The following is a 57,671-nucleotide window of genomic DNA, read 5'->3' on the forward strand; positions in this document are numbered from 1 at the left end:
CTTTCTCCAATAACAACCTCTTTATAATTACCTTGCTTGAAAGTTCTTCCTTTAGAAACAATTAATTTGTCAACACCATTTTGTTGACTTTCTGAATTCATTTTAGAAATTGCCTTTACTTTTATTGACCCATTTTTACCCTCTAAACCAGATATTAATCTAGCTTCAGTAAAAGATGAACTAAAGTTGTACTTAAGACCCATTTGAGCAATAATATATTGTTGCAATAACAATTTCTCATCAGTAATTTCACCATTACTTAAAATATATTCAGATAAATCCTCTCAATCAACTCTACCAGATTCTGGGTCTGTTTCCCCGCCATTTTCCTCATCTCTATTTTGAGAAGGTTTTGGCTGTTTAACTTGATTATTCATATCAACATCAACTACATAATCCCTTAAATTTGATGTTGTCATTAAACTTTCATATGCTCCTTGAACTCTTGTTGTTGTTGCAGATAAAACTGATATAACTAAAGATACAAACATAACCAATAAAGATAAACCTATTATTTGAGATTTATTTTTACCAGCTGATCTAAAAGCGTTCTTAAGTAAAAGTCTAATTCCTTTCATATTGAATTTTTCCTCCTATTGGTTGATAATTTTTACACTTTGTTTTGCTTTAGCTTTTAACTAAAGGTTAATATTTATTTAAAATCGCCTAAATATAATAACACTTTAAAAGTGAAATAACAAATAATAACACTTATAAAAGTCTTTTAAATAAAGGATGAAAATAAAAATAAAAAAAATGTGCTTTAGCACATTTCTGTCGGTTATAGCGTAAATGAAATTTATTAAATACCTTTTCCTTCTTGATCTAATTGATATTATTCAAAAAAGATAAACTAATAAAAAACTATCTACTTCTTATATTTGGTGTATTAAGTTCTATCTTACCGACATAACTATATAATACACTAATTTTACTTTAATAGTTTATTTTTTTTAGCAACAAACCTTCTGGGTTTGCTATAAAAGGCATTTTTTCTTGTTTTAATTCTAAAAAATTTTTTATTTTTTTTAAATCTATTTTACCAGTTGCATAAGCCAAGCAAGCACCAACTATCATTCTTATTTGATACCTTATAAAACCCTTACCTTTAAAAGTAATTGTAAATATATCATCTTGTAAAAATGAATCAATTGATTTTATTTCTCGTATTGTTGCAATAGATTCTGTTTCCTCTTTTTTTAATCCAGAAAAATTGAAAAAATCATGTTCTCCAACAAATAAATTTAGAGCTTCTTTCATTTTTTCAAGATTTATTTCTTTTTTGGGTAAGAAATAAAATCTATTTTCAAAAACATTGTTTGAACCTACATTTATTTTGTATTCATATGTTTTTTCTTTACAATTTCTTACTCTAAAATCTTTATTTATCTCTTCTACATTAGTCACTTGAATTCCTAAGGGTAAACTTCTATTCAATGCTTTTAAAAAACCTTCAACGTTAGGTTGAAAGTTTAGCTCTACTCATGCTTTTTGATCCAAAGCATGAACTCCAGAATCTGTTTTTGATGCCCCAACAACTCTAAATATAGAGTTTCTGGCAACCCTAGAAATAGATGCCTCTATTTCTCCTTGTATAGTTGATTGACCATTTTGTTTGGCCCAACCACAAAAATCAGTTCCGTCATATTGAATTGTAAATAAATAATAAAACATATCTATTGTTTAGTTATTTTAGAAAATAGAATGTCATCAATTCTAGGAATTTGTACTAATTGTGCAAAAGAAGGCATGTTCATATAACAAATTAAAGTTGCAAACACACCCATACCCAAAATAAAGATAATAACATCTAGTATTCTGAATTTAACTTGTCTGTATCTTGTTCTTTTTGCATGAGGATCATATCCTCTTGAGTCCATAGCATAAGCTAAGTCTTCTGCTTTTTGGAAAGCAGAAACTAATAAAGGAATAATTAATGATGTCATTGATTTTGCTTTATCAACCAATTTACCATTTTTAAAGTCAATTCCTCTTGATGATTGAGCTTTCATAATTCTTCCTGCTTCATCAATTAAAGTAGGAATCATTCTTAAAGCAATTGAAATAATAGTTGAGAAAATATAAACAGGTATTCCAATTAATTTTAAAGGTCATAATAAATCTTCAATAGCTAAAGTTAACTCTAAAGGTTGAGTTGTTCCTGTAAGTATTGTAGTTAATGTAATCATTAAAAAGATTCTTATAGTCATATATAAAGCTGAGTAAAAAGCTTTTTCTGAAAAATATAAAGCTTTTCATTTATATACATAACCATAGCCTGCAACATTTGCATGAAGACCTTCAGAAAGACCTTGTAGGTTTTCTTTTAATATAAATATATTAATAAGTATCAAGACGACAAATATTATCATTATTGGTAAAAATAATTTAAATAACATTTTGAAACTTAATTTACTTACAGCATACATCAACACTATGAAAGATCCAACCAACACAAACCCTGTATAACCAATAGGGAAAAATACAACAACAATTAATGCAATGATCATAAATAATTTTAACCTAGGGTCCATTTTATGAATCATTGAGTTATGGGGCATATATCTACCAAATACCATTCTCATTATTAGATTTCTCCTTTTCTATTTTCTTTTAGATTTGATTGCTTTTGCAAGTTCTTCTACAGTTCTGAATTCAACACCTGTAATATCAAGTCCTGCATCTTTTAATTTATGAGCAAGTTTGTATAATTTTGGTGGTTCAATTTCAATTTTTTGTAATAAATCATTGTTTGAGAATATTTCAAATGGTGAACCTTTTGAAATAACCTTTCCTTTATGCATAACAATAACTTCATCAGCTATTTGTAATACATGATCCATATTGTGAGTTACAATAATAATTCTTTTACCTTTTTCTTTATTCAATTTGTAGAATAAATTCATAAAGTCTTCTTCACCTTGAGGATCTAATCCTCCTGTGGGTTCGTCAAGAACAAGTGTGTTTCCATCCATAGCAACAATTCCCGCTATAGCAACACGTCTTTTTTGACCACCACTTAGGTCAAATGGACTTCTTTTTGCATAATCTTCTGGTAAGTCTACCATTCTTAACAATTCAGGAACTTTGTCAAAACTTTCTTGTTTGTTTGCTCCTAAGTTAATTGGTCCAAATGATATATCTTTTTCAATTGTATCTTGGAATAATTGATATTCAGGAAATTGGAATACTAACCCAACTTCTCTTCTCAATTCTTTAACTTGTCTAATTTTTTTAGTTGAAGCAGGAATTTGGTAATTACCAATAATAGTTCTTCCTGTCTCTGTTGTTAATAGACCATTTGTTAATTGTATTAAAGTTGATTTACCACTACCAGTCATTCCGATTACAGCTGTAATTTTTCCTTCTTGTATTGTTAAATCAGTTCCGTTTAATGCTCTAAATTCAAATGGTGAGTTTTTACTATATGTATATGACACTGAGTCAAATTTAATTTCTCCATTGAAATCTCATTTTGGTTGAGATGCCATAGTCATTCTTCTTTTGAATTCTTTTTTAATAGTTTTATCTTTTTTTGGTTGATTATTATATCAATCTTTAACTTCTTGAACTCTTTGAGGCATTAGTTTTTTATCGCTTTTAATATCATTTAAGATTTCTTTTTGATATTGTTTTTGATTTTTTTTATCAGATTTTACTAAAGCAGAAATTTCTTTATGTCTTTTTTTTCTTTTTTTAGCATCTGCTTTTTGCTTAATTGCTAATTCCTTAACATGAGCTTTATATTCGGCTTTTGCTTCTTTTTTATCAGCTATTAGCCTAGCTTTTTGTTCTGGTGATATTTGATTTATTTTTGACATATATTTTTCACCAACTCTTCCAGGTTTGCATTTCCAGAAACCTTAATTCCTTCATTTTGAAGCGCTTCTTCAACTTGAGCCACAAAAGGAATATCTAAGTGAATAGATCTTAAAAAGTCTTTTTCAGATAGTATTTCTTTTGGTGTACCAAATTTAACTAATTGACCTTTATTCATAACCATAACTTTATCAGCATTTAAAATTTCATCCATATCATGAGTAATTGAGAAGATTGTTTTTTCTCTGGTATTTTTTAAATCAACCATAATTTCTTTAACTTCACTTTTACCTTTTGGATCTAACATACTTGTTGCTTCATCGAAAATTAAAATATTTGGAGATAAAGCTAAAGCAGATGCAATAGCAACCCTTTGTTTTTGTCCACCACTTAACATTAATGGTTCATGGTCTAAAAACTCTTCCATTCTAACTTTTTTTGCAGATTGCATTATTATATCTGGCATTTTTTCAGGTGATATTCTTCTATTTTCTAAACCAAAAGCTATATCATCTCTTACAGTTGAACCAATAAATTGGTTATCTGGGTTTTGAAAAACAATACCCAAAAACTTACGAATCATGTTCAAGTTATTTCTTGTAACTTTGTTTCCGTAAACCTCTATAGAACCATTTGTAGGTTGTAAAACCCCAATTATAATTTTTGATAAAGTAGATTTTCCACTACCATTGTGACCAATAATAGTTACATAGTCTCCGTGTTTAATTTCCACACTTACACCATTAACAGCAAAAGGATGTCCTTCTCTATATCTAAATTTAATATTATCTAATTTTAATGCAACATCTGATAATTGAGAAAGTTGTCCACCATGTCCTCTATCTTTGATTGCTACTTTAGATTCTTTATATATAAATGCTGCTAATTTATAATCTTCATATAATTTTCAGTATTCTTTAGTATTTTTATTAACTGTTTTTAGTTTAGCTTTTGCTTCTTTAAGTTCATCTAAAAACACTTTATTATCTGATACAATTTTAAATTCTTTTCTAATTGCTTTATATTCGTTTTCTACTGATTTTACAAAATCTAGATCTACTTCACGTCTAGAAAACTTACTTCTAGCAATAATCATTTTTTGACTTGCACGAACCAATTTATCATTATATTCGTTTAATTTAAGTCTAAAATCATTTAGTTTTTCAGTTGCTTTTGAATTAGTTGACATAGCATTACCTCTCATACATTAATCATTATATCAAATATAAATATTGAATTATTACTAAATTATAAAAAATATAAATAAGTGTAGTTAAAAAAATAACCTTTTTAGGCTACTTTATTTATTTGGTGTCGCTTTTTTTTCAGCTGCTGAAAGACACTTTTTAATTAGTTCTTCGAAACCTTCGCTATCAAGAACGTTTTGACCTTCTATTGTTGAACCATTTGGTACACATATTTGATCAACCATAGTTCTAAGTTCAACATTTGAGTTAGCACTATTTTTGATACTTCCTATAATAGCTGTTTCAACTATTCTAAATGCTTGATCTTTTTCAAAACCTTTCTCAACTGCATAGTCAGTTATCGCTTTAAAGAAAGAAATAACATATGAAGGTAGACAACCAGATATTGCTGTTAGTGTTCCGAATTTATCTTCTTCCACTATTTCAACAATCCCACAACACTTAAACATTTCTATTACAAAGTCCAATTTCTCTTTATCAGCTTTTTTATACGCAATTGCAGTAACAGATTCCCTTAATGAAGCATTCATATTAGGCATCATTCTAATGATTGTAAGATCTTTTTGGTTTTTAAAATTAGTTTCTAATCTTTCAATATCAACGGCATTCGCCATACAAACTATTGTTTTACCATTTAAATCTAATTTGTCTAAATCAGAACACAATGAATCAACAGCGTCAGGTCTTGTTCCAATAACAATTACATCAATATTATTTGATACAATTTCTTCTAAGTTATTTAAAGCTGATAACTTATCCAATGAGTTAACAACTTTATCTTGTAATTCTTTGAAAGCATCATGACCGTAAACTTTGGCATCAAATGTATCATTTGCAAGTATTCCTTTAACCAAAGATGAACCCATATGTCCTAAACCTATAAATAAAATATTTTTCATAATATTTCCTCCTTGTAATATTATAAAACTTTTAAATAAAAAAAACGCCTCAATAGCGTTTTGTTGGTAAATTAGTAATTAAACTAATTCAATGATACACATTGGTGCATTATCACCACGACGGTTATCAAGTTTTAAAATTCTTGTATAACCACCTTCTCTTGTTTTAAATCTTTTTGCGATTGTTGTAAACAATTTTTGTAATGCAGTTTCTTTTTCAGAAGCATCAATATGACGTAATCAAGCAGCAGCTTGTCTACGAGCATGTAAATCTCCTCTTTTACCAAGTGTAACCATTTTGTCAAAGTGTTGTCTTAATTCTTTAGCTCTTGTTTCAGTAATTTCTAATCTTTCTGAAATAATTAGCTCAGTAGTTAAGTTTCTCATTAATGCAACTCTTCAAGCAGTATTTTTACCTCTTTTTTGAATGTATGACATATAACTACACCTCTTCCTAATCTTGTTTAAAAGTTAGTCCTAATTGAACAACTTTATCTTTAATTTCTTTTAATGATTTTCTACCCAAGTTTCTGATTTCTTGAATATCATCTTCTGTACGTGAAACTAAATCACGTAATGAATTGATGTTTGCTCTTTTTAGACAGTTTAAACTTCTTTGAGTGAAGTCTAAGTCTTCGATTAAACGATCTAATTCTTTTTCATCTTCTTCATTTGTTGCTCCAATAACATTTAAGTCATTGATTTCTTCGTTTAAGTTAACGAAGAATTGTAAGTGTTCAACTAAGATTTTTGCAGCAGTTGCTACTGCATCACTAGCTGTAACTGTTCCATCAGTTTCAACTTCTAAAATTAATTTTTCTAAGTCAACTGATTTCCCAATTTTTGTTGCATCCACATTGTATGCCACTTTAACAATTGGAGAATAGTTTGAATCAATTGTGATTGCATCAACAACTAATTTTTCTTTTTTGTTATCTTTGAATGATCTGTAACCTCTTGAGTTTTTAGCAAATAAAGTTAAGTCTAGAACTCCACCATCTGAAATTGTACAGATGTGTAATTCTGGGTTCATAACTTCTACTCCTGTAGGTAAAACGATGTCTCCTGCAGTGATTGCTCCAACTCTTGTTGAGTTAATTTTTAATTCAACAACTTCATCATCTTCAAATATTTTTGAATCGATTTTTAAAGCTAATTTTTTTAAGTTTAAGATAATTCTACTTACATTTTCAACAATACCATTAATTGAAGTAAATTCATGTGCAGCTCCTACAATTTTAATTGCATAAACAGCAGCTCCTGGTGTTGATGATAGTAATGTTCTTCTAATTGCATTACCAAGTGTTGTTCCGAACCCTCTTTCAAGTGGTTCTACTTTAAATTCCCCATAATTTCTGTTTTTTTCTTCTTTTAATAAATTAAATTCTGGTCTTGAAAATTGTTTCATTTAACTTATTAACCTCTTGGGCGTTTTGGGGGACGCACTCCATTATGAGGGATTGGTGTTGTATCTTTAATTGATGTGATTTCTAATCCGATACCTTGTAAACTTCTTACAGCAGCATCTCTTCCTGGACCTGGACCTTTTACCTCAACTGAGATAGTTTTAACTCCATTGTCCATTGCTCCTTTTCCTGCAGCTTCTGCAATCATTTGAGCAGCGTAAGGTGTTGATTTCTTACTTCCTTTAAAACCCATTGCTCCAGCGCTTGATCAAGATATTACGTTACCTTTTTCATCTGAAACAGTTACGATAGTGTTATTGAATGTTGAGTGAATGTGAGCTATACCTTTAGCAATATTCTTTTTAACTTTTTTCTTTTTGTTATTTTGTTTATTATTTGCCATAGTTTATACCTCTCTAACTATTTTTTCTTGTTAGCTACAGTTTTTCTAGGACCTTTTCTTGTACGTGCATTTGTCTTAGTTGACTGTCCACGAACAGTAAGTCCTTTTCTGTGTCTCATTCCTCTGTAACATCCAATTTCCATTAAACGTTTAATGTTTAATGCTGTTTCTCTTCTTAGATCTCCCTCAGTTTTGATTTTTGAGATTTCTTGAGAGATTGATTTGATATTATCTTCTGATAAATCTTTAACTCTTGTTTCTTCGCTTACTTTTGTAGCCTCAAGGATTTTTTGTGAAGTTGATAAACCAATACCATAAATATAAGTTAGAGCAATAACTACTCTTTTTTCATTAGGTATTTCTACCCCATTTATACGAGCCATTATTAATTTCCTTTCTAATAAGATTAACTAATTTTTGTTTAATAATATTTATTATTAATAATTAACCTTGACGTTGTTTATGTTTTGGTTGTTCACAAATAATCATTACACGGCCTTTACGTCTAATTACACGACACTTGTCGCATATTTTTTTGATAGATGATCTTACTTTCATCTTTTCTAACCTCCTGATTTTGTGTACTTAATTTATATTTATTTTATTTTTAAATTACTTATTTACCATTTTTGAAACGGTATGTAATTCTTCCACGTGTAGGGTCATATGGTGAAATTGCAACAGTGACTTTATCACCTGGTAAGATGCGAATGTAGTTCATTCGGATTTTACCAGACACGTGGGCGTCTATTACTATTTCATTTTCTAATTTCACCTTAAAAGTAGCATTTGGTAGTACCTCTAAAATGGTACCATCCACTTCTAAATAATCTTCTTTTGCCATTATTCTGTTTCCTCCTTGGTTTTAAATAAAGTTAATACCTCTGGATCTCCTTCAGTGACCAAAATAGTATGTTCAAAGTGGGCAGTCATGCTACCATCTTTTGATGACACTGTTCAGTCATCATCAGCAACAACAGTTTTATGTGTTCCTATTTGAACCATTGGTTCAATACAAATAGTCATTCCCGGAACTAATCTCATTCCAGTATTTTCTACTCCTACGTTAGGCACATAAGGATCTTCATGCATTTCCAATCCAATACCGTGTCCTGAATAATCTGTTGGCAAATGATAACCATTTTCTTCAATAAAATTTTGAACAGTAGAAGAGATGGTTCCGATGCGCACACCGGCTCTTACCTGATCAATTGCCAAATATAGTGACTTTTCAGTCAACTCTATAAGTTTATCATACTTTTTGTCTTTTGAGTTACCACAAATTACAGTTTTTGCAGCATCTGCATGATATTTTTCGAAAACACATCCAGTATCTATTGAAACAATATCTCCATCTTGTAGAACTCTATCTGTAGGTATTCCGTGGATTAACTGTTCATTGATAGAAATACAAATATGTGCAGGGAATCCTCCATAACCTTTAAAGTTACTTGTACATCCCTTTGATGTAATAAAATCAATGAAAAACTTATCCAACTCTAGACAATTAACTCCTGGTTTTACAAGTTTTTTTAATTCATGTAAAGCTTCACCAAGAACTTGTCCAGCATATCTCATTTTCTCAATTTGTTGAGCGTTTTTAATTGTTATAGCCATTAATTAAGCCCCTAAAATTTCCATAACCCTGTTATATAGTTCTTCAGGTGTACAATTATCTGCATCAACTTTAATAGTCTTTTCTTTATAAAACTCAATTAAAGGTGCGGTTTGATTATGATATGCTTCTAATCTTGTTTTGATTTTATCTTCTTGGTCATCTGGTCTTGTAATTAACTCACCGCCATCAAAATCACAAACACCTTCTTTTAAAGGTTTTCTGTTAATTTTGTGATAACTTCTTTTACAAATTTTACAAATCATTCTTCCAGTTAATCTTCCCAATAAAACGCTTTCGTCTATATCAAGATAAACCACTTTGTCTATTTGATCATTTAATTCTTCTAGCATTTTATCTAAAGCTAAAGCTTGGTCATCAGTTCTTGGAAAACCATCAAATATCAAGTCTTTTGCTTTTGTTTTTAGATAGTTTTCAACCATTGAATTTGTAACTGAGTCAGGAACTAATTTTCCTTCGTTCATGTATTTTTGAGCTTCGATACCTAATTCTGTTTGGTTTGAAATGTTTTCCCTAAATAAGTCCCCAGTAGATAATTGAGTAAAGTTATTTTTCTCACAAAGGAACTCTGAAAGAGTTCCTTTTCCACTACCTGGAGCTCCAAGTAATATTATATTCATAAATTATTGTTCTCCTTGTTATCAAATGTGTGAGTTATATGAAGTTTCATCTTCAACAAACTTGTCTTGTTTTTTGTCTAAGAAAGATTGTTGTATTAATCTTCCTTTTAATTGTTGAACTGTTTGAATTGCAACAGAAATTACAATAATAAGTCCTGTTCCACCAATTGCCAAGTGAGATGGCAATGCAGTAATTTTTGTAATTACATATGGTAAGACAGCTATTCCTGCAAGGAATAGAGCTCCCAATACACTTAATCTATTAATTACTCCTGACAAGAACTTTTCAGTTTCTTTTCCTGGTTTAATTCCTGGAATAAATGTTCCTGATTTTTTAAAGTTCTCTGTAATTTTTTCAGGATTTATTTGAACTTGAGCATAAAGGAATGTAAATAATATAGTTAGTATTCCATATATTGATATTCCTCATCAAGTACCAAATGATAAGTAGTTTTCTGTAAATGCCACAAAACCATTTGTTGGGTTTGTTGCAGCTACAATTTGAGCTACCGTCATTGGTGTTGATATAATTGCTGATGCAAAAATAACTGGTATAACCCCTGCATTATTTAACTTAAGGGGAAGATACGGTGTATGTTCTTTTGTATCAACAAGACCCGATCCCGTTTGTTGGATTGGAATTTTTCTTTCTGCTTCATTCATAAGGACAACTACAAATATAACCAATAAGAATGAAACAACATATATTAAGAATTTTAGTAATCCATCAAAAAGAACTGTAGGTTCACCTTTAATTTCTACTCAAAATTTAAATGTGTTTGTAAAGTTACTTGGCATTTGTGAAACAATACCTGTAAAAATAATTATTGAAACCCCATTACCAATACCTTTAATAGTTATTTGATCTGAGATTCATAACATTAAGAATGTTCCACCAAGCATTACAGCAGGCACTAATATAAAGTAGAATCATGCGGGTCCAGTTCCTTCTTCATTTGTACCTCATTTAGGATCAATTAAACCCTGACTGTAAAGTGTAAATATTGTAGCTACAGATTGCATTAATGCAAATGGTATAGCCAATACTTTTGTTAATCTATCAAGTTTTCTTCTTCCTCTTTCTCCAGATTTACTTCATCTTGTTAAAACTGGAACAACATCTGTTGAAAGTAGTTGAACAATAATTGAAGCTGTAATATAAGGAGAAACCCCTAATGCTAGAATTGAGAATTGACCAATTGTTCCTCCCCCTAGGGTTGATAACAATTGGAAGAAGTCTTGACCACCGATTTGATCTTTGAAATCGGCATTTACTTGTATACCAGGAACAGTTAATAGTGTTCCTGCTCTAATAACAATTAGTACTATTAAAGTAAAAACGATTCGTTTTACAAGGTCCTTGTTTCTTATAAAGAAACCACCTTTCGCGAATTCGTTTTTATATTTAGTTGATTTAGCTTTTTTAGTTTTTTTAACTTTAGCAGCCACCTAAATCACCTCTATAGTACCCCCGGCAGCTTTGATTGACTCTTCAGCGCTTTTTGATACTTTATTAACTTTAACATTTATTGACTTTGTAATTTTACCATTACCAAGTACTTTTACTAAAGTTTTTTCATTTTTAATTAATTTTTTATCCATTAAAGTTTTGTGATTTACATCTGTTAACCCTAATGTTTCTAATTTATCTAAGTTGATTAATACAAATTCTTTTCTGTTTAAACTTGTAAATCCAATTTTAGGTAATCTTCTGAATAAAGGAGTTTGTCCCCCTTCAAAACCAGGTCTTACCCCTCCACCAGAACGTGAATTTTGACCTTTGTGTCCTCTAGTTGATGTTTTACCTTTACCTGAAGCCATACCACGACCAACACGTGTTGTGTCTTTTTTGCTTCCTGGTGTAGATTTTAATTCATGTAATTTCATAAAATAATTACTCCTTCTTAAGCTGTAGTAGCTTCTTTAGTTTCTTTTTTAACTTCAACTTGAGTTCCACGTAATCTTGCTATTTGTTCTGGTGTTTGCATTTGTTGTAAACCTTCTAATGTAGCTCTGATCATGTTGATAGGTGTATTTGATCCTAATGATTTTGTATAGATATCTGAAATTCCAGCTAATTCGACAACAGCACGAACTGGACCACCAGCAATAACCCCTGTACCTTTACGAGCAGGTTTAATCATAACTTTACCAGCACCATAGTGCCCCATAACATCATGAGGAACTGTACTTCCAGCTAAAGGAACTCTAATTAAAGATTTTCTTGCTTCTTTAATAGCTTTCTTAATAGCGTCTGGTACTTCGTTTGCTTTACCTGTTCCTAATCCAACTCTACCTTTTTTATCACCGATAACTACAACTGCTGCAAATCTGAATCTACGTCCACCTTTTGTAACTTTTGTAACACGGTTAATTGTAACAACTCTTTCTTCATAAGGGTTGTCTTCTCTGTTTCTGTTGAATTTTGGATCTCTTCTTTGTCCGTTAGGTCTATTGTTGTTGTTTGGTCTTGTGTTTGTTCTATCTTGGTTGTTTGTTTCAACTTTTGAATCTGCTTTTGGAGCTGATTCAGCATTAACAACTTTTGTTTCTTCTGCCATTTTTTCCTATCTCCTTCTTAGAATTTCATACCATTTTCTTTTGCAGATTCTGCAAAAGCTTTTACTTTACCATGGAATAAATATCCACCTCTATCAAATACTACATCAGTTATTTTTTTACTTTTTGCTTTTTCAGCAATATCTTTACCTACAGCTTTTGCTGCATCGATATTACGTCCATTTTTTAATCCCATTTTGATTGAAGATGATGATACTAATGTAACACCAGTTACGTCATCAATTATTTGAGCATAGAAGTATGAGTTTGATTTAAATACATTTAATCTTGGTCTAGCACTTGTTCCAGACACTTTATTTCTTACTCTATAGTGTCTTCTTTTTCTTGCTTCTGCTTTAGTGTATTTCATATTTACTTCTCCTTAGCAACAGCCTACTTACCAGCTGCTTTACCTTCTTTTCTAATGATTTTTTCATTTTTGTATTTAACCCCTTTACCTTTATAAGGTTCAGGTCTTCTGTATGCTCTAATGTTTGCCGCTACTTCTCCAACTAATTGTTTATCAATTCCTGATATTTTAATTTCAGTTGGTTTTGGGATTTCTACTGTAATTCCTTTTGGAACTTCGTATTCAACTGGGTGTGAGAACCCTAGTGATAGGTTGATTTTGTTTCCTGCTAATGCAGCTCTATAACCAACCCCAACAATTTCAAGTTCTCTAACAAAACCTTCACTAACTCCAGTTAACATACCTTGAATTAATGAGTTTGTAGTCCCGTGTAATTGTTTTGTGTGTTTGTTTTCGTTTTGTCTTAAAGTTTTTAGTTCTGCACCTTCAACTTTAACTTCGATTAATGGACTAAAAGTTTGAGTTAACTCTCCTTTTGATCCTTTTATAGTTACAACGTTATTTGCTTCAACTTTAACTTCTACTCCGGCTGGAATTGCTAATATTCTGTTTCCTATACGTGACATATATTAATTCCTCCTATTATCATACAAATGCAAGAACTTCTCCACCAATGTTTTGGTGACGAGCTTCTTTATCTGTCATGATTCCGTTTGAAGTTGAAACGATTGCAATACCTAACCCGTTTAATACTTGAGGTAAGTCGTGAGAATTTGAGTAAACTCTTAATCCTGGTTTTGAAATTCTTTTTAATCCTTTAATAACTCTAATTTTCCCTTTGTATTTTAAGCTTATAGTAATGTCTTTCTTAAAGTCATCTGCAACTTTGAAGTCTTCGATGAAACCTTCTTTTTTAAGAATGTTTGCGATTTCTAATTTTACTTTGCTTCCTGGAATTAGAACTTCTTTGTGATAACGTTGGTTAGCATTTCTAATTCTAGTAAGCATATCTGCGATTACATCTGTTGTCATAATTTCTTTTTCCTTTCACTATCATGAAGCTTTCTTAATACCAGGGATTTGTCCTTTGTATGCTAGATCTCTGAAGCATACACGACATAGATTAAATTTTCTCAAAACTGAATGAGGTCTACCACAGTTTCCACAACGTGTGTATTCTCTAACTTTGAATTTTTGGACTTTTGCTTGTTTTACTTTTAATGATTTTTTTGCCATTTTATCCTATTCTCCTCGATTACTTAACGAAAGGCATTCCTATTTTTTGTAGTAATGCAAATGATTCGTCCTTGTTAGTTGCTGTTGTAACGATAGTTATATCCATCCCACGAACTTTTTTTACTTTATCGTAATCAATTTCTGGGAAAATAATTTGTTCTTTGATACCCATTGTGTAGTTTCCTTGTTTGTCGAAACTAGTTTTTGATACCCCTCTAAAGTCACGTACACGTGGTAACGCAACAGAGATTAATTTGTCTAAGAATTCATACATTCTTTTTCCTCTTAAAGTTACTTTTGCTCCAATTGGCATACCTTCACGCAATTTGAACACAGCTAAAGATTTTTTAGCTTTAGTTACTAGAGGTTTTTGACCTGTGATTTGTTGTAATTCAAGAACTGCATCGTCTAATTTCTTAGTATCGTGTACAGCATCTCCAATTCCCATGTTGATAACTACTTTTGTGATTTTTGGAACTTGCATGATTGATTTGTATTGCTTTTCTTTAAATAATTCTGGGATGATTTTATCTTTATATTGTTTTTCTAATCTATTAATATTTGCTTTTGCCATACTAACTTATCCCTTTCCTATTTAACTTCTGTTCCAGATTTTTTAGCAATTCTTACTTTTTTTCCATCTGCAATTTTGTATCCAACTCTTGTAGCGTTATCTTTTGCTTTAGGATCAACTAGTGAAACGTTTGAAGCATCGATTGATGCTGGAATTTCTTTAATTCCACCTTCTTGATCTGTTTGTGAAGGTTTTGAGTGCTTAATAGCTACGATTCCTTCAACGTATACTCTTTTTTTATCTTTTGATAATTTAACTACTGGTCCAATTTTTCCTTTGTGGCTTCCGGCGATTACTTTTACAACGTCTCCTCTTAAGATTTTTGATTTATTCATAAAAGTTCCCCTTCTATAACACTTCAGGTGCTAGAGATGCAATTTTAGCAAATCCAGCATCCTTTACTTCACGTGCGATTGGACCAAAGATACGAGTACCTCTTGGTGATTTATCATCTTTGATGATTACTGCAGCATTTTCAGAGAACTTAATGTATGTTCCATCAGCTCTTCTTAATCCTCTAACAGTTCTAACAATAACAGCTTTAATTACTTGTCCTTTTTTAACAGCTCCACCAGGTGATGCTGATTTAACAGTTGCAACAACTATATCTCCAATGTTTGTGAACTTTCTAACACTTCCACCTAAATTACGAATAACTAATATTTCTTTAGCTCCTGAGTTATCAGCGACTTTTAATCTTGATTCATTTTGTATCATTCTGTTGTACCTCTGAAATTAGATAATTGCTTTTTCAACAACTCTAACAAGTCTAAAGTTTTTAGTTTTACTCATTGGGCGAGTTTCCATAATTTCAACTCTGTCTCCCATTTGAGCAACTGAGTTTTCATCGTGTGCTTTGTATTTTTTTGAATACTTAACACGTTTTTTGTAAATTGGGTGGTTTTTGTATGTTTCAACTAAAACAGTGATAGTTTTATCCATTTTGTCTGAAACTACTCTACCAGTGTAAGTTTTTCTTAAATTTCTTTCCATGGTTATTTAGCTCCTTTTGTTGTTGTAGATTTTGCTGCTTTTTTTTCTGCTGCTTTTTTGTTAGCTTCTTCGATTTGTTTTTTAGCTTCTTCAGCATTTGATCCGAATGTATATGTTTTAGCGTCTTTTGGTTTCCCTGAAAGTTTTAAATCAATACCTTCGATATTTTCACCTTTAGCTACTCCAACTTTCATAGGTTTTACTTCAACACCTTTAAGTGCTTCTTTACCTTTTCCAGTTGCTTTTGCTTCACCAGCTTCTACTGGTTTAACAGTAGCTTTTGGTGCTGCAGGTTTTTTAACTTCAGCAGTAGTTTTACCTGCTGCTTTAGGAGCAGCTTTTGGTGCTGCCTCTGCTTTAGGAGCAGCTTCTTTTTTAGGAGCTGCTGCTTTTGTTGTAGTAGTTTTTGCTGCTGCTTTAGGAGCTGCTGCTTTTTCTTCTACTTTTGGAGCAGCTTCTTTTTTAGGAGCTGCTGCTTTAGGAGCAGCTTTTGGTGCTGCTTCTACTTCAACTGGAGCATCTGCTGCTTCAGATGTTGCATTTTGCATTGCTGCCATAATTGCATCTTCTGAAACTTCATTTCCAGTTCCGAATTGTTCTTGTTGAAGTTTTTCAATCATATCTTTATGTTTTTGACGAACTTCTTTTCCAGCTTTTTCAGCTTCTGAAACAGCTTTTGAGTAATCTGCTTTAATAGTTTTATTAACATCTTCTCCAGCTTTTTTTCTTTCGCTTAATAACATTTCAATTCTTGCTATGTCTTTTTTAAGTGAAGGAATTCTGTGAGTTTGTTCTAAACTACCTACTGCAGCTTGGAATTTAAGTGCGAATAATTCAGCACGACGATCTTCACCAAGTTTGATTAAATCTTCAACTGATTTTGTTCTTAATTCCATCATGAAGTCAACTGCTTTAGACATTATTCATCACCTCTCTTAACGATTTTACAACGCACTGGTAATTTGTGCATTGCTAGACGTAAGGCTTCACGAGCAACTTCTTCTGAAACTCCGCCAATTTCAAACATGAATTGACCAGTTTTAACTACTGCTACTCATTCTTCAGGAGATCCTTTCCCTGAACCCATACGTACTTCTAATGGCTTTTTAGTTTTTGCCATGTGAGGGAATATTCTAATTCAAACTTTTCCAAAACGTTTCATATAACGAGTCATGGCAATACGAGCTGCTTCGATTTGTCTTGAAGTAATTCAAGCACCATCTAATGACATTAATCCGTATTCACCAAATGCGATGAATTTACCACCTTTTGCTTTTCCTTCATAACTCACTCTGTGAGGACGACGGAATTTAACTCTTTTAGGCATTAACATAATTATTTAGCCTCCTTTGGTGATCTTGTTTGAGGTTTTTTGTCCTCGATCACTTTTGAATTGTTTTGGTTTTGTTTTCCTATGATTTCCCCGTGGTTAATTCAAACTTTAACCCCGATTTGCCCATATGTAGTTCTTGCTTCATATAGAGCGTAATCAATATCACTTCTTAAAGTTGATAATGGTACTGAACCTTCTAGGTATCCTTCAGTACGAGCCATTTCAACTCCTCCAAGTCTTCCAGAAACTGAAGTTTTAATTCCTTTAGCTCCTGCTTTTAATGCTTTTCTAATTGCTAATTTTTGTACAGTTCTAAATGATGCACGGTTTGTAATTTGTTCACCAATGAATGTTGCTACTAATTTAGCATCAACATCTGGGTTTTTGATTTCTATTACTTTAACTTTTACATCAGCTTTTCTGTCTTTAATTGTTTTTCTTACTGTTAAAACGATATTTTCAACATTTTTACCTTCTTGTCCAAGAACGATAGCTGGACGAGCAGAACGAATTACTAGAGTGATTTCTTTTTTAGTTCTTTCGATTTCAATTTTTGAAACTGCTGCATTTCTTAATTGTTTTTCAACAGCTTTTCTAATTTTGATATCTTGGTGTAATCACTTAACATATTCACCTTTTTCAGCGTATCAACGGTTATCTCAACCTCTAATAACACCTATACGTAAAACGTTTGGAGATACTTTTTGTCCCATACTCTATAATTCCTTCCTATCTTTCGTCGCTAACCACGATTGTAATGTGGCTAGTTCTTTTTAAAATTTCATATGCTCTACCGTGAGCTCTTGGTCTAAAACGTTTTAATGTTGGTCCTTCGTTAACGAAGATTGTTTTAACAAATAATTGGTCAGCTTCCATACCGTTGTTGTTAACAGCATTTGCTACAGCTGAGTTTAATAATTTTAATACTGGTTCTGAAGATCTTTTGTCTTGGTTTTGAAGAATTGCTACAGCTTCTGATATTTTTTTACTTCTGATAGAGTCAGCTACTAGTCTAACTTTTCTAGGTGATATTCTAATCATTGTTAATTTTGCTTTTGCTTCCATGTTTTGAAACTCCTATTTCCTAATGATTATTTTTTCTTTTTCTTGTCATCACCGTGTCCACCAAACTTACGTGTTGGTGAAAATTCTCCTAATTTGTGACCTACCATATCTTCTGTAACATAAACTGGGATAAATTCTTTTCCGTTGTAAACTCCAAATGTGTGACCAACGAAACTTGGAAAGATTGTTGAACGACGTGATCAAGTTTTAATTGTTTCTTTTTTTTCACCTAATGCTTCTACTTTTTTAATTAAGTAGTCATCAGCAAAAGGTCCTTTTTTTAATGATCTAGACATTTATTCAAATCCTCCTATTTGTTATCGTTTCTTCTTCTTACTATTAATTTAGTAGAAGCTTTCTTTTTATCACGTGTTTTAACACCAAGAGCTTTTTTACCTCATGGTGTTAATGGAGCTTTACGCCCGATTGGAGCACGACCTTCTCCCCCTCCGTGAGGGTGATCGATTGGGTTCATAACTGACCCACGAACTGTTGGTCTAATTCCTCTTCAACGGTTTCTTCCAGCTTTTCCTCAGTTTACTAAGTTGTATTCTTCATTTCCTACTTCACCGATTGTTGCATAACATTCAGCAAGTACTTTTCTAACTTCTCCTGAACCTAAACGTAAAGTGATGTATTTTCCATCTTCATCTTTACCTAAGATTTGTACTGAACTTCCTGCACTACGTGCGATTTGTCCACCTTTTCCTGGTCTTAATTCAACGTTGTGAATTAATGTTCCTTCAGGAATGTTTTTTAGTGGTGCTGCATTACCAACTTTGATATCTGCATGTTCACCAGCTATAATTTCTTGTCCTACTTGCATTCCTTTTGCAAATAAGATGTATCTTTTTTCTCCATCGATGTAGTTTACTAAACAGATAAATGAGTTTCTGTTTGGATCGTATTCGATAGTTGCGATTTTTCCAGCAATATCTAATTTATTACGTTTGAAATCGATGATACGATATTTTCTTTTGTGCCCTCCACCTTTGTGGCGAGTTGTTATTTGACCGTGATTATTTCTTCCAGCCTTTTCATTTAGTTTTGCAACTAATGAACCTTCAGGCTTTGAAGTTGTAAGGATACTATAATCTAAGCTAGTCATGTTTCTACGACCGTTTGTCGTAGGCTTATATTTTTTGATTGGCATAATATATCCTCCTGTTTTCGCCTAATCTTTTTTCTTTCCTTAGTGATTAATTTCTTAATCCTATAAGTCTGATAAGATATCTAATGTTTCTCCATCTTTTAATACAATGATGGCTTTTTTGAAACCTGCTGTTTTACCAACAAATTTTCCCATTCTTTTGTCTTTTCCGTCATAGTTCATAGTTCTTACGTCTTTAACTTTAACTTGGAAAATTTCTTCGAATGTTTTTTTGATTAATGTTTTGTTTGCTTTTTTATCAACAACAAATGTGTACGCACCATTTTGTTGACCTAAGTAAGTCTTTTCAGTTAACAAAGGTTTTTTAATAACTTGTGTTAAATGCATTATGCATACACCTCCTCGATTTTGTTTACAGTATCTTCAGTAACAACTAATTTAGTTGCGTTTAATAAATCAAAGATGTTCATTTTTTGGAAGTCTAATGTTTTAACTCCTGGAATGTTTCCTGCTGATTTAACAACTAATTCTTCATGTTCTTTAGTTACTATTAATGTTTTTTGATCTTCAACTTTAATGTTTTTCATTACTGATAACATTTCTTTTGTTGAAGGTTTTGAGAATGCAAATTTATCTAATACTACTAAGTTTGCTTCTTTTGCTTTAATACTTAAAGCACTTCTAATTGCTAATTGTCTAACTTTTTTATTAACTGCTTTTTTGTAGTTAATGTTTGGTGTAGGACCAAAAGTTACTCCCCCACCCCTTCATTGTGGAGCTCTAATAGATCCTTGACGGGCACGTCCTGTACCTTTTTGTCTTCAAGGTTTTCTACCTCCACCACGTACTTCAGCTCTAGTTTTTGTTTTTCTTGTTCCTTGTCTTAATGCAGCTTGTTGTGAAACAACTGTATCAAAGATTGCTTGTTGATGAGGTTCAATACCTCAAACTTTATCGTTTAATGTAATTTCTTTAAGAGATGTTCCCTTAACATCTAAAACTTGTGCTTTCATGTTAAATTGTATCCTCCTAATTATTCAGCTGCAGGAGCTGTTTCTTCAACTACTGGAGCTGGAGTTGGTTCAACTACAGCTTTAGTAGCAGTGTTTCTTGATAACAATGAAACTGCTTCTTGCGCTTTTCTACCTTTAACGTTTTGTTTAATTACAACAAACCCTTTTCTTGGACCAGGAACTGATCCTTTAACTAAAACTAAATTTCTTTCAGTATCGATTTTGATTACTTCTAAGTTTTGGATTGTCACTTGTTCATGTCCCATGTGACCTGCCATTTTTTTAGATTTGAAGATTCTGTTGATAATTGCTCCCATTGACCCAATACCTCTGTGGTATCCTGATCCGTGACCCATTGGTCCTCTTGAGTAATTATGTCTTTTGATTGCACCTGCAAATCCTTTACCTTTTGATATACCTGTAACGTCCACAAATTCACCAGCGTTGAATACGTCGGCTGCATTAATTGTTGCACCTGTTTCGTATCCTTCCATATCTCTGATTTCTTTTACGAAGCGCTTAGGTTCTGAGTTAACTTTTTTAAATTGACCCATGTCTGGTTTATTTAATAAGTTAGCTCTTTTTGTGATTGTTCCCAATTTTAGTGCTTGGTATCCATCTTTTTCAACTGATTTTACTTGTAAAACTGTATTTGGTTCTACTGCAATAACAGTAACTGGAATTAATTTACCGCTTTCACTAAAGATTTGAGTCATCTCTAACTTACGTCCTAAGATTCCTTTCATGATATTTCCTCCTGTATTTTTTTTATGTTGTTCATGTATATCTTGATTGTTTACTATAATTTAATTTCGATATTAACACCAGTAGGCAATTGAACTCTTGTTAATGAGTCCATTGTTTTAGGTGTTGGTTCAACTATCTCAAGTATTCTTTTATGTGTTCTCATTTCGAACTGCTCTCTACTATCTTTGTATTTATGAGTAGCTCTTAATATTGTAATAATTTGCTTTTCTGTTGGTAATGGAATAGGTCCACGAACTTTAGCTCCAGTTGACTCAGCTGCTTCAATAATTTTAGCAATTGATTGGTCAACAATAGCGTGATCGTAACCTTTAAGTTTGATTTTAATTTTTTGTTGAGCCATTTGGTCCTCCTTCAACATTGACAACCCTTTTCAGTGTGTTGTCCTAATGAACACAAAATATACATGCCTTTCCATTATCACACATTGTTCTTTAAAAAGCAACTAAATAAATAAAAAATAAGAAAGTTTTTTGAACCTTCTTATTTTTAAAATACTGACGTTTTATTGAGTTGTTAACTCTATTGAGTGGCCTATGTTTCAGTTAACATTTGATAAAAAAGCCTGGTTAGCTCCACCTTGGGGAACATATGCTCTAAGATAAAAAATAAAGCATATTGATGCACCTTTACCTATTGTTCATAAATTCTCCATTACAGTTCCTGCTTTTAATTCAAAACCAGAATCATAAATGCTCTGACTTATAACGGGATTAGTAAAATTTTTAATTTGTTCCATCGATGAAACCGTGCTGTTTATAATTGTGTGATAGTATGTATACTTTTGAGTAAGGCTTGGTCGAACATCTGTGTGATCATTTGTACTTCATTCGATTGCTGTTCTTTCTTTTTCTGGTGTTGAGTATTTCATTTTTTGATTTGTAGCTGTTTTCACTTCATTATATTGTGAATATGTTAATGGTGCTCTAAATAAGAAATAATTTTCTGCATTTAATTCCAAAAGACTATTTGCATAAGCATTTTTTATAACATCACTTTCATCATTTGTAAATTTAAATTCATAATTAATTTTATCGTTTTGTTGGTTAACAGTTCTAATTAATCTATCAGGATATGATTGAACATCCAAGTAAAATACATTACTTGGATTAATTTCTTCATTATTAGACTCTATAATTTTTATATTCAAAAAAGTAGGAAGTGCATTGGGAATTGGTAGCATTCCAACCATTGCTGATATTAAAAATTTAATCATGATTTTCCTTTCTTTCAACTACCCGCCCTACCAACCTATTTTTATAGTTTGATATATAACTCTATTTAATTCTATTATGCTAAACCTATAAATTCTTTTTATTTAGTGATGTGAATATTTTTTATAATTACTTGTTAAAAAATCAAAAAAAATCAACTTTAAAAAGTTGATTTTAAATCCTATTTCATTAATGAAACTGGTGATTCTTTTCTTATTTTTCAAGTTGTGATTGATATAGAAGTTATGAAGCTTGTAACCATAATTATGGTTGAAGCTAATAACGCTCATCAACTTAGACCTAAAGGAATAGAACCTACATTTTGTTTAATAAACGATCCTGTTAAAGTAACTAATACAGCACTTCCAGATATTCCAAGAAGCATAGCTATTCCGGCTAATATTGTTAGTGTTCCAAATGAATACTTAATAACTTTTCAGTTTGAGTATCCAAGTGATTTCATAACAATCATGAATTTTCTGTATTGATTTACATATAGATCAGTAATAATTATCATTGATAGTGTTGCTGTAATAACAATAACAACTATGAATGAGATAGCTATTGTCAATACTAAACCAGCAACTTGGTTTATTAATGCTTTTTGTTCCGATAAGAACTCAACATTTTTCATCTCTAAAGTATCATAGTACTGACTTCCACCACTTAGAGTGTATTCACCAGTTCTAACTGATTTTGAGAATGATGCCTGACTTGTTAAGAAGTAAGGTTCTTTTGATTGAGACATAATACCACTAAATCATCTAGAAGGACTATATGATTTTTGACTTGCATCACCTCAAATTTGATCCTCTATACCTCTGCTTGTTAAGTCACTTGCTGTTGTTCAAGTAAATGTATCAATTGTTTCGTCCCCTAAGTTATATGATCCATTTGTTTCTTTTTCATATACATAGTTATAAGGAGTATATTTACTTGTTGAATAACCATGAACTAAATTAGTTAGGTCTTGATCGGCTAATATAATATCACTTCCGTAAACATCAACTGTTGATACTGGAACAAGTCTAATTTCTTTTATTCCAAAGTTCATTTCAACATCTCTGTCTATTATCCCTGCTTTAGGTTCAACAAAGTTTTGTCTAAAGAATGAGTTTTTTCAAGATAATAAATTTCCCAATTCTGAACCTGGTTGAGCATCTTCTGGTTTATAAGTGCTGTCATAAGTTAATGAATAAGGTCTAATTCAGATGTAATCACTAATATTTGATTCACCCGTAGCTCTTTCTCAGTCTTTTCTAGTTTTTTCTGGTACTTGTTCAGATTTTACATAACCATATCATTTATCATTTTGTTCACCTTTGTCTAATGCAGTTAAACTAGTTTCATAAGATTTTGGCACAAACATAAATAAATTATCATATGTATAATACGGTCTTACTTCAGATTTATCTCCTAAAATATCAGCAAATCCCATAGCAGTTTCAGATACGTTTGTTGCATTTAAATTTCTATCAAATGCCATAATCTTTTCTCCGCTATATTCAAATGACTTAGCAAATGTGAATTTAGAAGTATCTAATCCAGCAGGATCTAGATAAACTTTTTTACCATCAAATTTAGAACCTAAATTGACTTTATTTCAATCAGTGTCATCGTAAGCTCACGCACTATTTGGCATATTAACACCATCAAGTGACATAACTAATCTTTTTGCTTTGAAGTTATCTATTTTTATATTTTCACTTCTTGATTTGTTTAGCTTAAACTTTGATTGATCATTCATAGTAACTGGTATATTTAAAACACCATTTGAATATAAGTTAAATTGGTTTTTAGTTTTTATAGATTCTTTTGATTCTCCATTTAAAACTTTTTCAAGTTTTTCTACAGATACATCATCTATAAACATTTTGCTTGAATTGTCACTTAATTTATAAGCTTTTTGATTTGATTGAACTCCAGTTAAAGCCATATTTTTGTTACTTGTTGTAAAATCTGTTTTTGTATAGAAATCATCTTCACCGGGTACATAGTTTGAGAAAGTTCATCCAAATGTATATTGGTTATATCTGTTTTCACTTTTACTTAAATAACTTTTTACGTAACTTGGAGTTTGACTTAGAATAGCTGACATAATTGCGCCTTTTCATCCATCTCCACCCTCTTCATTATTAATTTCCCCAGGGAAAATTGCACTTAATATTGGTGGTAACCCTTCAGAAAGAACAGCAGATAAGTCATCTGTTTTTTTGATTCTGGCCTCTTTTGTTTTAATTTTTTCATTTGTTCCATCATGTATTACATATTCTAAAATTCTTTGAATATCAGACATATTTATAGCTCTACCTATTGTTTGAGGTATATTATTTCCAAATATATATCCAATCATATTTAATAATGAACCACTTGAAAGTTCTTTTAGTGATCATTCAAAACCACCTTTATTATCATTGGCTTTGCTGTTGTAAAAGAATTTAGGTATCATTGAATAATCAGATATTCCAGTAACATTAGTTACAGAATCACTCAAGTAATTTGTTTTTCCAAATTCACCTGTTACATTATTTAGATACTGATCATAGTAGTCTACACCATTTCAAGCAGATAAACTTGTTTTTGAAAGTGGTGAGTTACCAATTGATTCTAAGTTTTCAATTTTATTTGAATATTTAACATTTTTATAATATGAACTAACTGCAGTATTTACCATTCCCGGAATAGACATTGAAGATGTTATCAACAATGAAGCTATTAAAACAGTAATTGTAGAAATAAGAGTTGGTTTCATACCACTAATTGCAAGTTCAATACTAAATTTAGTTGTGAATTTAGTATTTTTTGTCATTTTTAATTTTAAGTTATCTATTCATTGAATTCTTCTTATAGTTTCTTTCTTGTTTATTATTTCAAGAACTGGTTTGTTAATTAAAAATAAAGCAGTTATATAAGAAACTATAATTGTAAATCCACCAAACAGAAGCATTAAAGCCCCAAGAGATCATGCATTGAATCGTGCTTCATTGTAAGCACCACCTGTATAAGATATAAATAATCTACAGAAAGATTCTTGAGCATAACCACCTAAGAATCAAGATAGTGGAACAACAAATAACAATAACACTAATCCATATGATATATATGAGAAAGCTATTTGACTATTTTTAGTACCTAAAGCCTTTAATATACCAATTTCTCCGGCATTAAATTGAATTGTTTTTTTGATTGCAATTAACATAGTAATTAAACATATTGCAAGTATTATTAAACACACAATATATGAAATAGTTGAAAATGTTTTCAAAACTAAAGGTGTAAGTTCTCAGTTAAATGAAAGAGCACTTCCTTTATAGTGAGTAAAACTATCTTTTACTTTTTCAGCAAAGTTTTCACCATTTTTTGAAACATTTTCTTGATCCGCTTGTAAGTTATCTAAACTATTGTAGTTTAGAGAATTAAATAAACTAATATTTTTTTCAACACTTGTTTTATCTTTTACTGTTAAAAATCTATAAACATTTGTTGTTGTTACTTTTGATTCGTTTGCAGTTAAAACACTATCGATAATATTCTTTTGAATATATATAATAGCTCCCTTTTTATTGTTAGGGAAAGGCACAGTTAAATCCGCAATCGGGAAGTTTGTGTATGGATCTGCTGCAAAACCAGAAACAGTTAAGTTGGCACCCCCAACTTTAATGTTTGAACCTATTTTTATTTTATTTTCCTTTGCGTATTGAGGGTTTAATAAAACTTCATTTTTAGTTCTTGGTTTATTTCCTTGATAAACAGTTGTGTTTTTTTCTGTTCAATCATCCATTACAACCATTCTGTAATGTCTTTCTGCTGCATTGTCAGCAAAAACAGCTTCCATTCTTGAATAAACATCAACACCAGATGCTAGACCCAGTAATTTTTGTCTCTCAAAATAAGTTGCTACTATATCTGCATTTTCTTTGTTATAAATGTCTTTTTTTGTAAAACTATTTTTATCTTTCATAAGACTTTCTAAAAAGTCTCCAGTATCCATTAGTTTTAAACCGTCAGCATTTATAACGTTTCCATTTGATTCAATGTGAGCAAGTTGTCCATTTGCTCCAGTTTCATAAAAGCTTTTTCCTTCTTTTGATTCGTTTGTTTTATTAAATAATCAGTCTTTAAGAATTGTTGCATTTTGGACTGAATTTTTTTCTAACTTACTAGAATCAGAAAATTCATCTAAAACAGCTTTAGTACCTTCATCAAATTTTGAATTAATTGCTTTTTCCATATGGTATTGTACATAATCGTGAACCATTTTATTAATTTGTACTACTATTGATAAAAAAGCATTATCGATATATGTATTTATTTCTTTTTGGAAATTAGTAGCATTTGAATACTCTAAATCTTCGTTTATTAAAATATCATCTTCTTTTATAATGTTTTTATTTATCATTTTACCAAACATTGAGTTTTGATCTTTTATTTCATTAAAAGAAGCTCTTAATTCAGTTTTTAATAAATTAATAGTTTTTATTGTAAAACCTTTTAATTGTTTTGATAAAAATGTTGTTCCACTTGTATAAACATCTAATGCAGAAAGGTTTCTGTCTGTTCCCCCAGCATCAATATAACTAATTTGACTTCAATAATTAGTCTCAACTAAATTTGATTTTTTAGAATCTAAACCGTACGCACTAAAGTATTTAGCTTCGTCTCCTGCGTTTTGTTCAGCACTGTAGTTAAATCAAGACTTATTGTACTCATTGTTATTAATTAATTCTGTAAATTCAGTTGTAAAATCTGTAGAAGCGAAAGCTTTTGTAATAAAAGTTTCTTTGCTTCCCTCAGAAGCCATTGATATATTTACGTTATACGCAACAGCTTTATTGTCCTTTGTAATGTATTCATCAGATATAAAGTCCATAATAGGAACCATTGTTTTAGTATCTAAAGCACTTGCAGTTTCCAATGATTTTTCATCATAGTAATCAAACTTGTCCACTTTGCTCATGGTTCTTTCATATTCACTTGTCATTCTATCATTGATTGAGTTTGTAACACTTAAAATTAGTGATGCAAAGAATCCAAGAATAACTATTAATATGAATTGAGTTTTATATCTGAAGACACCCTTTATCCCTTGTTTTATTAACAAGAAAAAATTGCTCTTCTTCATATTTTCCTTCTCTTTTCTAATTTAAATTATTTTTACCCTAAGTTTTTTTAGTTAATTTTATATATTAAAAAGATCAGGAGGTATGTTCCCCTTTTTCATAGTTCTAAGTTCTAAAGATTCAATATTGTTAATTAAAATAACAGTTTCTTTTCAACTATTTTCGATTAAAAGTTGCTCTTCTTTGTTTGAAGTCATCTCTTCAAACAACATTTTCAACACATTATTTAATTTAGTTGATTTTCTATATATTGTTTTAACAAAAAGATCGTTTGATGTAGCAACAGTTTTAATTATCGAGTATACAAATAAGCACGCAAAAATATACACCACAGAGTAAATTAAAAAACTATTTATTAAAACTATTATTGCCAATAATGTTCAGTTTGCATTTTCAATATTTAAGTATTTATAAACTTCACGGTTATTTCATCAATTTATTCTTCCTGTAATTAATTCAGTTCTTTGAAATGATGAATAAGTAGCCATTAAAGAAATACCAAAAAACACCAAAGTAACAAGCATTGTTATGTAGAATCTAAAATTATTATTTAAAGAATTCATAGCTATAATATCTTTTCTAGATATTTCAAAATTATATTGTTCTGCATGTCTCAAAAACTTTGTTATGAAGTTTGATATAAAGTAAATTGAGATAAATATTAAAACAACGTTAGTTGCAATAGATAATGTGAAAACAGCGCTTTTGTTTTCTAAAAAGTTTTGAATTGGAAAAGTTAAAAAAATCAAAAAAAATATTATTATTAAATTTTTATTTTCTCTAACTTTTTTCATAAAATCCTCACTTAAAACTAATTATAATTTAAAAAAAAAAAAAAAATCAAAAATTTTGATTTTTAAATAAATTTTAGATAATTTTTCCTTGAGCAAAGGTGTTGTTCCCTCCACCTTTAACATCATACTTACCGTTATTTTTAAATAATTCAATTGCTTTATTTTCATTTGAAATATTTTCACTTACAGAAACTATAAAAACTTTATCAACAGTGTTTGCAAATTTAATTACTAAGTTTTCAAATTTATTTTGTAACTTATCTGAAAGAGCTTTTAGTTCTTTCATTTCAAGATCATTAATCTCTAATTCAATTATATTAATACCATTTGATTCAACTGGTTCGATATTTGAATATTTAGATAAACTTTCTTCTATCATAATGTCTTCAACTTCTTTTTGGTAAAGTTTAAATAAATTTTTAATTTCATTAACTTTTTGTTTAATGGAAATTAAATTAATTTTAGTAACATCCATAGAAAGTATTGAATTTATTTCATTTTCAATATTTTCATTTTTAACTTTAAGTTTGAAGTTATTAAATTTATCTATGATAGGAGAAATTTCAGCCTTTTGTTTTCTAAATTGCTCATTTAAGTAGTTAGCAACTTCTTTGTGACTTGTAACGGCATGGTATCTAAATACACCACTACCTTTTGATTCAACACTTGTTATTAATAAGTCTTCAATATCTTTTGTGTTTTCTACATGAGTTCCACCACAAAGTTCACAAGAAAATTTACCAAATTTAATAACCCTAACAGTTCCACCATATTTTTCAGTAAACAAAGCAAGGGCATTGTGTTTTTCAACAGCTTCTTCAAGAGAACAATAGATAATTTCTCTTGGTATAGAGTTTTTAATCTCTCTATTTATTGCGCTATGAATTTTATCTAGTTCTTCTTGGCTTGGTAATCTGTTATAAGAAATATCTATTCTTAATCCATTTTCATCATTGTAACTACCACTTTGTAAAGCATCTTTTCCTAAAACTTCTTGAATACCAGCTTGTAGTATATGAGTTCCAGAGTGGTTTTTCATAGTGTAGAATCTCTTCTCACTATTTATTTCAGCTTTAACATTATCTCCAACTTTTAAAGTTCCATTAATTTGAACCTTGTGTATGTGTTGGCCATTCAGTCCTGCTTGTACATCTAATACTAAATGACGATTTTCATTATCATCTATTAAGTGACCATTATCTGAAGCTTGTCCACCTTTTTCGGCATAGAAAGGAGTTTTTTCTAAAGTTACAAAAACAACTTTGTCTGTAGCTGATTCTAAAGATGTTTCATCTTCAAATATAAAGTTTACTTTGGTTTCAACCTCTTCAACTTCATATCCAACAAATTCACTTTCAACTTTTAAACCAGTTAAAATAGCAGATTGTTTATTTCAAGCTTTATCGTCTTTTCTTGAATTTCTAGCAAGATCTTTAGCTTGTTCTAATAATTTTTCATAACTTTCAAGATCAACTTCAACTTCTGATTCTGTTGCGATTTCAACTGTTAATTCTATTGGGAAACCAAATGATTCAAATAGTAATAAAGCATTCTTACCAGTTACTTTGTTTTCGGTTTTAATAATGTTTTCTAAGTGTTCAAATCCTTTTGAAAGAGTTTTTAAGAATCTTAATTCTTCTTGTTTAATGATTTCTTTTACAGAATCTGCTTTTTCAACTAAGTAAGGATAAAAGTCTTTCATTGCTTCAATTACTTTATCTACTAATTTATATAAGAAAGCTTCTTGAATACCAAGTTTTCTTCCATATACCGAACTTCTTCTAATTAATCTTCTAATAATGTATCCTCTGTCTTTATTTCCAGGGAATACACCATCACTAATTGCAAAAACAACTGCTCTAACGTGGTCTGCAATTACTTTGAAACCAGTATTAATTTTTGTTTGTTCTTTATTTTCATTGTAATAGTTATCTATTGAATATTTGAATTCAGAGTTACATAATTTTTCAACCTCTTGAATAGTTGGAAAGAAAATATCTGTTTCAAAGTTTGTAGGAGCATCTTGGAATATTGATACTAGTCTTTCAAATCCAGCACCAGTATCTATATTTTTCCTTGGAAGTTCTGCATAGTTATTGTTTCCATCATTATTGAATTGTGAAAATACAATATTTCAAATTTCAATATATCTATCGTTTTCAATATCGTCTTTTAAAAGTCTAGGTCCTATGTTTTCTGGGTCTCATTTTTCTCCACGATCAAAGAATATTTCAGTATTAGGTCCACAAGGTCCTTGTCCAACGTCTCAAAAGTTTGTATCTCTTGGTCCTTTGAATATGTGATCTTCTTTTATACCAATTGTTTTAGTTCAAACATTATAAGCTTCTTCATCTTCATTAAAAACAGTTATATATAAAAGTTCTGGATCTATATCAAATCACTTTGGAGAAGTTAAAAGTTCTCAAGCAAATTCTATTGCTTCTTTTTTAAAGTAATCTCCAATTGAGAAGTTACCTAACATCTCAAACATAGTTTGGTGTCTTGCAGTGACTCCAACATTTTCAATATCATTTGTTCTAATAGATTTTTGAGAATTAGTTAGTCTTGGTGATGGAGGATTCATTCTTCCATCAAAATATGGTTTTAGTGTTGCAACCCCTGAGTTTATTCATAATAAACTTGGATCATCAACAGGAACTAAACTAACAGGTTCTAAAAAATAGTGATCTTTTGATTTAAAGAAATCCAATCACATTTGTCTAATTTCGTTTGCAGAAAGTCTTTTCATTTATATTTTCTCCTTACAGATAACAAAATAATTTTAGCATAATAGGTCTTTGATTATTTAATAAAGCACTCTTTGTGCACCGCCATTGTTATTCCACTAAATTCAACTTCATTATAATTTTCGTTATTATAAAACTTAATATTTCACGCTTTTCCATCATTTGAGTTTGAGTAATGAACATTATAGTTCATAGGTTCTAAACAAACTATACATAATCTATGAATATCGAATTTATCTTCTTCTTTTCCACATTGACACAACAATGCATTGCTTCAAGCATTTGTTGCTATATCATCTAATTTAATTTTTTCCATGTAATTACCTCTTGTTAATATTTTAAACAAAAAAGGTTCTTATAGAACCTTTTATTTGTTATAGTTAGGAGCTTCTTTTGTTAACTCCACATCGTGAGGATGACTTTCTTTTAAACTTGCGCTTGTTATCTTAACAAATTTTGTGTTTAAGCGAAGTGAATCAATTGTTTCACTTCCAGTATATCCCATACCACTTTTTAATCCACCCATCAATTGGAAAATAACATCTTTCATTTTTCCTTTGAATGGAACTCTAGCTTCAATTCCTTCTGGAACTAATTTTTTAGCACCTTTTTGGAAGTATCTATCACTACTTCCTCTTTTCATTGCAGCAAGCGATCCCATACCAACATAAGTTTTGTATTTTTTACCATTTGCAATAATTTCTTCTCCAGGTGATTCTTCAGTACCAGCAAAAATACTTCCCATCATAACACTGTGTGCTCCAGCAGCCAATGCTTTTACGATGTCTCCAGAGTATTTAATTCCCCCATCAGCAATAACTGTAAGGTCTTTGTCTTGAGCGAAGTTGAACACTTCATTAATTGCTGTAATTTGAGGAACTCCAACTCCAGCAACAACTCTTGTAGTACAAATACTTCCAGGACCCACTCCAACTTTAACTCCGTTTGCTCCAGCTTCATAAAGTGCTTTTGCACCTTCTGCAGTACAAATATTTCCTGCAATAATGTCTAAGTCTTTGTATTTTGCTCTAATATTTTTTATAACATCCAAAATACCTTTACTGTGACCGTGAGCTGAGTCTACTACAATTACATCAACTTGTGCTTTTACTAAAGCATCAACTCTTTCCATGCAATCTCCACTAACTCCAACAGCTGCAGCGACTCTTAATCTTCCTTTTGCATCTTTACATGCATTTGGGTGATCAATAGCTTTATCAATATCTTTTGTGGTAATTAAACCAGTTAAAAAATTATTTGAATCTACAATTGGAAGTTTCTCAATTCTGTTTTTTAATAATATTTCTTTAGCTTGTTCTAAACTTGTAGATGGATTACCTGTAATTAGGTTTTCCTTTGTCATTATTACATCTACTTGAGCTTGAAAATCTTCAAAATATTTTAAATCTCTATTTGTAACAATACCGATTAACTTTTGGTTTTCATCAACTACTGGTAAACCAGAAATTTTATATGTTGCCATAATTTCATTAGCTTTTTCAACAGTTGTTTCTTTTGTTATTGTTATAGGATCTGTTATGAAACCAGATTCATTTCTTTTAACTTTTTGAACTTCTAAAACTTGTTCTTCAATTGTTAAGTTTTTGTGAATAACACCAATTCCTCCAGATCTTACCATTTCAATAGCAAGTCTTGATTCAGTAACTGTATCCATTGCAGAACTTAATAAAGGTATGTTAAGTTCAATATTTTTAGTTAGTTTAGTTTTCAAACTAACTTCACTTGGTAAAACTTCAGAATAACCAGGAACCAATAAAACATCATCAAAAGTTATTCCATCATTTATAAGTTTTCCATATAAATCATTTTTATTCATATTTTATCTCCTTATTCTCATTCAATTGTTCCAGGTGGTTTTGATGTAATATCATAAACCACTCTGTTAACTCCATCAACTTTGTTGATGATTTCATTTACAACTTTATCTAAGAAATCTCATGGTAAATGAGTGCTTGAAGCTGTCATAAAATCTATTGTGTTTACACTTCTTAGTGCAACTACATAATCATAAGTTCTGTTATCACCCATAACTCCAACAGTTTTTACAGGTAATAGTGTAACAAAAGCTTGAGAAACTTCGTTATATAGGTTTGCTTCAATTAAGTTTGAGATAAAAATATCATCTGCTTCTCTTAAAATGTCACATTTTTCTTTTGTAACTTCACCTATAACTCTAACTCCAAGACCAGGTCCTGGGAATGGGTGACGATCTATCATTAAATCTGGTATTCCCAATTCTCTACCAACAGCTCTAACTTCGTCTTTAAATAATTCTCTTAATGGTTCTAGAAGTTCAAATTTTAAATCTTCTGGTAAACCACCTACGTTATGGTGTGATTTAATAGTTTTTGAAACATGACCATTACTTGATGATTCAATAACATCTGGATAAATTGTTCCTTGCGCTAAGAATTTAGCTCCTTGCATTTTTCTTGCCTCATCACTAAATACTTCAATAAATTTACGTCCAATTGTTTTTCTTTTATCTTCAGGATCTGATTGACCTTTAAGAGCACTGTAAAAGTCATTTCCAACATCAACTAATTTGATATTCATATCAAATTCTTTGTTATATAAATCCATAACTTTTTTAGCTTCATCTTTTCTTAATAATCCAGTATCAACTAAAATACAAGTTAATTGTTTACCAATCGCTTTTGAAATTAAAGCTGCAGCCACAGAAGAATCTACACCACCTGATAAACCAAGAATTACTTGTTCTTCTCCAACAACTTCTTTAATTTCTTCAATTTTATTTTTGATGAACTCTTTCATTTCTCAATCTTTTTCACATTTAGAAATTTCAAATAAGAAGTTTTCTAACATTTGTGTACCTTGTTCAGAGTGAGTAACTTCAGCATGGAATTGAATTCCATATATTCTTTTCTCTTCATTTGCTATTCCAGCAACTGAAGAATCAGAGTGAGCAATTTGCTTAAATCCATTTGGCATTTGTGTTAAATGGTCAGCATGACTCATTCAAACTTGTGATTCATTTTTTACATTTTTAAATAATAAAGTATTTGAATCATCTATAAATAACTTTGCTTTACCAAATTCTTGTGAATCTGCTAATTCAACTTTACCACCAAACATTTCAGTGATTAATTGCATTCCATAACATACTCCAAGTATTGGAACATTTAAATCAAATAGACCTTTATCAACAGTATATGCTTCTTTTAAATAAACACTGTTTGGTCCTCCAGAGAATATAATTGCTTTTAAATTCTCATATTTTTCTAGATCCGCTTTTGTTTTATCAAAAGGAATTACTTCAGCAAAAACATTTAGATTTCTAACCCTTCTTGCTAATAGTTGTGTGTATTGACTTCCAAAGTCTAAAATAAGTATTTGTGTTTTCGACATGTTTGTACCTCTCAGAAAAAAACAATAAAAGTTTTTCTTTTTATTATACAACAAAAAAACCAACATAGTTTTATGTTGGTTTTTTAACTAAAAGTTAATTGGTTTACCAGATTCTAATGCCTCTGCAGCTTCACCAATAGCTTCACTCAATGATGGGTGAGGATGGATTGCTCTTGCAATTTCACTAATAGTTGCTTCAGATTCCATTACTGTTGTAATTTCAGAAATCATATCTGTTGCAGTATTAGATATAATGTGACAACCTAATACTTGTTTAAATTTAGGTTCACAGATTAATTTAACAAATCCTCCTGTGTTACCGTCTGCTAATGCTTTACCAATTGCAGCAAATGGGAATTTATATACTTGATACTCAGTTCCAGATTTTTTAAGTTCATCTTCTGTTTTACCAACAGCAGCCACTTCTGGATAAGTATAGATACAACTTGGAACTCTATCAAAGTTCATAGTTAAATCTTCAGCATGTTCATTTCCTAATCTTCTTGCAATTCTATTTGCAGCTATTATTCCTTGATGAGAAGCAACGTGTGCTAACATCATTTTTCCAGTAACATCACCAATTGAGTAAACTCCATCGATGTTTGTTTCACAGTACTCGTTTACATTAATATGTCCACGTTCGTTCATTTCTAAACTAATGTTTTCAAATCCTTCAGTTACAACTTTACGTCCAACTGATTGTAAGCAATAATCTGCTTTGATTTTGTATTCTTTACCGTCTTTTTCATAAACAACTTCATTTTTACCAAATGATTTTGTACTTACTCCATATATAATTTCTAAGTTTCCTCTTGATAATAATTCTTTTGTCATTTCTTTAGAAACATCACTGTCTAACATTTTTAAAATAGTTGGTAAGAATTGTAATACAGTAACTTTTGTTCCAAGTCTTTTGTAAACACAAGCAAATTCGATACCAATAACTCCACCACCAATAATAACTAATTCTTTTGGAATTTTTGGAAGTGATAAAGCACCCGTAGAGTCAATTAAGAATCCTGACTCCATAGCTTCTTTTGCTCCTGGTAAGTTAAAGTGATTTGGTACACTTCCTGTTGCAACAATTAAGTTGTCACAAGTATATTGTTTACCATCTACTTCAACTGTATTTTTATCGATAGCTTTTGCAAAACCTTCAACTGAAGTAACTTTATTTTTTTTCAATAAACCTTTAACTCCAGTTGTTAGTTTCCCAACAACATCATCTTTTCTTGCTTGAATTGCTTTTCAGTCATCTTTAACTCCTGAAATATCAACTTGAATTCCGTATTTATCTGCACGTTTTGTAATTTGCTCATATAGGTAAGCTGATTTTAATAAAGTTTTAGTTGGGATACATCCAATATTTAGACAAACCCCTCCATAATTTCCTTTTTCAACAATCATAGTTTTTAAACCTAATTGTGCACATTTAATTGCTGAAACATATCCACCAACTCCAGCTCCAATTACGATAACTTCATAATGGTTTGCTGGATCTTTTGGAGTAAATTTAGGCGCAGGCTTTAATGGCCCACCTTTTCCTTGTGCAAGTCCTGACATGTTTACATTATTTACAGCATTAACAATTGTTTCTACTGCAGATTTTTTAGGTGGAACAGTTCTTGTTCTACCTCTTGATAATAAGTCATTTGAAACTGGTGTTGCACCAACAACTGATGCATTCTCTTCTTCAGGTTCAGCTTTTGCTTCTTGAGGAGCATCACCTTTACCATCATCTATTTCAACAACAACTTCACCAACTTTAATTTCTTGGTTAGCTGAGATTAAAATCTTAGCAACCTTTCCATCAACTGGTGCATAAATATCTGAAGTAACTTTGTCAGTTTCAACATTAAATAGGGCATCACCCATTTTAACTTCGTCTCCAACTTTAACTAAAACTTCAGTAACTGTTCCTTCTGTTAAACCTTCTCCAATGTCTGTGAATTTTACTTTAAACATATTTCTAATTCTCCTAAACCAATAGAGTTGCAGGATTTTGTAAGTAGTATGCTACTCTTGTTAAGAATCTTCCTGCATCTGCTCCATCAATTACTTTATGATCTGCTGTAATTGAGAAAGGCATATAGTCTCTAATTTCGATTTTGTCATTTATTACCCCAGGAGCTCTTGTAATTGTTCCAACTCCTAAGATAGCTGATTCTGGAAAGTTAACGATTGGTGTTGCATAGTCTAAACCTACAGCTCCAAAGTTTGTAACAGTAAATGTTGCACCACTCATTTCGCTTGGTGCCAATTTTTTGGCTCTTGCTTTAATTGCAAGGTCATTAATTTTTACAGCAATTTGTAAAACACTTAATTTGTCTGCTCCTTTAATTACAGGAACCATTAATCCATCTGGTGTATCACATGCCATACCGATATTAATTTGTTGTGCAAATTTTGTAGCTTTATTTTCTTCGTCAATTCTTACATTTAAGTTTGGCATATCTTTTAAAGCGTTTGCACTAGCTTTAATAATGAAAGCTAAGTAAGTTAATTTAACTCTTAATGAATCTGCATGTCCTTTTAATTGTTTTCTGATATTTACTAATTCTGTAATATCTAGATTTCTTAATCCTGTAAATCCAGCAACTTTTTCATGAGCTGTTGTCATTGCTTTTACTGTTGCTTTTCTTATAGGGTTTCAAGGTTTTGATTCAAATGTTAATGGTTCATTAATTTCAGGAACTGAAATTAATGGGTTTGAGTAATCTATTGCAGGTGCTTTTGATCCTCCACCCATTGGTGCAGCAACAGCTACTTGTGGGTTTGCTTGGAATGATTGGACATCCGCAACTAAGATTCTTCCGTTTGGTCCAGTTGGTGAAACTTTTGATAAGTCTACTCCCATAACTGCAGCCATTTTTCTAGCAAGCGGTGATGCTTTAACATCAACATTGCTATTATCAATAATACTTGCTTGAGAAACAACAGCTTGTTTAGGAGCAACTTCTCTAGCCTTTCTTGAAATAACTTCATTTGAAACTGGTGTTGCACCAACAACTGAAGCATTCTCTTCAACCGGTTCGGCTTTTGCTTCTTGAGGAGCATCACCTTTACCATCATCTATTTCAACAACAACTTCACCAACTTTGATTTCTTGGTTTGCTGAGATTAAAATCTTAGCAACCTTTCCATCAACTGGTGCATAAATATCTGAAGTAACTTTGTCAATTTCAACATTAAATAGGGCATCACCCATTTTAACTTCGTCTCCAACTTTAACTAAAACTTCAGTAACTGTTCCTTCTGTTAAACCTTCTCCAATGTCTGCGAATTTTACTTTAAACATATTTCTAATTCTCCGTGACTATTTAAAATTTGTAATTTAAAATTTCTTCCATTTTAACTAAGATTTTTTTTGGATGAGGTTGGTGATATGCTTCACCTGAATCAAAAGGAATAACAATGTCATATCCTGTACATCTCATTGAAGGTGCTTTTAAATATTCAAAACATTCTTCATTTACTGATGCAACAATTTCTGATGATACTGAAAATGATCTAATTGCTTCATGAACAACTAATAATCTTCCAGTTTTTTTAACTGATTCAAAGATCATTTCTTTGTCTCAAGGTTGAATTGAACGTAAGTCAATTAACTCGATTGTAACATCTGGGTTTTTTGCTTCTAATTCATCAATAGCTTTTTGACAATCTACAGTTTGTGCTCCGTAAGTTACAACTGTTAAGTCATTACCTTCTTGTATTTTGAAAGCCTTACCAATTTCAACTGTATAAAATCCTTCAGGAACTTCTTGTTTGAAAGCTCTGTATAATTTTGTTGGTTCAAAAACAATAACTGGATCTGGTGATTCAATTGCTGCTAATAATAAACCTTTTGTATCATATGGTGTTGAAGGACAAACTACTTTAATCCCTGGAGTATGTGCATACATTGCTTCCATAGCTTCAGAGTGTAATTCAAGAGCTCTAATTCCACCACCCATTGGCATTCTTATAACAACTGGTGTTGGGTATTTTCCTCTTGTTCTGTTTCTCATTCTACCCATGTGTCCTAAAATATTTTGTAATGATGGTCATCCTAGACCTTCAAATTGTAATTCAACAACTGGCTTCATTTTATTGATAGCCATACCCAAAGCTACTCCAGCAAATACAGCTTCTGAAATTGGAGCATCAAAACATCTTTTTTCTCCAAATTTAGCTTGTAGTCCTTCAGTAGCTCTAAATACTCCACCTTCATAACCAGCGTCTTCTCCGTAAACCACTACGTCGTCTCATTTTTCCATTGCAACTTCAAGTGCTTCTGAAACTGCTTTAACGTTATTTAAAACTTTCATTAATGGTGTCCTCCTTGTGCAACTTCTGGATATTTAGCAAAGAATTCTTTAGCTTCTTGATATTGTTTTTCAAGATCAGGTGTTTTTTCAGCGAATTGGAAGTTGAATACATCTTCTAAATCATATGATTTATTTGCTTCAGCTCAATCAAATTCACCTCTAATAAATTCATCTTGTTCTTTGTCTAATTTTTCTTGTTTTTTATCATCTCAAAGACCTTTTTCAACTAAGAATTTTTTCATTCTTACTAAAGGATCTTTAGTTTGAGCTTCTGCAAACTCATCTTTTGGTCTATAGATATCTGGGTTATCTGATGAAGAGTGAGCCCCTAATCTATAAGTATCAAATTCAATGAAAACTGGTCCGTTTCCACTTCTTGCATATTCCACTGCTTATTGAGCAACAGCATAACAAGCTAAAATATCATTTCCATCAACTTTAATTGAAGGCATACCTGTTGCTATACCTTTTACAGCTATGTTGATTGATTTAGTTGATTTTTTATATGGAGTTGAGATAGCTCATTTGTTGTTTTCACAAATAAATACAACTGGTAGTTCGTGTAACTTAGCAAAGTTCATTGCTTCATAAGTTTCACCTTCACTCATACCACCATCTCCTGTAGTAGTTACAGCAACTCCTCCTGTTCCTCTATATTTTTCAGCAAAAGCAATACCTGTTGCTTGTGAATATTGAGAACCAATAATAATGTTAGGTGGAAGAGAGTTTACACCTTCTGGCGATTGCCCACCATATTCATTTCCCATTCAATAAAGCATGATGTTTCTCATTGGCATTCCAACATTTAATCATGCAGCATTGTTTCTGTATCCTGAAGCAAATCAGTCTTTACCTTTGATTAACGGTAAAGTATAGCCTATTTCTGCTGCTTCTTGTCCAGTTGAAGATAAGAAAGATAATAATCTACCTTGTCTTTGTGCTTTGTTTTGGAAATCATCTTGTCTTCTTGATAAGTTCATTAATTTATAAGCTTCAACCATTTCTTTGTCGCTCATTTTTGGCATTAATTTTTCATCTAAGATTTTTCCATCTTTATCCATAATACGAACTATTTCGTCTTTTAATGGATCAAATTTTCCTATATATTTCATTTTTACCTCCTATTGAATTAATAAGTCCAGGATGTCTTGTGTAGTAAAGTTTTCTCCAAATACACCTTTAAGATCTGAACTGTCTAAGACTTTTTCTAATTCGAATGTTTCATATTTTTTGTTAATTAGATTTTTCTCTATATCTTCAGTACCTTTAAAACCTAAAAAGTCTCCGAAAAATTTAGCTTCTGCAATAATTCCTTGTTCTATTCTTAAAAGAACCTCAACAGAACCTTTGCCCTCTAATCTTTGTTTATTTCTATAATCGAAATCTGCATTTTTGGCAAAGTTTCAATCAGAATTTTTGAATTTACTTTCACTTAATTCTTTTATTTGATCAAGTTCTTCATTAGTTAATTCAATTGTTTTGATTTCATCCATTTCTTTATATGTATCAATTAATTGATTCATAAAATCTTGAATATCAATCTTGTTTTCTACCTCTGAGTTAATATTTGTAACTCTAGCTGCAATTGATTTGATATTTTTTGAAAGAATTTTAGCTCTATCAACTGTTAAATAATTTGTTAACTTATCCAAATTTGCATTAAACAAAATTGTTCCGTGTTGAAGAAATCTGTCTTCATGCTTTCACATTGCATTTCCAGATATTTTTTTACCATTTAACTCAATATCATTTCTTCCTGAGAACTTTGCATCCACACCAAGTTTATTAAGTGTTTTGATAACAGGTTCTAACATTGAAGAGAACAATGATACCGCTTTGTTTTCAATATCAGTATAAATAATACTAAAGTTCATATTTCCTAAGTCATGAAAAACAGTTCCACCACCACTATTTCTTCTAACAATATTTACAGAATCCTTTTGAGCATTTTGAAGATTAATCTCTCACGCTGCATTTTGGTTTCTTCCAACAACAATGGTGTTGTCGTTTTGTCATAAAAACAATATTGGTTCATCGTATTTTCTTGACTTTACAAAGTATTCTTCTGTAGCCAAGTTTATTGCAGGGTCCACACAAGAAGTTTTATAAATAAACATTCGAATTTCCCTTCCTATACTCTTATATTTTAAGTCTTTTATTTCATTTATGGAAAAAATTTTTAAAGTATGAAAAAAATTTTCAAAAAAATTCTCTATTTAAAATTTGAATGTGGAAATATTTTTTAATACCTTAAATACTAAGCTAAAAAAAGATATAATCTTTTATAAAGGAGCTGAATATATGCAATTACAACACTTATCTAAAAAAAGATTAATACTTATAGATTTAGACGGTACTGCTTTAATGGCTAATGGGGAAGAAATCCACGAGAAAACAAGAGATGTTCTTGTTCAAGCAAGAAAAGATGGACATGAAGTTTGTATAATAACAGGTCGTCCTCATAGAGCAAGTATAAGGTTTTATAATGAGTTAGGTTTAACTACATTATTAACTAACTTTGATGGGGCTCATATTCATGATCCCATTTCTAAAAAATTCAAAAGAATTGTTTTTCCAATAAGTGAAGAAATAGTTAGTGAAATAATGAATCACGAAACAATAAAAAAATCTATTTCAAACATTTTAGTTGAATCATATAACAAAGCAATGGTTAGAGAAAGAGATGAATTTGTAGAAAACTTTTTTCATCTAGATGACGTTGTTGATGATGAATATAAAGTTATAGATCCTTACGAACATTGAGAAGGAGCTGCAACAAACGTAGTTCTTTTCATTGATACTGAAGACAACAAAGATGAGGTCTTAAGGGTTTTAGAAAAATTCAAAAATACAATTAAAATACAATCTGGAAACGTTTATGGTAATCTAAGTAAAAATTCAAAACTTATGGTTACACTAACTAACAAAATAGTTAATAAAGGTTTTGTAACTGACATATTAGCTCAATATTACAACAAAGATATTAGAGACGTTATTGCTTTTGGAGACCAAATGAATGATTATGAAATGATTCAAAAAGTTGGTTACGGAGTAGCTATGAAAAACGGAAATGATGAACTTAAAAATATTGCAGCAGGTATTACAAACCTAACTAACAACGAAGGTGGAGTTGGAGAATACCTTGAAAAACTATTAAAAGGATTAGAAGTTTAAAAAAACTGGCAAGCCAGTTTTTTTATTTTGTCATTTTTTCTAATTCAATTACTAATCTATCTATTTCTTCAACTAAAGGAAGATAAGTATTTTTATCTAAAAAGTCTACACCCACTTCTTTTAATATTTCTAGAGGTTCTTTTGATCCACCCATTTTTAAGAAGTTAATAATATTATCTTTATTGTCATTTTTAAAGTCGTTATATAGTTTGAAGCTTGCAACTAAATCAATTGCATATTTATAAACATAAAAAGGTGATTGAAAGAAATGAGATATATATGGTCATGAATAATTTGGTTCATCTTTGTCATCAAATTCATCATATCCAAACTCGTTTTGTTTTTGAACATACAAATCTTTTAATATTTCTGTAGTTATTGGTTTATCTTCTTCTATAAGTTTATGAGCACTATATTCAAAATCAGCAAACTGTATTTGTCTGTAGAATGTAGAAATTAAATCAAACAATCTTTGTTGAACTAAATATTTCTTTTCCTCCACATCATTTGTATTTGAATATAGAAAATCAAATAATAAATGTTCATTGAATGTAGAGGCAACTTCAGCTAGTATGATTGGATAATTATTTAATGGATAAGGTTGAACCTCATCTGCAAATAAAGTATGCACCGAGTGTCCGACCTCATGAGCTAATGTGCTCACCGATCCAAGTTTGTCATCTCAATTCATTAAGATAATTGGTTCTACTCCATTACCCCCAGATGAATATGCTCCATCAGATTTGTTATCATCTTCATAATAGTCAATTAAGTTTTCCTTAAATGCTATTTCAAGTTTTGTAATATATTCTTCTCCTAAAACTTTAAGAGATTCTTTTACAACTTGTTTTCCTTCTTCTACATTAAATTTCTTATTGTAAGCTTTAGATACTTTTAATAATCTATCTGTTGAATAAAATTTATCTAGTTTATATATATTTTTGATTAGTCTATTATATTTTTTAAAAGCATCAATTGTTTCTTTACCGAACTCAATTAGTTTTAAATATATTTCTTCACTAACTTGATCATCGAATAAATTCATTTCTAATATTGAATTATAATTTCTTACATTCTTATTTTCATATTGTTCTTGAATTATTGCTTCATATATTTTTGCAAAACTATGTTTTCTAGAAATAAAGTTTTGAAAATATTTTTGCTGAGCTTCTTTTCTTTTTTCTTGATCTACTTTAGGATCAGAATCTTCCATTATTTCTCTGTATAGAGAAGAAGTTAACTCGACCTCTTCATCCTTTCAAATTATTTTAGTAGATTGTCTATCTGCATAGGCAAGTGAATCATACAAATTACCAACTGCATTTCTACTTCTTTCAACCTTACTCATTAATTCTTCTTCACTACTTGAAAGAATAAATTTAGATGATTTAAAAAAAGTTCTAAAGTAATAACTATAATTTTCATTATTACTTTCTTTTAACCATTGATTAATTTTTTCTTCTCCAATTTCTTTAAGTTCATTTAATAAGAATGAACCTTTAATTTTAGATTCTTGATAAAAATTATCTAGCATAGAAGATAACTCTTGGTTTTCATTATCTGTTTGATCTATATCTATTAAATGAGCATACTGATTTAGTTTAGTTAATAAAAAATCCTTTTCCTTATCTAGTTCAAGATATTTTAAAAAGTTTTCTTTGATGTTCAATTTATCTTTTAAATTTAATATCTTATCGCAAATTTCTTTAGCTTCTATTAAATCTAATTTTCATTCTTCAAAATTTTTATATAGATGAGAAAAGTCCCATTTATATTTTGCTTGTGCTTCGTTTCTTTTCATAAACTTATTATATAAAATAAAAAATCTCTTAACGAGATTTTTTGACTATTTATTTAATAATTCGAACATTGTTCTTAACATTGGTGATCTACCACGTTTGTTTGTATCTGCAGTTGATGCGATGTCTAAGTGAATGTATTCTTTACCTTCAGCAAATGAATCTAAGAATGCAGCAGCTGTTGATGAACCTGCTTGTCTTCCTGGTTCTGAGTTTGCTAGGTCAGCTACTTTAGAACATTGCATTGCTTTTAAGTGTTCTGCAATAACAGGCATTCTTCAAACTGATTCTTGTGCTTTTTGAGCAGCTTCAGCAAATTCTTCATAGAATGAATCATTTGTTGAGAAAGTTCCAGTGAATCATCTTCCTAAAGCAATATCGATTGCTCCAGTTAATGTTGCAACTGTAATCAATCTATCAGCTTTTGCTTCTCTAACAGCAAATGTTAATCCGTCAGCTAACACTAATCTTCCTTCAGCATCTGTATTTGTAATTTCTACAGTTTTACCATTCATTGATTTAATAACTGATTCAGTTAGTGTTGCATGTCCACCAATTCTGTTATCTGTTAATAAAGCGATTGAAACTACGTTTACTTTTGCTTTTGCTTTTGCTAAAGCCATAACTGTTGAAGTAACAATTGCAGCTCCTGACATATCAAATTTCATGTTTTCAATAAAGTTAGAAGGTTTTAAGTTGTATCCTCCAGTATCGAAAGTAATACCTTTACCTACTAATGCAGTTCTTTTTTTAGAAGAATCTGATGTATATTCCATAACAACAACTCTTGCTTCAACGTGACTTCCGGCATTAACTGAAAGTAATAATCCCATACCTAAAGCTTCGATTTGTTTTTTATCATATACAGTAACTTTTACATTTGGAACACCTTTTGCTTTTTCAACCATTCTGTTTGCAATTTCTACTGATGTACCAATGTTTGGTGGTAAGTCTTGTAGATCTCTTGCAAAATCCATGTATTCCATTTTAATCATTGATGTTTCATATAAAGCATTATATTCTTCATCAAAAATAAAGTTGATTAATTTTGGTTCTGTTGAATTTTCTTTGTAGTCTAAATCTTTATGTGATGCAAAAACTACTGATTCTATTATTTTTTGAAATGCTTCTTCGGCATTTGGAAATATAGTTAAGAATGAATCAACGTCGATATTTAAATCATATTTATTTGATTTAATAAATGATTCTAAGTTGCTTCCTAAATCTTTTAAACATTTTTTGTCTCCAACATAGTAATAAATGATTTTATCTCCACTTATTAATGTTGTAGCTCCATCTTCTTTTAAAACTAGGTCATTTATAATTTGTTTTGACTCAACAGCTTTAACAGTAAGAGTGAATTGTGGTCCGTTATTTGTTATCATTTTAATTCTCCTTTGATTTACAAGTAAGGCGACTTGCTTCGCAAGTACGCCAATAAGCACGCTACGCGTGCTACACAACACTACATATAATATAACAAAAAAAACGCAAGAGATAAACTCTTTGCGTTTTTTTAAACTTCTATATCAAATAATAATTTATTTAAATACTTATTAAATCACTCATTAGTACCAGTTAAATCAGGATAATTTTTTTTAGTTTCATCTTTAAAATATAACTCTAAAAATACAAGAGATCCATTAATTCCACCTGTAACTTGAAAATCTTTAACAGTTGTTTTATCAACAGTATCAACATAATTATTTCTCATATCCCTAATTTCCACCATATTAGTATTTTTATCAGTACAAGAAACAACAACAGCACTAGAGACAGGAACTAAACTTATAGCGCCAAATAAAGATAATAATTTTTTCATAATTTTTTCTCCTTTTTAAAAGAATAACAAAAAAATACCTTAATTAAAAGGTATTAATATTAGTATTTTTGGAAAAAAATTATTTAAATTTCATTAGCTATTTTGTAATGACAAATCGAAAAAAATTAAAATAAGTCAATATTTGTGGTAAATTTTAAAAAATACATTGGAATATTTTCTAAAATATTTTACCTAACGCAATAGCTATTGCTAAAGTAAGAATAGAATAAACCATCAAAGAAAAAGTAACGTTAAAGGCAAATAAATTTTGAATAGATTTTAATAACTCTGTTGTACCAACTAAAGACTGAATTAAAGGTCCTGTAATCTTATTAAAACCTGTAAAATCTAAAACAGTATTAATTAAATATATTCCAGCGTTAGTAACACATCCAAAAAGATTAGTTATAGAACATGTCATATATGGAATATTAAAATTTCCACTAGGATTTTGAACTACATTATTTCAATCATTTGAATTATAAATAGTAAAATTTAAATCTCTTAAAATTATATTTTTAATTCTATCTGTTGAATTACTATTAAATCCTAAAATTGTAGAAAATGAATTAAAACCTTTTATTTGATTTTCAATAGCATAATTTACTAATTCAATATCAGGTGTACTAGTATTTGAAGAACCAGTGGAATAATCAAAAATAGAACTTTTACTATTTAAATATTGATAATAATTTTGATTAGAATCATAAATAATGTTTGAAATATTATCATATTTAGCTTGAAAACTAAAAGGTAAAACTTCATTTCCTTCTACCATTCTTTTATCCATATTTACTAATAACCCTTTTGGATAAAGGTTAAAACCATTTTTTATAAAAATATTATAGTTAATAAAGTGCTTTTTTAAAACAGTGCTATAAGGCATATTCATAATAACATTTGTGTCTGGATCTAAATCAAAAATAAATTGAACTAAATTTCTATAAAAACTATTAAAAAGATTAATAATTTCATTAATATTATATTCCTGGTTTAATTTATACTTATCAAAAAACTTATTTAAAGCATTTTCAAAATCAAAATTAAAAACTAATCTAGAACTATTAAAACTATATGGACTTTGATTTTCAATTAAGGGAGTAAATAAAACATTAAAAAAGTCATAATAAATATTTTCTTTTCCAGAACCACCAGTAACTTTAAATTCAAATTCTTTGTTATTAACAACATCTAATAAGCTAAATTTGTCTTTATAAATTTGAAATGAAAAATACTCTTTATCTTTAATTACTAAATCCAAATCATAAAAGTTATCAAAAGCAAATTGTGAATAAAAATAAAGAACTCATTTTTTAACTCAATAATTAGTATTATCACTATTAATAGAACTGGAATCAAACCAAGTACTAGTATCGTTAAAATCTTTTAATGGTGTCAAACCAATAGAAAAAGCATAGTTTTTAGGGTTTATACCTTGATTAAAGAAATCAGATCTTAACATTAATTGAGATTGAACATCATATTTAGATATTTTGTCATAAGATATATTTTCAGGTTGAACAGAAGCAAAAGTATTAATTTCATTAATCAATCTATTTCTAACTCCTATTTTAGTACCAACATCTAAAGTTAATGGCAATGACGAAAATAAAGATACTATAAAACTAAAGAAAATTGAAAAAAACATATAATCACTCCTTATCCAAAAAATAACCTTAAAACCATAATTAAAGTACCAAAACTTAAAAATAATAATCATATAGGATGTGTAGTTATTATAAATAATTGACTAACAAGCTGATAAAAATCATTTTCACTACCAAATCAATATTTAATATATTCTAATGAAATTGCAGCTGCACTACCAATATTAGTAATAACAGTAAAACCCACAAGTAAGAAAAAGGCAAGATAAACAAATAATTTAACCATTATCTATTTTCCTTTATGTTCAATTGCTTTTGGAGAATTTGAACCACTAGACTCATTAGGTTTATCATTTGCTTTACCATTATCTCTTACCTTAAATTTTTGACCTGATTTTCTTACTGCTTTACTGTGTGCGTTTTTAACATTACCACTTAAACTACTAAATCTTGTATCACTACCTAAAATCATTAACATAACCTTAATAATTGCTGCAGTAATTCATATTGTATAAAGTGGTATATCTGTTGCAGGTAAAGTTAAGGATCACATTCAATCTGCACACTTCATAAATATATCAACAATGACGTTTATTGCTTCATTTCAAGTATCTTCATAAGCTAAAAACATATTAATCATCCTTTCTAGAAATATATAAATCAATTAAATAATTAAATAACAAGTTTATTAAATGAAACACAAGCAAGAGTATAGTTGATATAGAAACTGAAATTAAAATCATTAATCATGTAGACATATTATCACTCCTTTAAAAACCAAAAATATATAAATAAACAAAAAATAAAAATACAATAAAATATTCAAATTCCAAGTACTATTCAAACAACCATATAAATACTCCTTTTAATCTATATTTTCTAATAAATTATTCATACCTAATTTTCTTAATTCATTTATACCTATTTGTGCTTTAACTGAATCTGAAATTTTATCATTATTTATAAATTCTTTTCAATAATAGAATTCATCTTTTTTATCTGATTTAAAATCTCTCACAAAAGATAAATATTTACTATCATAGGTTTTGGCAACGCTTAATGGAATTCTTAAATTAAAGACATATATTCCAAATTTAGGGTTATTTTTTAATTTTGGACTTTCACCCTGAGCTATTAATTTAATTGACTGACTTTCATAAGTTAAATAATTATCTAAATTTGTAAAGCCCCACAGAACCATTTTAAAGCTTCTATTCATAAATCAAGGTCTTTTTATAATACGTGGTATTAAAACTAAATTAGCAGGTTCTCTATAGTCTATAAAGTGCTGATTAATTCTTTGACCTGCAAATATTAAATTTAAATCAAATTGTCTTGCTAATAAATAACTAGGAATAGTACCAGAATATTTTGCTTTGGTACTTTTATTATCAGTTGCGTTCATGTATAAATAAATTTCGTCCAAACATACTAAACTATTCTTTTCTGGTAACGAATAATCTTTATTTTTAAAATCTAAATTATTTAAACCAACAACTTTTGCCTTTTTATTATCAACAAACCAATTTGAGTAAATATTTCTATTTTTAGCATATTGTAATAAATAAGTCATTAATAAAGTTTTACCACTACCCAATGAACCATTAATAAGGGTAATAGGACAATTTTTTAATACATTATTTAATCGAGCAAAATTTAAAAAACTTAAAATTCAATTAATTAAATATATACCAAATATTACAAAAAAAGCTATTATTGCTAATGTTTTAAAAAGTCCATTCGATCTAGAAATAAAAATTCAACATATACTATAAGCAATAGTTATTCATTTACTGTGTATTTCTAATCAATTAAAATACCATTTTCAATATTTAAAATATTTCATATTTAACCTCTATTTCTATATTCAACTCATTTATCATCTAAATAAATGTGAGTTATATAATATCAATAAAGTTTGTCGCCCTGTTTAAATCAATCTAATAAAAATTTATTGACTTTTTGATACATTTTTCATTTCACAGTAGCAGTATCATTTTCTAAAATAATTTCTTGTGCTATTCTACAACCAATTTCATAAGCTGAATAATTAGTTTTTTTCAATCTAACTTTTAATCTATCTTTGATGCATTCTTCAAAATTATAATTATCTTCGTGTATTAAATATTTTTCTTTACAAATTGAATTATGTTCTACAACAATCAATTCAACTTCTCCTTCAAGGTCTCCATCTTTTCTAATTTCAAAGTTTTTATAACCATATTTAATATAATCCGAAAATTCTTCTTTTATTTCTTTAGTTTTCATATTTACACCCCACCTTTAATAAAAATCATCTTGTTTTTTTAATAAATATAATCTACAAACATAAATAAACTCACACAATAAAATTGAATTAAAAATAACTAATAAATAAATATAATCTACTAATATTAAATTTATTCAACAATTAATAAAATAAAATATACCCAAATAAATACTTAAATAATAAATTATTTGACTTAGAATATAAGAAATTTTATTTTGATACAAATTAACACACCACCTTTATAACCCTAAATACAAGTCATAACATAAATCAAACAAAAGCAAATATAACAATTCAAATACCTATAAGTAAAACATAATAAGTAGTATCACTTTGAAAAGAAATACCTAATAAATTACCAAATGAAATTTTATCTAAACCCAGGGTAAATAATTGATATAAAAATATTAATGTATTATTTCAAATTTCATTAAAACCCATTATCAAAGTCCCCCAAATAATAACTTAATGATTTTAATTAGACAAAAGAATATAGCTATTATAAAAACAAATAATACTATAGCTGATATAAAAGGTGGAAACTCTTTTCCAAAAATTATTTGCATAAAATCAATGTAAATATCTCAAACACTTTTATCTGGTTGATTCATGTAATCACTCCTTTACAAAAAAAGTAATAACCCTATATGACTAGTTAATTGGTTTCTAAACCCCGTGTATTAGTTTTCTCAAAGTTTCAATTCCAAGAACAATAAACATTAACACGATAGGTATTAATAGAATTGCATAAGCACCTAAATAATCTAAAAATCAACCTGTAAAAGATTTAGCTCAAGTTGCTAAAACTCCGGCTCATTCTTCAATTGATTTAATAATTGAACTTGTTCCTTGGTCCATTGCTAAAAACATATAACCACTCCTAATCTATATCTCACGACATATTTAATTAACTAGTCATATAGGGTTATTACCCCATAATTAATCTTTTTTATTCATACTATTATTGAATTCTTTAACTTGTTCAGGTGATAATGTTTCTTGTTTTCAAATTAATTTATTGTCAACAATTTCAATTATTCCTAACTCAATAAAAGAATTAATAGCGTCTCTTAATTTAACTTTATTCTTATTAGATAAGAATTTTTTACTTTTAAAATTAATAATAATAGTACCTTTTATTTGGTAAATTAATGTATAAATTTCTCTTGCTATTATTAAAGCAAATGTAATAAAAATAATTAAACCAATTGCTACACTCATTTTTATTCAAGTCCTTTCATTTTATTCAAGTCCTTTCATTTTATTTAATTCAATTTTATTTTGTAAATCTAAAGCTTCTGTTAATTTTAATAAACGATATAACAATTTACAAAAATCACATTTTAATTCATAAATTGCATATTCTTTATCACAAGTACAACCCATAGCTATACCTCCATTTTTTTATTTAATTCATTAATAAATTGATTAACATGTTTAATAATATCTTTAAAGTTACTAATAGAACTATAATCAATTTTTAATAAATGGTTTTTAGCTAATTCCTTTGCCTGTGGTCTTAAAACTATATTAGGTATATTTATTAAACTAGGTTGAGTAAATACCATAAATTTTAATATTGTTTTAATTCACTGCTTAAAAATAGCTTCTTTTTTTAGTTTTTTGTAATATTTATTAAATAATATTAAATTACTATTTTTCATAGATTTTAATTAAGTTTATTATTTGGAATAAGTGTGATATCTCTTACTTTTTTTCCATCATAAGAAATAATATGATCTATAATATCCATATTTTTTGCTTTAGATAAAGTTTGATAATCCTCTGGTTGACTTGATTCACCAACTCAAAAAGGTCTAATATCAGGTGTAATATTACCTTTATCTAAACGAATAATTTTACCTGAATAACCTTTCATAACTTCTTTTTTATCTGTTTCAAAGCTTGCTTCTTTAATTTCTAATATTTGTGAACGATACATATAATTCTCCTTGTTTAAAGTCTTATAGACTGATAACCAAAGATTTCCCTATTTAAAATTTTTTAACTATTTTAAAATTTTAGGCGGAAATCAAAATATTTTGATTTAATTTTAAAGCACTTAAAATACCTTAAAATTACATTTATTATATTTTTTTTTTTTTTTTGCAATAATTTATAAGTGAAATATTTATTTTAGGCGGTAAATATTTCATACTAAAGTACCTTTATAGGTGCTTTTTTTTCTTTTTTATCTGTTCCTTGATATTAACTAATAACTAATTGTTTATTAATAACGGCAAATGGCGCTAAAACGCTGGGTAACTAATTTATAACTAAACCTTTTTTATTTAAAATAATATCTTGTTCATGTTCTTTAATTTTTTCCCTACCTTTTTTCATTCAATATAAATATTTATCAGGTAAATAAGTGGCATAACCATCAATGATAGCTTGTCTCATTTTTATAGCTATATGAATGTATGGATCTAAATCAACTTCAAAATCAAAAATTTTTAATCTATCACAAACCAAACCAAACAAAAAATCACATTTACTACTTAATTTAAATGTATATAAATTTTCAGTTTTAATCATAAATTGAGTTAAATCATTAGGATTAATATTTAATACTCCAATTTTAGTTTTAGGATTAGAACAATTACTACTAAAATGATAAGACTTAATATTTAAATCATATTTATTTAAATCTTTTGAATCCAATTTATTTACTTTGCTCATATACTTAGATAGGTATTTAACTACTTTTTTTCTTCCTGTTGTTCCACCTTTTACTTTAACGTTTCAATTAATACCATGAGGTCAATAAGTAAGAATTATAGAGTTGGGAATATATACGTTTAATATTATGTGGAAGTGAACTGCTCCACGTTTTTGATATTCATATATAGATACATATTTTAATTCTTGGTTTTTACGAAATTTAGAACGTTTTTCACTATAAAATCAATATTTTAGTTTTTTAAAGAATAGCTGTAAGTCATATTTAGCTTGTTTAATATCTTGCATATTTGCTGCATATGTGAGAGTAAGAAATGATAGTGTTTTTTGGTTATAAAAGTTATGAAATGACTTTCTAATAAATCTACCTTTACTTCTAATTTTACTATTATTTAATTTTTCTTTATTTTCTCCAGTATTTTTAACACCATCTTTATTACGCAAATTACTCTCATAACTACTTAAAGGCAATATACTAGTCCTTACCATATCTCCATAATAAGTCTTTGAACAATAATACTCCATAAATAAACTTCTTTTAAAGAGTTTCCTTACACTAAAAAAACAAAAAATAAGTTTTAAATTAGGCGGAAACTTAATTTTTAATATAATAAATTTTATCAAATTTTTTCTTTGTCGTGTTGTGTTATTTTATCAAGAATATAATATCACTTTTTTGTATTTAGTTTAAAACAAAGGTCATATTACATATTTTATTTTTACATTTTCCATAAATAACTAATTTTAGTGTTTCAGCATTTTTATCATAAGTCATAAAGCTTTTGACCATTCCGTGTCCACTTGGACATCTAAGTCTTCTATTTACTAACTTAGAATTTAAACTATAGAAATAAGATCTCATTGTGTATATATAATAAGTCTCTTTTTTAAGTCTCATATTTTGATCTTCTATTTCATCTAAAACAATAAATCTTAAATCATTTATATCTTTTATTTTCTTTCTCATTTTTGAGTAAAGTCTTTCTTTACCACCTAAAAAACCATTTATGTGTTGTCTAAATCTTTCAAAAACATTTGTAGATTCTCCTACATAACAAAAATTAAGCTTATCATCTGAAATAGAATATATTAAATAGGTCCCTGGAACTTTATCACTTATTTGTTTAACATCACTGACATTTAAAGAAGTTCTAGTTTTAAGAAACTTATTAATTCTGTGTAACAAATAATCTTCAGATAATGATTTAACTTTAGGATCTCTTGAGTTTTTAATTTTATATACTAATTTGTATTGTGTTTGTAAGTCCATGTTATTTTACCTTTATGTAAATATTATAAATCAAAATAAAAAAATTCCCAAAAGGGAACTTTATTATATATTGTTTAATTATTCAACGATTGAAACAACTGTTCCAGCACCGATAGTTCTTCCACCTTCACGGATTGAGAATTTTGTACCTTGTTCAACAGCGATTGGTTTGATTAATTCAACAACTAATTCAACGTTATCTCCAGGCATAACCATGTCTGTTCCACTTGGTAAGTGAACTTCTCCAGTAACGTCTGTAGTTCTAAAGTAGAATTGAGGACGGTATTTGTTGAAGAATGGTTTGTGTCTTCCACCTTCTTCTTGTGTTAAAGCATAAACTGATGCGTTTAGTTTTGTATGAGGTTTAATTGTTCCTGGTTTTGCAAGAACTTGTCCACGCTCGATACCTTCTCTATCAACACCTCTTAATAGTGCTCCAACGTTGTCTCCAGCTTCAGCGAAGTCTAGTAATTTTCTAAACATTTCTAATCCTGTAACAACAACTTTTTTACTTTCTTCTTCAAGTCCAACGATTTCAACTTCGTCGTTAACTTTGATTACTCCACGTTCAACTCTACCAGTTGCAACTGTTCCACGTCCTGTAATTGTAAATACGTCTTCTACAGGCATTAGGAAAGTTTTATCTGTATCACGAGTTGGAGTTGGGATGTATTCGTCAACTGATTTCATTAGTTCTTCAACTTGTGCTACTCATTTAGCATCACCATTTAAAGCTCCTAAAGCAGATCCACGAACAACTGGTGCTCCGTCTCCGTCAAAGTCATAAGCTGATAATAAATCTCTAACTTCCATTTCAACTAAGTCGATTAACTCTTCGTCATCAACCATGTCACATTTGTTTAAGAAAACAACGATAGCTGGTACTCCAACTTGTCTTGATAATAAGATGTGTTCTCTTGTTTGTGGCATTGGCCCATCAGTTGCAGCAACAACTAGGATTCCACCATCCATTTGTGCAGCTCCTGTGATCATGTTTTTAACATAATCGGCATGTCCAGGACAGTCTACGTGTGCGTAGTGTCTGTTTTCTGTTTTATATTCAACGTGAGAAGTATTAATTGTAATACCTCTTTCTCTTTCTTCTGGTGCATTATCAATATTTGCGTAATCTTTGAATTCTGCTCCACCTTTTTCTGCTAATACTTTTGTAATTGCAGCTGTTAAAGTAGTTTTACCGTGGTCAACGTGTCCGATTGTTCCAATGTTAACGTGAGGTAAACTACGGTCAAATGCTTCTTTTGCCATGTTTTTTCATTCCTTCCATTTGGTTCTTATTTATTTTATTGTGACCAAGTGTCCTAATAATTATAAATAGATTTTCTTTAAAGTACAATACTTTTTTAATTTGATGAGTAGGTATTATTTACCTTGTTTTTTAATAATTTCTTCAGCAATGTTTTTTGGTGCTTCATTATAGTGACTGAAAATCATTGTATAGTTTCCACGTCCTTGAGTAAATGAACGCAACTCTGTTGCATAACCAAACATTTCTGATAAAGGAACTTTAGACTTAATAGTTTGTGCGTTCCCTCTTTGTTCCGATCCTTCGATTAGACCACGTTTTGATGAAATGTTACCCATTACATCCCCGTAGTATTCATCTGGTACAGTAACTTCAACTGACATAATTGGCTCTAAAAGAACTGGGCTAACTTTTTTAGCAGCTTCTTTTAATGCCATTGATGCAGCAATTTTATATGCCATCTCGTTTGAGTCGACATCGTGGTATGATCCATCAACGATTGTTGCTTTAACGTCTATCATTGGGAATCCAGCGATAACCCCGTTTTGTAAGGCATTTTCAAGCCCAACTCTAGCAGCATTGATGTATTCTTTTGAAATTTTACCACCAACGATTTTATCAACTCACTCAAACCCTTTGTCATGGTTTGGTTCGAATTCAATCACAACGTGACCATATTGTCCACGTCCTCCTGATTGTTTAACATATTTACCTTCAACTTTTGCTGAACCTTTAATTGTTTCACGGTATGAAACTTGAGGTGCTCCAACGTTTGTTTCAACTTTGAATTCTCTTTTTAGACGGTCAACAATAATGTCTAAGTGTAATTCACCCATTCCGGCGATAATTGTTTGTCCAGTTTCTTCATCTGTATAAGTTCTGAAAGTTGGATCTTCTTCTGATAATTTGTTTAATGATAACCCTAGTTTTTCTTGGTCAGCTTTAGTTTTTGGTTCTAATGCTAAGTGGATAACTGGTTCTGGGAATACCATTGATTCTAAGATAATTTCGTTTTTTTCATCTGTAAGAGTATCTCCAGTTGTTGTATCTTTTAATCCAACAGCTGCTGCGATATCTCCAGCATAAACTTCTTCGATTTCTTCACGGTTGTTGGCGTGCATTTTTAATAAACGTCCAACACGTTCTTTTTTATCTTTTGTTGCGTTTAATACGTAACTTCCTTTTGTTAATACTCCTGAGTAAACTCTGAAGAATGTTAATTTACCAACAAATGGGTCAGTCATAATTTTAAATGCTAAAGCAGCGAATGGTGCATTGTCTGCAGCAGGTCTTTCTGCTTCACTTCCATCAGGTAATATTCCTTTAATAGCAGGTACGTCTAATGGTGAAGGTAAGTAAGCAACAACAGCGTCTAATAATAATTTAACACCTTTGTTTTTAAATGCTGATCCAGCTAATACTGGGAAAAATTCAGCAGAGATTACTCCCTTACGAATTGCTGATTTTAATTCTGGGATTGTGATTTCTCCACCATCTAAGAATTTCATCATTAATTCTTCGTCATATTCAACAGCCATTTCAACTAATTGCGCTCTTAATTCTTCTGCTGTATCTTTTAAATCAGCAGGAATTTCGATTTCTTTTGCAATTTCGTCAGCAGCTCCGTCAAATCCTCATGCTTTCATTTCAACTAAATCAATGATTCCGCTGAATTGATCTTCTGCTCCAATTGGTAATTGAATAGGTGCAGCTTTTGCTCCTAATCTATCTCCGATTGTTTTTACTGAGTATAAAAAGTCAGCTCCTGTTTTATCCATTTTGTTAACAAAAACTACTCTTGGTACTCTATATGTTGTTGCTTGTCTTCAAACAGTTTCAGTTTGAGGTTCAACCCCACTTTGACCGTCTAATACAGCTACAGCTCCATCAAGAACTCTTAATGATCTTTCAACTTCAACTGTGAAGTCCACGTGACCAGGAGTATCAATGATGTTAAATCTGTGGTCTGCTCAGAATGCTGTTGTTGCAGCAGAAGTAATTGTAATACCACGTTCTTGTTCTTGTGCCATTCAGTCCATTTGTGATTCACCTTCGTGAGTTTCACCAATTTTGTGAATTTTACCTGTGTGGAATAAAATACGTTCTGTTGTAGTAGTTTTACCAGCATCGATGTGAGCCATAATACCAAAGTTACGAGTCATATCTAAACTATATTCTCTAGGCATATTCTTTTCTCCTTAATTTTCTATTATCAACGATAATGTGCAAATGCTTTATTAGCTTCAGCCATTTTGTGAGTATCCTCACGTTTTTTAACTGATCCACCAACTCCGTTTGATGCATCAATAATTTCGTTTGCTAATCTATCAACCATTTCTTTTTCGTTTCTTAATCTTGAATAATTGATTAATCATCTTAAAGCTAAAGTTACTTTTCTGTCTGTTGAAACTTCAACAGGAACTTGATAGTTTGCCCCCCCAATACGACGAACTTTTAATTCTAAATGAGGTTTAATGTTTTCAATTGCTTTATCAAAAACTTCAATTGGAGTAGTTCCAGTTTTTTCTTGAATTTTTTCGAAAGCTTTGTATAAGATGTGTTGAGCTGTTCCTCTTTTACCGTCTAACATAATTTTATTAACTGCTCTAGTAACTAGTTTTGAGTTATAAATTGGATCTGGTAACACGTCTCTTTTTTCTGCTTGATGTTTACGCATGGTTAGTTGCTCCTTTCTTTTTTAAATTGATAAAATGTGAATTACACTCTATTATTTTTTCTCTTTAGGTCTTTTTGTTCCATATAGAGAACGAGATTGCATTCTTCCGTTAACTCCAGTTGTATCTAAAGTACCACGAATTATATGATAACGAACCCCGGGTAAGTCTTTTACCCTTCCCCCACGGATTAACACAACACTATGTTCTTGTAAGTTGTGTCCTTCTCCTGGAATATAAGCTGTTACCTCCATACCGTTAGTTAATCTAACCCTTGCATACTTACGTAGCGCTGAGTTAGGTTTTTTAGGAGTCATAGTTGCAACCCTTGTACAAACACCTCTTTTTTGTGGTGCTGAAATTCTAGTAACTTTTTTTAATAAAGTGTTAACTCCTCTATTTAAAGCTGGAGCTTTAGTTTTTCATGTTTTTGCTTTTCTTGGTTTTCTAACTAATTGATTAATTGTTGCCATTTTTAAGGTTCCTCCTTTCCACAATACCGAGTGTATTGTAATCACACAAAATATATTATATATGAAAATAAGGGATTTATAATATTATTTAATAAAAAAACAGATATAAAA

At 29.8% G+C, this 57,671-nt stretch carries 66 protein-coding genes and 2 pseudogenes (1 of these 68 cut by a window edge); 1 reads left to right on the forward strand and 67 read right to left on the reverse strand.

What is annotated here, in order from left to right:
* The 47 genes and pseudogenes from AACL10_RS04140 to AACL10_RS04370 all read right to left on the reverse strand — a co-directional run.
* Positions 1-578, reverse strand: partial view of an ABC transporter permease gene (locus tag AACL10_RS04140; protein ID WP_338984863.1) — the beginning only. Its footprint begins 3,898 nt before the window's first position; only the first 578 of its 4,476 coding nucleotides appear in the window; the start codon lies at positions 576-578; its stop codon lies off the left edge, out of view.
* A gap of 358 nt (positions 579-936) precedes the next feature.
* On the reverse strand, positions 937-1,674 hold the full coding sequence (gene truA, locus AACL10_RS04145) for a tRNA pseudouridine(38-40) synthase TruA (RefSeq protein WP_338984865.1): 738 nt from the start codon (positions 1,672-1,674) through the stop codon (positions 937-939).
* A 2-nt stretch (positions 1,675-1,676) separates the two neighbouring features.
* Complete coding sequence (locus tag AACL10_RS04150) at positions 1,677-2,585, reverse strand: energy-coupling factor transporter transmembrane component T (RefSeq protein ID WP_338984867.1); 909 nt, start codon at positions 2,583-2,585, stop codon at positions 1,677-1,679.
* A gap of 18 nt (positions 2,586-2,603) precedes the next feature.
* Positions 2,604-3,497 carry an energy-coupling factor transporter ATPase gene (locus AACL10_RS04155; protein WP_422398164.1) on the reverse strand — a complete coding sequence of 298 codons (894 nt, stop codon included), beginning with the start codon at positions 3,495-3,497 and terminating at the stop codon, positions 2,604-2,606.
* Positions 3,498-3,808: 311 nt separating this feature from the next.
* Positions 3,809-4,669: an energy-coupling factor transporter ATPase gene (locus AACL10_RS04160; RefSeq protein ID WP_422398165.1), complete on the reverse strand. Its 861-nt coding sequence runs from the start codon at positions 4,667-4,669 to the stop codon at positions 3,809-3,811.
* A 450-nt stretch (positions 4,670-5,119) separates the two neighbouring features.
* Entirely contained in the window at positions 5,120-5,926 is an 807-nt protein-coding gene (locus AACL10_RS04165; RefSeq protein ID WP_338984872.1) for a pyrroline-5-carboxylate reductase family protein, read from the reverse strand.
* Between the two features lie 78 nt (positions 5,927-6,004).
* On the reverse strand, positions 6,005-6,364 hold the full coding sequence (rplQ, locus tag AACL10_RS04170) for a 50S ribosomal protein L17 (RefSeq protein WP_101781014.1): 360 nt from the start codon (positions 6,362-6,364) through the stop codon (positions 6,005-6,007).
* A gap of 16 nt (positions 6,365-6,380) precedes the next feature.
* A complete protein-coding gene (locus AACL10_RS04175; RefSeq protein ID WP_338984876.1) occupies positions 6,381-7,334 on the reverse strand; it encodes a DNA-directed RNA polymerase subunit alpha in 954 nt (317 codons plus the stop codon).
* 8 nt (positions 7,335-7,342) lie between these two features.
* On the reverse strand, positions 7,343-7,735 hold the full coding sequence (gene rpsK, locus AACL10_RS04180) for a 30S ribosomal protein S11 (RefSeq protein WP_338984879.1): 393 nt from the start codon (positions 7,733-7,735) through the stop codon (positions 7,343-7,345).
* Positions 7,736-7,752: 17 nt separating this feature from the next.
* Complete coding sequence (gene rpsM / locus AACL10_RS04185; RefSeq protein WP_338984881.1) at positions 7,753-8,118, reverse strand: 30S ribosomal protein S13; 366 nt, start codon at positions 8,116-8,118, stop codon at positions 7,753-7,755.
* A gap of 61 nt (positions 8,119-8,179) precedes the next feature.
* Complete coding sequence (gene rpmJ, locus AACL10_RS04190; protein ID WP_338984883.1) at positions 8,180-8,293, reverse strand: 50S ribosomal protein L36; 114 nt, start codon at positions 8,291-8,293, stop codon at positions 8,180-8,182.
* Positions 8,294-8,351: 58 nt separating this feature from the next.
* Positions 8,352-8,579 (reverse strand): translation initiation factor IF-1, encoded by a 228-nt coding sequence (infA, locus tag AACL10_RS04195; protein WP_338984884.1) that lies wholly within the window; start codon positions 8,577-8,579, stop codon positions 8,352-8,354.
* Positions 8,579-9,352, reverse strand: coding sequence for a type I methionyl aminopeptidase (map, locus tag AACL10_RS04200; protein ID WP_338984886.1), 774 nt, complete (start codon positions 9,350-9,352; stop codon positions 8,579-8,581). Before map ends, infA begins: the two co-directional genes overlap by 1 nt.
* 3 nt (positions 9,353-9,355) lie before the next feature.
* Positions 9,356-9,991, reverse strand: a complete 636-nt coding sequence (locus AACL10_RS04205) for an adenylate kinase (RefSeq protein WP_338984889.1) — start codon at positions 9,989-9,991, stop codon at positions 9,356-9,358.
* An 18-nt stretch (positions 9,992-10,009) separates the two neighbouring features.
* Positions 10,010-11,440 carry a preprotein translocase subunit SecY gene (secY, locus tag AACL10_RS04210; RefSeq protein WP_338984891.1) on the reverse strand — a complete coding sequence of 477 codons (1,431 nt, stop codon included), beginning with the start codon at positions 11,438-11,440 and terminating at the stop codon, positions 10,010-10,012.
* Positions 11,441-11,878, reverse strand: coding sequence for a 50S ribosomal protein L15 (gene rplO, locus AACL10_RS04215; protein ID WP_338984893.1), 438 nt, complete (start codon positions 11,876-11,878; stop codon positions 11,441-11,443).
* A gap of 17 nt (positions 11,879-11,895) precedes the next feature.
* Positions 11,896-12,552 (reverse strand): 30S ribosomal protein S5, encoded by a 657-nt coding sequence (gene rpsE, locus AACL10_RS04220; protein WP_338984895.1) that lies wholly within the window; start codon positions 12,550-12,552, stop codon positions 11,896-11,898.
* 17 nt (positions 12,553-12,569) lie between these two features.
* A complete protein-coding gene (rplR, locus tag AACL10_RS04225; RefSeq protein ID WP_101781022.1) occupies positions 12,570-12,920 on the reverse strand; it encodes a 50S ribosomal protein L18 in 351 nt (116 codons plus the stop codon).
* Between the two features lie 23 nt (positions 12,921-12,943).
* Entirely contained in the window at positions 12,944-13,486 is a 543-nt protein-coding gene (rplF, locus tag AACL10_RS04230) for a 50S ribosomal protein L6 (protein WP_338984897.1), read from the reverse strand.
* Between the two features lie 16 nt (positions 13,487-13,502).
* Positions 13,503-13,892 (reverse strand): 30S ribosomal protein S8, encoded by a 390-nt coding sequence (gene rpsH, locus AACL10_RS04235; RefSeq protein ID WP_101781024.1) that lies wholly within the window; start codon positions 13,890-13,892, stop codon positions 13,503-13,505.
* A gap of 18 nt (positions 13,893-13,910) precedes the next feature.
* Positions 13,911-14,096 carry a type Z 30S ribosomal protein S14 gene (locus AACL10_RS04240; RefSeq protein WP_020834740.1) on the reverse strand — a complete coding sequence of 62 codons (186 nt, stop codon included), beginning with the start codon at positions 14,094-14,096 and terminating at the stop codon, positions 13,911-13,913.
* Positions 14,097-14,115: 19 nt separating this feature from the next.
* Complete coding sequence (gene rplE, locus AACL10_RS04245) at positions 14,116-14,655, reverse strand: 50S ribosomal protein L5 (RefSeq protein ID WP_422398166.1); 540 nt, start codon at positions 14,653-14,655, stop codon at positions 14,116-14,118.
* Positions 14,656-14,687: 32 nt separating this feature from the next.
* Positions 14,688-15,005, reverse strand: coding sequence for a 50S ribosomal protein L24 (rplX, locus tag AACL10_RS04250; RefSeq protein WP_338984902.1), 318 nt, complete (start codon positions 15,003-15,005; stop codon positions 14,688-14,690).
* Between the two features lie 13 nt (positions 15,006-15,018).
* Positions 15,019-15,387, reverse strand: coding sequence for a 50S ribosomal protein L14 (gene rplN, locus AACL10_RS04255; RefSeq protein WP_101781027.1), 369 nt, complete (start codon positions 15,385-15,387; stop codon positions 15,019-15,021).
* Positions 15,388-15,405: 18 nt separating this feature from the next.
* Complete coding sequence (rpsQ, locus tag AACL10_RS04260) at positions 15,406-15,663, reverse strand: 30S ribosomal protein S17 (RefSeq protein ID WP_338984904.1); 258 nt, start codon at positions 15,661-15,663, stop codon at positions 15,406-15,408.
* Between the two features lie 500 nt (positions 15,664-16,163).
* A pseudogene (rpmC, locus tag AACL10_RS04760) lies at positions 16,164-16,562 on the reverse strand (50S ribosomal protein L29); the annotation flags it as partial.
* A 20-nt stretch (positions 16,563-16,582) separates the two neighbouring features.
* On the reverse strand, positions 16,583-16,996 hold the full coding sequence (rplP, locus tag AACL10_RS04270) for a 50S ribosomal protein L16 (protein ID WP_100917037.1): 414 nt from the start codon (positions 16,994-16,996) through the stop codon (positions 16,583-16,585).
* A 2-nt stretch (positions 16,997-16,998) separates the two neighbouring features.
* Positions 16,999-17,709, reverse strand: coding sequence for a 30S ribosomal protein S3 (rpsC, locus tag AACL10_RS04275; protein WP_338984909.1), 711 nt, complete (start codon positions 17,707-17,709; stop codon positions 16,999-17,001).
* Positions 17,710-17,725: 16 nt separating this feature from the next.
* Positions 17,726-18,061, reverse strand: a complete 336-nt coding sequence (gene rplV / locus AACL10_RS04280) for a 50S ribosomal protein L22 (RefSeq protein WP_100917039.1) — start codon at positions 18,059-18,061, stop codon at positions 17,726-17,728.
* Positions 18,062-18,087: 26 nt separating this feature from the next.
* Positions 18,088-18,357 (reverse strand): 30S ribosomal protein S19, encoded by a 270-nt coding sequence (gene rpsS / locus AACL10_RS04285; RefSeq protein ID WP_020836709.1) that lies wholly within the window; start codon positions 18,355-18,357, stop codon positions 18,088-18,090.
* Between the two features lie 14 nt (positions 18,358-18,371).
* Positions 18,372-19,214: a 50S ribosomal protein L2 gene (gene rplB / locus AACL10_RS04290; RefSeq protein WP_338984914.1), complete on the reverse strand. Its 843-nt coding sequence runs from the start codon at positions 19,212-19,214 to the stop codon at positions 18,372-18,374.
* Between the two features lie 60 nt (positions 19,215-19,274).
* Entirely contained in the window at positions 19,275-19,559 is a 285-nt protein-coding gene (gene rplW / locus AACL10_RS04295; RefSeq protein ID WP_101781033.1) for a 50S ribosomal protein L23, read from the reverse strand.
* Entirely contained in the window at positions 19,559-20,185 is a 627-nt protein-coding gene (rplD, locus tag AACL10_RS04300) for a 50S ribosomal protein L4 (RefSeq protein WP_338984917.1), read from the reverse strand. The genes rplW and rplD overlap by 1 nt, the downstream gene beginning before the upstream one ends.
* 20 nt (positions 20,186-20,205) lie before the next feature.
* Positions 20,206-20,931 (reverse strand): 50S ribosomal protein L3, encoded by a 726-nt coding sequence (gene rplC / locus AACL10_RS04305; protein WP_422398122.1) that lies wholly within the window; start codon positions 20,929-20,931, stop codon positions 20,206-20,208.
* Between the two features lie 53 nt (positions 20,932-20,984).
* On the reverse strand, positions 20,985-21,293 hold the full coding sequence (rpsJ, locus tag AACL10_RS04310) for a 30S ribosomal protein S10 (RefSeq protein WP_020834754.1): 309 nt from the start codon (positions 21,291-21,293) through the stop codon (positions 20,985-20,987).
* A 162-nt stretch (positions 21,294-21,455) separates the two neighbouring features.
* Positions 21,456-22,166 carry a hypothetical protein gene (locus AACL10_RS04315; RefSeq protein ID WP_338984921.1) on the reverse strand — a complete coding sequence of 237 codons (711 nt, stop codon included), beginning with the start codon at positions 22,164-22,166 and terminating at the stop codon, positions 21,456-21,458.
* Positions 22,167-22,345: 179 nt separating this feature from the next.
* Entirely contained in the window at positions 22,346-27,286 is a 4,941-nt protein-coding gene (locus AACL10_RS04320; protein ID WP_338984923.1) for an ABC transporter permease, read from the reverse strand.
* Positions 27,287-27,343: 57 nt separating this feature from the next.
* Positions 27,344-28,078 carry a hypothetical protein gene (locus AACL10_RS04325; RefSeq protein ID WP_338984925.1) on the reverse strand — a complete coding sequence of 245 codons (735 nt, stop codon included), beginning with the start codon at positions 28,076-28,078 and terminating at the stop codon, positions 27,344-27,346.
* Between the two features lie 73 nt (positions 28,079-28,151).
* Positions 28,152-30,827 carry an alanine--tRNA ligase gene (gene alaS, locus AACL10_RS04330; protein WP_338984927.1) on the reverse strand — a complete coding sequence of 892 codons (2,676 nt, stop codon included), beginning with the start codon at positions 30,825-30,827 and terminating at the stop codon, positions 28,152-28,154.
* Between the two features lie 53 nt (positions 30,828-30,880).
* The gene (locus AACL10_RS04335) at positions 30,881-31,141 is read right to left on the reverse strand and encodes a hypothetical protein (RefSeq protein WP_338984929.1); all 261 of its coding nucleotides are present in this window, start codon (positions 31,139-31,141) and stop codon (positions 30,881-30,883) included.
* Positions 31,142-31,192: 51 nt separating this feature from the next.
* Positions 31,193-32,662, reverse strand: a complete 1,470-nt coding sequence (gene guaB / locus AACL10_RS04340; protein WP_338984930.1) for an IMP dehydrogenase — start codon at positions 32,660-32,662, stop codon at positions 31,193-31,195.
* An 11-nt stretch (positions 32,663-32,673) separates the two neighbouring features.
* Positions 32,674-34,215 (reverse strand): glutamine-hydrolyzing GMP synthase, encoded by a 1,542-nt coding sequence (gene guaA / locus AACL10_RS04345; protein WP_338984932.1) that lies wholly within the window; start codon positions 34,213-34,215, stop codon positions 32,674-32,676.
* A gap of 87 nt (positions 34,216-34,302) precedes the next feature.
* A complete protein-coding gene (gene lpdA / locus AACL10_RS04350) occupies positions 34,303-36,180 on the reverse strand; it encodes a dihydrolipoyl dehydrogenase (RefSeq protein ID WP_338984934.1) in 1,878 nt (625 codons plus the stop codon).
* A 13-nt stretch (positions 36,181-36,193) separates the two neighbouring features.
* Positions 36,194-37,513 (reverse strand): dihydrolipoamide acetyltransferase family protein, encoded by a 1,320-nt coding sequence (locus AACL10_RS04355; protein ID WP_338984935.1) that lies wholly within the window; start codon positions 37,511-37,513, stop codon positions 36,194-36,196.
* Between the two features lie 22 nt (positions 37,514-37,535).
* Positions 37,536-38,525 carry an alpha-ketoacid dehydrogenase subunit beta gene (locus tag AACL10_RS04360; protein WP_338984937.1) on the reverse strand — a complete coding sequence of 330 codons (990 nt, stop codon included), beginning with the start codon at positions 38,523-38,525 and terminating at the stop codon, positions 37,536-37,538.
* Positions 38,525-39,637: pseudogene (pdhA, locus tag AACL10_RS04365) on the reverse strand (pyruvate dehydrogenase (acetyl-transferring) E1 component subunit alpha). The gene AACL10_RS04360 and the pseudogene pdhA overlap by 1 nt, the downstream one beginning before the upstream one ends.
* A 9-nt stretch (positions 39,638-39,646) precedes the next feature.
* Entirely contained in the window at positions 39,647-40,642 is a 996-nt protein-coding gene (locus AACL10_RS04370) for a lipoate--protein ligase (protein WP_338984939.1), read from the reverse strand.
* A gap of 184 nt (positions 40,643-40,826) precedes the next feature.
* Between AACL10_RS04370 and AACL10_RS04375 the strand changes: the two genes are divergently transcribed.
* Entirely contained in the window at positions 40,827-41,699 is an 873-nt protein-coding gene (locus AACL10_RS04375) for a Cof-type HAD-IIB family hydrolase (RefSeq protein WP_338984941.1), read from the forward strand.
* Positions 41,700-41,721: 22 nt separating this feature from the next.
* Here AACL10_RS04375 and pepF read toward each other — a convergent pair whose 3' ends face one another.
* From pepF to rpsL, 20 genes are all read right to left on the reverse strand, one after another.
* Positions 41,722-43,500, reverse strand: a complete 1,779-nt coding sequence (gene pepF / locus AACL10_RS04380) for an oligoendopeptidase F (protein ID WP_338984943.1) — start codon at positions 43,498-43,500, stop codon at positions 41,722-41,724.
* A gap of 45 nt (positions 43,501-43,545) precedes the next feature.
* Positions 43,546-44,883, reverse strand: a complete 1,338-nt coding sequence (locus AACL10_RS04385; protein ID WP_338984945.1) for a M17 family metallopeptidase — start codon at positions 44,881-44,883, stop codon at positions 43,546-43,548.
* A gap of 131 nt (positions 44,884-45,014) precedes the next feature.
* Positions 45,015-45,320: a lipoprotein gene (locus tag AACL10_RS04390; RefSeq protein ID WP_338984947.1), complete on the reverse strand. Its 306-nt coding sequence runs from the start codon at positions 45,318-45,320 to the stop codon at positions 45,015-45,017.
* Between the two features lie 178 nt (positions 45,321-45,498).
* The gene (locus AACL10_RS04395) at positions 45,499-46,968 is read right to left on the reverse strand and encodes a hypothetical protein (RefSeq protein ID WP_338984949.1); all 1,470 of its coding nucleotides are present in this window, start codon (positions 46,966-46,968) and stop codon (positions 45,499-45,501) included.
* An 11-nt stretch (positions 46,969-46,979) separates the two neighbouring features.
* Positions 46,980-47,213 carry a hypothetical protein gene (locus AACL10_RS04400; protein WP_338984951.1) on the reverse strand — a complete coding sequence of 78 codons (234 nt, stop codon included), beginning with the start codon at positions 47,211-47,213 and terminating at the stop codon, positions 46,980-46,982.
* Between the two features lie 3 nt (positions 47,214-47,216).
* Positions 47,217-47,558: a hypothetical protein gene (locus AACL10_RS04405; RefSeq protein WP_338984953.1), complete on the reverse strand. Its 342-nt coding sequence runs from the start codon at positions 47,556-47,558 to the stop codon at positions 47,217-47,219.
* Positions 47,559-47,792: 234 nt separating this feature from the next.
* Positions 47,793-48,773 (reverse strand): hypothetical protein, encoded by a 981-nt coding sequence (locus AACL10_RS04410; RefSeq protein ID WP_338984955.1) that lies wholly within the window; start codon positions 48,771-48,773, stop codon positions 47,793-47,795.
* Between the two features lie 2 nt (positions 48,774-48,775).
* Positions 48,776-49,195: a hypothetical protein gene (locus AACL10_RS04415; protein WP_338984957.1), complete on the reverse strand. Its 420-nt coding sequence runs from the start codon at positions 49,193-49,195 to the stop codon at positions 48,776-48,778.
* Positions 49,196-49,636: 441 nt separating this feature from the next.
* Positions 49,637-49,807, reverse strand: a complete 171-nt coding sequence (locus AACL10_RS04420) for a hypothetical protein (protein WP_338984960.1) — start codon at positions 49,805-49,807, stop codon at positions 49,637-49,639.
* Between the two features lie 55 nt (positions 49,808-49,862).
* Positions 49,863-50,066, reverse strand: coding sequence for a hypothetical protein (locus tag AACL10_RS04425; protein ID WP_338984962.1), 204 nt, complete (start codon positions 50,064-50,066; stop codon positions 49,863-49,865).
* Between the two features lie 69 nt (positions 50,067-50,135).
* Positions 50,136-50,417, reverse strand: a complete 282-nt coding sequence (locus tag AACL10_RS04430) for a hypothetical protein (protein WP_338984964.1) — start codon at positions 50,415-50,417, stop codon at positions 50,136-50,138.
* A 21-nt stretch (positions 50,418-50,438) separates the two neighbouring features.
* Positions 50,439-50,582, reverse strand: a complete 144-nt coding sequence (locus AACL10_RS04435; protein WP_338984966.1) for a hypothetical protein — start codon at positions 50,580-50,582, stop codon at positions 50,439-50,441.
* Positions 50,583-50,584: 2 nt separating this feature from the next.
* Positions 50,585-50,860, reverse strand: a complete 276-nt coding sequence (locus tag AACL10_RS04440) for a hypothetical protein (protein ID WP_338984968.1) — start codon at positions 50,858-50,860, stop codon at positions 50,585-50,587.
* A gap of 5 nt (positions 50,861-50,865) precedes the next feature.
* A complete protein-coding gene (locus tag AACL10_RS04445) occupies positions 50,866-51,138 on the reverse strand; it encodes a hypothetical protein (protein WP_338984970.1) in 273 nt (90 codons plus the stop codon).
* Between the two features lie 323 nt (positions 51,139-51,461).
* Positions 51,462-52,403, reverse strand: coding sequence for a rolling circle replication-associated protein (locus AACL10_RS04450; RefSeq protein WP_338984972.1), 942 nt, complete (start codon positions 52,401-52,403; stop codon positions 51,462-51,464).
* 157 nt (positions 52,404-52,560) lie between these two features.
* Entirely contained in the window at positions 52,561-53,148 is a 588-nt protein-coding gene (locus tag AACL10_RS04455; RefSeq protein ID WP_338984974.1) for a GIY-YIG nuclease family protein, read from the reverse strand.
* Between the two features lie 78 nt (positions 53,149-53,226).
* Positions 53,227-54,414, reverse strand: coding sequence for an elongation factor Tu (gene tuf, locus AACL10_RS04460; RefSeq protein ID WP_338984976.1), 1,188 nt, complete (start codon positions 54,412-54,414; stop codon positions 53,227-53,229).
* Between the two features lie 114 nt (positions 54,415-54,528).
* Entirely contained in the window at positions 54,529-56,598 is a 2,070-nt protein-coding gene (fusA, locus tag AACL10_RS04465; protein WP_338984978.1) for an elongation factor G, read from the reverse strand.
* A gap of 23 nt (positions 56,599-56,621) precedes the next feature.
* Entirely contained in the window at positions 56,622-57,089 is a 468-nt protein-coding gene (rpsG, locus tag AACL10_RS04470; protein WP_101781047.1) for a 30S ribosomal protein S7, read from the reverse strand.
* Positions 57,090-57,140: 51 nt separating this feature from the next.
* Entirely contained in the window at positions 57,141-57,560 is a 420-nt protein-coding gene (rpsL, locus tag AACL10_RS04475; protein WP_338984980.1) for a 30S ribosomal protein S12, read from the reverse strand.
* Positions 57,561-57,671: the final 111 nt, after the last annotated feature.

It is taken from the genome of Spiroplasma endosymbiont of Diplazon laetatorius, assembly GCF_964019625.1.
Classification (GTDB): domain Bacteria; phylum Bacillota_I; class Bacilli_A; order Mycoplasmatales; family Mycoplasmataceae; genus Spiroplasma_A.